Annotated in this window: 39 protein-coding genes (1 of these 39 cut by a window edge); 26 read left to right on the top strand and 13 right to left on the bottom strand. The window is 61.1% G+C overall.

The features are described 5' to 3' along the window. Positions 1 to 165: 165 nt before the first annotated feature. Positions 166 to 591 (bottom strand): MarR family transcriptional regulator, encoded by a 426-nt coding sequence (locus OJJ21_RS15400; protein ID WP_297687472.1) that lies wholly within the window; start codon positions 589 to 591, stop codon positions 166 to 168. Between the two features lie 107 nt (positions 592 to 698). Here OJJ21_RS15400 and OJJ21_RS15395 point away from each other — a divergent pair, with 107 nt between their 5' ends. The 22 genes from OJJ21_RS15395 (at position 699) to OJJ21_RS15290 (ending at position 24,863) form a co-directional block, all read left to right on the top strand. Then, the gene (locus tag OJJ21_RS15395) at positions 699 to 1,838 is read left to right on the top strand and encodes a substrate-binding domain-containing protein (RefSeq protein ID WP_297687471.1); all 1,140 of its coding nucleotides are present in this window, start codon (positions 699 to 701) and stop codon (positions 1,836 to 1,838) included. A 175-nt stretch (positions 1,839 to 2,013) separates the two neighbouring features. After that, on the top strand, positions 2,014 to 3,627 hold the full coding sequence (locus tag OJJ21_RS15390; protein ID WP_297687470.1) for a flotillin domain-containing protein: 1,614 nt from the start codon (positions 2,014 to 2,016) through the stop codon (positions 3,625 to 3,627). Between the two features lie 52 nt (positions 3,628 to 3,679). Next, positions 3,680 to 4,909, top strand: coding sequence for a transporter substrate-binding protein (locus OJJ21_RS15385; protein WP_297687469.1), 1,230 nt, complete (start codon positions 3,680 to 3,682; stop codon positions 4,907 to 4,909). A gap of 10 nt (positions 4,910 to 4,919) precedes the next feature. Further along, positions 4,920 to 5,786: a branched-chain amino acid ABC transporter permease gene (locus tag OJJ21_RS15380; protein ID WP_297687468.1), complete on the top strand. Its 867-nt coding sequence runs from the start codon at positions 4,920 to 4,922 to the stop codon at positions 5,784 to 5,786. A gap of 3 nt (positions 5,787 to 5,789) precedes the next feature. After that, a complete protein-coding gene (locus OJJ21_RS15375; protein WP_297687467.1) occupies positions 5,790 to 6,833 on the top strand; it encodes a branched-chain amino acid ABC transporter permease in 1,044 nt (347 codons plus the stop codon). Further along, positions 6,823 to 7,542, top strand: a complete 720-nt coding sequence (locus OJJ21_RS15370; protein WP_297687466.1) for an ABC transporter ATP-binding protein — start codon at positions 6,823 to 6,825, stop codon at positions 7,540 to 7,542. The genes OJJ21_RS15375 and OJJ21_RS15370 overlap by 11 nt, the downstream gene beginning before the upstream one ends. Before the next feature lie 2 nt (positions 7,543 to 7,544). Beyond that, on the top strand, positions 7,545 to 10,031 hold the full coding sequence (locus OJJ21_RS15365) for an amidase (RefSeq protein ID WP_297687465.1): 2,487 nt from the start codon (positions 7,545 to 7,547) through the stop codon (positions 10,029 to 10,031). 28 nt (positions 10,032 to 10,059) lie between these two features. Next, positions 10,060 to 11,751, top strand: a complete 1,692-nt coding sequence (locus OJJ21_RS15360; RefSeq protein ID WP_297687464.1) for an AMP-binding protein — start codon at positions 10,060 to 10,062, stop codon at positions 11,749 to 11,751. A gap of 38 nt (positions 11,752 to 11,789) precedes the next feature. Further along, entirely contained in the window at positions 11,790 to 12,425 is a 636-nt protein-coding gene (gene pncA / locus OJJ21_RS15355; protein ID WP_297687463.1) for a bifunctional nicotinamidase/pyrazinamidase, read from the top strand. A 157-nt stretch (positions 12,426 to 12,582) separates the two neighbouring features. Next, positions 12,583 to 13,470, top strand: coding sequence for an AraC family transcriptional regulator (locus OJJ21_RS15350; RefSeq protein WP_297687462.1), 888 nt, complete (start codon positions 12,583 to 12,585; stop codon positions 13,468 to 13,470). Between the two features lie 199 nt (positions 13,471 to 13,669). Continuing rightward, positions 13,670 to 14,437 (top strand): ABC transporter ATP-binding protein, encoded by a 768-nt coding sequence (locus tag OJJ21_RS15345; RefSeq protein ID WP_297687461.1) that lies wholly within the window; start codon positions 13,670 to 13,672, stop codon positions 14,435 to 14,437. Then, complete coding sequence (locus OJJ21_RS15340) at positions 14,437 to 15,135, top strand: ABC transporter ATP-binding protein (protein WP_297687460.1); 699 nt, start codon at positions 14,437 to 14,439, stop codon at positions 15,133 to 15,135. The genes OJJ21_RS15345 and OJJ21_RS15340 overlap by 1 nt, the downstream gene beginning before the upstream one ends. Before the next feature lie 29 nt (positions 15,136 to 15,164). Further along, positions 15,165 to 16,352 (top strand): ABC transporter substrate-binding protein, encoded by a 1,188-nt coding sequence (locus tag OJJ21_RS15335; RefSeq protein WP_297687459.1) that lies wholly within the window; start codon positions 15,165 to 15,167, stop codon positions 16,350 to 16,352. A gap of 3 nt (positions 16,353 to 16,355) precedes the next feature. Beyond that, entirely contained in the window at positions 16,356 to 17,216 is an 861-nt protein-coding gene (locus tag OJJ21_RS15330) for a branched-chain amino acid ABC transporter permease (protein ID WP_297687458.1), read from the top strand. Continuing rightward, positions 17,216 to 18,124 (top strand): branched-chain amino acid ABC transporter permease, encoded by a 909-nt coding sequence (locus OJJ21_RS15325; RefSeq protein ID WP_297687457.1) that lies wholly within the window; start codon positions 17,216 to 17,218, stop codon positions 18,122 to 18,124. The genes OJJ21_RS15330 and OJJ21_RS15325 overlap by 1 nt, the downstream gene beginning before the upstream one ends. Further along, positions 18,121 to 18,603: a GAF domain-containing protein gene (locus tag OJJ21_RS15320; RefSeq protein WP_297687456.1), complete on the top strand. Its 483-nt coding sequence runs from the start codon at positions 18,121 to 18,123 to the stop codon at positions 18,601 to 18,603. Before OJJ21_RS15325 ends, OJJ21_RS15320 begins: the two co-directional genes overlap by 4 nt. Continuing rightward, positions 18,603 to 19,793, top strand: a complete 1,191-nt coding sequence (locus OJJ21_RS15315; RefSeq protein WP_297687455.1) for a Xaa-Pro peptidase family protein — start codon at positions 18,603 to 18,605, stop codon at positions 19,791 to 19,793. The genes OJJ21_RS15320 and OJJ21_RS15315 overlap by 1 nt, the downstream gene beginning before the upstream one ends. A gap of 55 nt (positions 19,794 to 19,848) precedes the next feature. Continuing rightward, complete coding sequence (locus OJJ21_RS15310) at positions 19,849 to 20,655, top strand: ABC transporter permease (protein ID WP_297687454.1); 807 nt, start codon at positions 19,849 to 19,851, stop codon at positions 20,653 to 20,655. After that, complete coding sequence (locus tag OJJ21_RS15305; protein ID WP_297687453.1) at positions 20,655 to 21,734, top strand: ABC transporter ATP-binding protein; 1,080 nt, start codon at positions 20,655 to 20,657, stop codon at positions 21,732 to 21,734. The genes OJJ21_RS15310 and OJJ21_RS15305 overlap by 1 nt, the downstream gene beginning before the upstream one ends. Next, on the top strand, positions 21,731 to 22,771 hold the full coding sequence (locus tag OJJ21_RS15300) for an extracellular solute-binding protein (RefSeq protein ID WP_297687452.1): 1,041 nt from the start codon (positions 21,731 to 21,733) through the stop codon (positions 22,769 to 22,771). The genes OJJ21_RS15305 and OJJ21_RS15300 overlap by 4 nt, the downstream gene beginning before the upstream one ends. Positions 22,772 to 22,774: 3 nt before the next feature. Next, positions 22,775 to 23,602 (top strand): ABC transporter permease, encoded by an 828-nt coding sequence (locus OJJ21_RS15295; protein ID WP_297687451.1) that lies wholly within the window; start codon positions 22,775 to 22,777, stop codon positions 23,600 to 23,602. 31 nt (positions 23,603 to 23,633) lie between these two features. Continuing rightward, positions 23,634 to 24,863, top strand: a complete 1,230-nt coding sequence (locus OJJ21_RS15290) for an amidohydrolase family protein (protein WP_297687450.1) — start codon at positions 23,634 to 23,636, stop codon at positions 24,861 to 24,863. 100 nt (positions 24,864 to 24,963) lie between these two features. Here the strand turns inward: OJJ21_RS15290 and OJJ21_RS15285 are convergent, their stop codons facing one another. Continuing rightward, entirely contained in the window at positions 24,964 to 25,188 is a 225-nt protein-coding gene (locus tag OJJ21_RS15285; RefSeq protein WP_297687449.1) for an amidase family protein, read from the bottom strand. Here OJJ21_RS15285 and OJJ21_RS15280 point away from each other — a divergent pair. Both OJJ21_RS15280 and OJJ21_RS15275 read left to right on the top strand, forming a co-directional pair. Beyond that, positions 25,174 to 25,527 carry an amidohydrolase family protein gene (locus OJJ21_RS15280; protein ID WP_297687448.1) on the top strand — a complete coding sequence of 118 codons (354 nt, stop codon included), beginning with the start codon at positions 25,174 to 25,176 and terminating at the stop codon, positions 25,525 to 25,527. The genes OJJ21_RS15285 and OJJ21_RS15280 overlap by 15 nt on opposite strands. A gap of 213 nt (positions 25,528 to 25,740) precedes the next feature. Next, the gene (locus OJJ21_RS15275) at positions 25,741 to 26,433 is read left to right on the top strand and encodes a TylF/MycF/NovP-related O-methyltransferase (protein ID WP_297687447.1); all 693 of its coding nucleotides are present in this window, start codon (positions 25,741 to 25,743) and stop codon (positions 26,431 to 26,433) included. A 45-nt stretch (positions 26,434 to 26,478) separates the two neighbouring features. Here the strand turns inward: OJJ21_RS15275 and OJJ21_RS15270 are convergent, their stop codons facing one another. Next, the gene (locus tag OJJ21_RS15270) at positions 26,479 to 27,615 is read right to left on the bottom strand and encodes a DegT/DnrJ/EryC1/StrS family aminotransferase (RefSeq protein WP_297687446.1); all 1,137 of its coding nucleotides are present in this window, start codon (positions 27,613 to 27,615) and stop codon (positions 26,479 to 26,481) included. Further along, positions 27,612 to 28,979, bottom strand: a complete 1,368-nt coding sequence (locus OJJ21_RS15265) for a DapH/DapD/GlmU-related protein (RefSeq protein WP_297687445.1) — start codon at positions 28,977 to 28,979, stop codon at positions 27,612 to 27,614. The genes OJJ21_RS15270 and OJJ21_RS15265 overlap by 4 nt, the downstream gene beginning before the upstream one ends. 290 nt (positions 28,980 to 29,269) lie before the next feature. Between OJJ21_RS15265 and OJJ21_RS15260 the strand changes: the two genes are divergently transcribed. After that, the gene (locus OJJ21_RS15260; RefSeq protein ID WP_297687444.1) at positions 29,270 to 30,211 is read left to right on the top strand and encodes a Gfo/Idh/MocA family oxidoreductase; all 942 of its coding nucleotides are present in this window, start codon (positions 29,270 to 29,272) and stop codon (positions 30,209 to 30,211) included. Here the strand turns inward: OJJ21_RS15260 and rimO are convergent. From rimO to asnB, 8 genes are all read right to left on the bottom strand, one after another. Further along, positions 30,206 to 31,546, bottom strand: a complete 1,341-nt coding sequence (rimO, locus tag OJJ21_RS15255) for a 30S ribosomal protein S12 methylthiotransferase RimO (RefSeq protein ID WP_297687443.1) — start codon at positions 31,544 to 31,546, stop codon at positions 30,206 to 30,208. The genes OJJ21_RS15260 and rimO overlap by 6 nt on opposite strands. A gap of 53 nt (positions 31,547 to 31,599) precedes the next feature. Continuing rightward, the gene (locus OJJ21_RS15250) at positions 31,600 to 32,100 is read right to left on the bottom strand and encodes a transcription termination/antitermination NusG family protein (protein ID WP_297687442.1); all 501 of its coding nucleotides are present in this window, start codon (positions 32,098 to 32,100) and stop codon (positions 31,600 to 31,602) included. Next, complete coding sequence (locus tag OJJ21_RS15245) at positions 32,097 to 32,753, bottom strand: MarR family transcriptional regulator (protein WP_297687441.1); 657 nt, start codon at positions 32,751 to 32,753, stop codon at positions 32,097 to 32,099. Before OJJ21_RS15245 ends, OJJ21_RS15250 begins: the two co-directional genes overlap by 4 nt. Positions 32,754 to 32,869: 116 nt before the next feature. Continuing rightward, a complete protein-coding gene (gene cysN, locus OJJ21_RS15240) occupies positions 32,870 to 34,768 on the bottom strand; it encodes a sulfate adenylyltransferase subunit CysN (RefSeq protein ID WP_297687440.1) in 1,899 nt (632 codons plus the stop codon). Continuing rightward, positions 34,768 to 35,703, bottom strand: coding sequence for a sulfate adenylyltransferase subunit CysD (gene cysD / locus OJJ21_RS15235; RefSeq protein WP_297687475.1), 936 nt, complete (start codon positions 35,701 to 35,703; stop codon positions 34,768 to 34,770). Before cysD ends, cysN begins: the two co-directional genes overlap by 1 nt. A gap of 23 nt (positions 35,704 to 35,726) precedes the next feature. After that, positions 35,727 to 36,869, bottom strand: coding sequence for a hypothetical protein (locus OJJ21_RS15230; RefSeq protein ID WP_297687439.1), 1,143 nt, complete (start codon positions 36,867 to 36,869; stop codon positions 35,727 to 35,729). Further along, positions 36,866 to 39,202: a glycosyltransferase gene (locus OJJ21_RS15225; protein ID WP_297687438.1), complete on the bottom strand. Its 2,337-nt coding sequence runs from the start codon at positions 39,200 to 39,202 to the stop codon at positions 36,866 to 36,868. Before OJJ21_RS15225 ends, OJJ21_RS15230 begins: the two co-directional genes overlap by 4 nt. Positions 39,203 to 39,205: 3 nt before the next feature. Next, the gene (gene asnB / locus OJJ21_RS15220) at positions 39,206 to 41,005 is read right to left on the bottom strand and encodes an asparagine synthase (glutamine-hydrolyzing) (RefSeq protein WP_297687437.1); all 1,800 of its coding nucleotides are present in this window, start codon (positions 41,003 to 41,005) and stop codon (positions 39,206 to 39,208) included. Positions 41,006 to 41,091: 86 nt separating this feature from the next. Here asnB and OJJ21_RS15215 point away from each other — a divergent pair, with 86 nt between their 5' ends. After that, positions 41,092 to 41,967 (top strand): sulfotransferase domain-containing protein, encoded by an 876-nt coding sequence (locus OJJ21_RS15215; protein ID WP_297687436.1) that lies wholly within the window; start codon positions 41,092 to 41,094, stop codon positions 41,965 to 41,967. 4 nt (positions 41,968 to 41,971) lie between these two features. Here OJJ21_RS15215 and OJJ21_RS15210 read toward each other — a convergent pair whose 3' ends face one another. Then, positions 41,972 to 42,517: the 3' end of an asparagine synthase-related protein gene (locus tag OJJ21_RS15210; protein ID WP_297687435.1), read on the bottom strand. The gene runs 1,257 nt beyond the window's last position; the window shows 546 of its 1,803 coding nt (coding positions 1,258-1,803); the start codon falls outside the window, past its right edge; the stop codon is at positions 41,972 to 41,974.

The raw sequence follows: 42,517 nt of genomic DNA, 5'->3' as shown, positions 1-42,517 counted from the left end.
CTCGTCAGGCTCATAACCTGAAGGTCGTAGGTTCAAATCCTACTCCCGCAACCAAATCAAAAACCCCGCCAGGTTCGCCTGTGCGGGGTTTTTTGTTGGGGCGGGGCGCTGCGGTTTCAAAAAAACGGCAGGATGCGGCATCTGTCGGCGGTTGCCGCCGCGGCGTCACGACTGCGGCGGTCGTGCATCCCGGATGAAATTGGTCAGCAGTTTCTTCAGCTGCTCGATACGCGTCTCGCTCACATTGGCGAGCAGGGCTTCGCCGCTGGCTTCAATGTCCGGTTTCAGGCGACGATAGACCGCCAGACCGTGATCCGAAATGAAGACGAGGACTTTGCGGCGATCGTCCGGATCCGGCGCGCGGAACAGCAGGGCGCGGGCTACCAGGCGATCAGTCAGTTTCGACAGCGCGGGGAGGTTGAAAACCGCGTCGCTCGCCAGGTCGCTCATGACCCGGCCTTCGCCATCACTCAGGATATCCAGAACGCGCCATTCTTCCGCCGACAGGTTCTCGTCACGCAGGATGGCAATCAGCTGCGTGTCGATCAGGCGCTCTGCCTGCTTTAGAAGCAATGAAAGGTCAGTATTCATGCGATTCCGCTCTGAGTTGCCTATAGCATCGCTGTCCGATGGCCGACAAGACGGTTTATGCGAATCAAACGTGACAATCTGCAAAAGCCGGCGCTTTAATACCCGCCATGACGCAGGCGGTGCCAACAAGGCTGGCAGGGGACAAGCGGCAGGATCGGGGTGCAAACCGCACCTCGGAGGCCGCCCGCCGTGCCGCCCGATCAATATATACTGTCGGACTTTTCGTACCGCTCAGCAGTGCGGCGGCGGTCTGGGGGCCGAGCTGCCAGGCCTGCGCAGAGCTCGCGGTCGATGAGATCAACCGTGCCGGCGGCCTGCGCGGACGGGAGATCAACCTGATCACCGTCGATGCCGGCGCCCAGCCGGAACAGGTCGCCGACGTCGCCGAGCAACTGCTCGACTGCGACGCGCTGGACGCCGTTGTCGGCATGCATATCAGCAATGTGCGTGCGGCGCTGGCACCGCGGATAGGCGGCCGGATTCCCTATGTCTATACGCCGCTTTACGAGGGCGGCGAACATCGGCCCGGCGTATATGCCATCGGGGAAACGCCGGAAGACCAACTGAGGCCGGCGCTGACCTGGATGGCGATGCAGCGCGGTGCGCGCCGCTGGGCGCTGATCGGCAACGATTACGTCTGGCCGCGGGCCAGCCACGCCCTTGCGCGACGGTTCATCTCGGACTTTGACGGCGAGGTGGCCTGGGAGGTCTATTTGCCGCTGGGCACCGAGGATTTCGAGCCTTGCCTGGAGCGGCTCGCCGAGATGGGGGCCGATGCCGTGCTCGTCTCGCTGGTCGGACAGGATGCGATTGCTTTCAATCGTGCTTTCGGCGAGCGGGAGATGCATCGGCGCCTGCTGCGGCTGTCCATGGCGATGGATGAGAATACCTTGCTGGGCATCGGCGCGCAGAACACGATCAATCTGTTTGCCGCTTCCGGGTATTTCACGTCGCTCGAGACCGAAGCGAATCATGCTTTCATCGAGCGCTACCGGGGTCGTTTCGGCATGCGCGCGCCGGTCCCGGGGGCGCACGGGCAGTCGATCTATGAAGGCTTCGCCTTCCTGAATGCCGCACAGAATGCGGAACGGGGCCGGCCGGTGCGAATCCCCGGCGTGCGCGGCTCGGTCTATCTGGATAACGGCCGCAAGGGGATTCCGATCTATCTTGCGGAAGCGGATGGCGTCAATTTCCGCGTGCTGCCGAAGAGCCTTGGCCTGCCGCCCTGTGCGGGACGGGCGAATTAAAGCAGCAGATCGCCGGCGCGACATTTTTTTGTTGCACAAGAAATAGTTTCCCAGTTAAGTAATTGCCGGATGTGCGTATTCAGCACAGCGCAGCCATATCCGATGTCTGCAGCAGAGCGGCATGTGCTGTTCGGTTCGGCCGGCAGTTTAGGGTGCGACGGGGGAAATTATGGGCGTGGCCTGGATCGTTTATCTGGTCATCGCGGCAGTCGTGATTGCCGCTGTGATTCTGTTCCTCAACCGCTTTTACCGCAAGGCGACACGTGACACGGCGCTGATCCGTACCGGTGCAGGCGGCCAGCGGGTGGTGATGGATGGCGGTTGCCTCGCGCTGCCCTTCCTGCACCAGGTTTCCGAAATCAATATGAAGACGACCCGGATCGAGGTCGCGCGCGCCGGCAACAAGGCCCTGATCACCGGCGATCGTCTGCGTGTCGATATCGAGGTGGAGCTCACCGTGCGCGTGACGCCGAGCCCGCAGGGCGTTGCCACGGCCGCGCAGGCGCTGGGCAGCAAGGCATTCCGGCCGCAGGACCTCGCCGACCTGATCGAAGGCCGGCTGATCGATGCCATGCAGAGCGTCGCCGCCCGCGAAACCATGGATCATCTGCATGAAAATCGCGGCGCGTATGTGCGCGAGGTCAAGGCCCTGGTGGCCGAAAGTCTGGCGCAGAACGGCCTGAGTCTGGAATCGGTGGCCCTGCGGCGGTTCGACCAGACGCCGTTTTCCTCGGTCGACGATGGCAATGCCTTCAATGCGGTCGGTCTGCGCCGGCTGGCCGAGGTGATCGCCACGAACAAGAAGCAGCGTGCGGCGATCGAGGCCGATGCCGATGTCGCGGTGCGCCAGAGCCAGCTCGATGCGATCAAGCGCGTGCTGATCATCGAACGCGAGCAGGAAGAGGCGAAGATCGGCCAGACCCAGGAAATCGAGCGCCTGCGTGCGGAAAGCGAGGCCAAGGTTGCCGAATACAGCGCGGAAAGCCGTCGTCGCGCCGAACAGGCGCGGATCGAACAGGAGCGCGAAACCAAGCTGCTGGAGATCGAGCGGGACGAGCAGCTGAAGCGGCGTGACCTGAATTCCAGCCTGGGCACCGAAATGGCGCGGCGCGACAACGCCATCACACTGGCCAAGAAACGCAGCGACGAAGTGACGGCCGAGGCCGCCGCCGAACAGGCGCGGGTGAAAATGGTGCTGGCGCAGGAAAGCCTGCAGACGGAGAAGGACAAGGCGGTGGCGGAGCGGATGCGCATGCTGGCGGTGCTGCGGGCGGAAGAGGCGGCCGATGTGGATGGCACGCGTACCCGCAGCGAGACGGATACCATCCGCGAACAGGCACGCGCCGAAGCCGATGCCACGGCGGCCAGGGCCGATGCCCAGCGCATTGCGATGATCGCCGAATCGCAGGGTAAGGCGGCATTGATCGCGGCCGAGAACGGCCTGTCCGAGGCCATTATCCGCATGCGCCTGGAAAAGAAGCGCATGGATACCCTGCCGGTCCTGGTCGGCCAGATGATGAAGCCGGTCGAGAAGATCGATTCCATCCGCATCAGCCATATCGGCGGCCTCGGCTTCGGCGGTCCAGGTGGCAGCATGGGCGGTGGTGGCAGCGCTGCCGGCCCTGGCGGCGGCGACAGGCCGCTGGTCAACCAGGCGGTGGATGGCATTCTTGCCATGGCACTGCAGCTGCCGGCTGTGCAGAAGCTCGGGCAGGAGATCGGCATCGATATCGGCAACGGCCTGAGCGGTATCGCGAAAAGCGCCGAAGCACCGCCGCCGAAAGCCTGATTCCGCTTCAACCCGCGTTTCAACCAACACTGAACCAATACGGAGATTTCCCATGCAGTTAGATCGCCGCACATTCCTGCAAACCGCTGCGGCCGCCTCGGCCCTGTCTGTCAGTGGCATCGCCGGCCGGGCCTTTGCCGCCGATGGCGACATTAAGCTGGCCAGCATCCATGACCTGTCGGGCCTGTTCGACATCTACGGCAAGTCAATGGATCAGGCCGTGATGCTGGCCATCGACGAGATCAATGCCGCCGGCGGCCTGCTTGGCAAGAAGGTCGAGCAGGTGACCTACGACACCCAGTCGCAGATCCCGATGTATACCCAGTTCGGCCAGCAGGCGGCGCTGAAGGACAAGGTCTCGGTGGTACACGGCGGCATCCTGTCAGCCTCGCGCGAGGCGATCCGCCCGACCCTCGGCCGTTTCAAGACGCTGTATTTCTACAACACGCAATATGAGGGCGGCGTCTGCGATCGCAATATCTTCTGCACCGGCGTGACCCCGGCGCAGTCGGTCGAAGCGCTGATGCCCTATGCCATCGGCAAGTTCGGCAAGAAAATCTATACCGTGGCGGCCGATTACAATTACGGCCAGATCATCTCGAAATGGGTCGCCTATTACGCCAAGCAGAATGGCGGCGAGGTGATCCAGACCGACTTCTTCCCGCTCGATGTCGCCGATTTCGGCGCCACCATCGCCAAGATCCAGAGCGCCAAGCCCGATTTCGTGATGTCGGCCCTGGTCGGTGGCGCGCATATGTCCTTCTACCGGCAATGGGCCGCCTCGGGCATGAAGGCCAAGATTCCGATGGCCTCCACCACCCTGGGCGCCGGCAACGAGCAGGTGGTGCTGACCGCCGCCGAGGGCGATGGCATCCTGCTCGCCTATAACTACTCCAAGGAACTCGACACCCCGGCCAACAAGGCTTTCCTGGCCAAGTGGGAAAAGAAATTCGGCGACACCAAGCCGATCCACGAACTGGCGGTGGCGACCTACCAGGGCGTGCTGCTCTGGGCTGCCGGCGTCAAGAAGGCCGGCAGCATCGACCGCATGAAGGTGGTCGATGCGCTGGAAACCGGCATCTCGATCGACGGTCCGGCCGGCAAGGTGACGGTCGACCCCAAAACGCATCACTGCACGCTCGATGTGCATGTGATCGAGGTGAAGAACCAGAAGATGAATGTGGTGAAAAGCCTGTCGCAGGTCGCCCCGAAGGATACGCAGTCGGTCTGCGACCTGAAGGCCAATCCGAACGACATCACCCAGTACGAAATCAAGATCTGAGTTCAGCCGAATGGACTTCGTGGCCGTCATTATTCTCGAAGTCCTCTATGCCATCGCGAGCCTGGCGCTGATCAGTGCCGGGCTCGCCGTGGTGTTCGGCATGATGCGCGTCATCAACCTGGCGCATGGCGAATTCCTCATGCTGGGCGGCTATGCCGCCATCGTCTCGGTGCGGGCCGGATTGAATATTTATGTTGCCATGCTGGTGGTTGCACCGCTGGTGGTCGGAATCATCGGCCTGATCATCGAACGCTGCGTGATCCAGTTCCTGTATGGCCGCATGCTCGACACGATGCTGGCGACCTGGGGCCTCAGCCTGTTGCTGACCGGGGTCGTCACAATGATTTTCGGCAATACGACGACGGGCATATCGACGCCAATCGGCGGCTTTGCCATCGGCAGCTATCAGGCCAGCGGCTACAATATCTTCATCATGCTGGCCGGCATCGCGGTGATCGCCGTCATCTTTACCGTGCTGAAAACCACCCGGCTCGGCCTGATCGCGCGTGGCGCCATGCAAAGCGCCGATATGGCATCCGGTCTCGGTCATAACCCGAAGCGGATTTACATGGTGACTTTCACGCTGGGTGCGGCGCTGTCCGGTCTGGCCGGCGGCATCCTGGCGCCGCTGACCGGCCTGACGCCGACCAGCGGCGGGCTTTATGTTTCGAAGGCCTTCATCACGGTGATTTCCGGCGGCGCCGCGGTGGTCACCGGCACGGTATCCAGTTCCGCCCTGTTCGGCACCCTGACCCAGCTCACCATGCTGCTGTCCACGCCGGTCTGGGGTGACGTCGCCATGCTGTTCGCCGCCATCGTGCTGCTGCGCCTGCTGCCACGCGGGATTACCGGCCGCTTCTTCCGGCGGCAGGTCTGAGCGATGCCAGATTCCGCACGCAACCGGCACATCCTTGTGGCGGCCATCGGCTTGCTGATCCTGTTCGGCCTGCCGGTTGTCGTCGACCTGGTCACCCTGCTCGAAATCAGCATCTACGTCGTTTACGCCATCCTGGGCCTCAGCCTGGGTTTCATCTGGGGTTATGGCGGCATCCTTTGCTTCGGCCAGGCCGCCTTCTTCGGTCTGGGGGCCTATACCTATGCGGTGACCGCCATCAATGTCGGCGAAAGCACCGGGCCTTTCCTGCTGGCCATTCTGCTGCCGCTGGTCTTTGCCGCCCTGCTGGGCGCGATGATGTTCTATGGCCGGATCAGCGATGTCTACATGGGCGTGATCACGCTGGTGGTGACGCTGATCCTGTTCAAATTCATCAATTCCACCGCCAACGAAACCTGGATCGTCGGCAAGGCGCGGCTTGGCGGTTTCAACGGCATTCCGGCCTTTCCCACGCTGAACGTGCCAGGCGATCCCGGTGCGCTGCTCGATCCGGAGCAGTTCTTCTATGTCGCCATGGTCTTTCTGCTGCTGGTCTATTTCGGGCTGCACTGGCTGATGACCACGCGTTTCGGCCGTGTCGTGGTCGCGATCCGCGAGAACGAGGTTCGCGCCGAACTGCTGGGCTACGATATCCGGCTCTACAAAACCGCGGTGTTTGCCATTGGCGGCGGGATCGGCGGCCTGGCCGGCGCGCTGTTCGCCAACTGGGGCAATTTCGTCAGTCCCGGTCTGTTCAGCCTGGCGCAGTCGGCCACGATCATCATCTGGGTTATCGTCGGCGGTCTGGGCACCATGATCGGCCCGGTGGTGGGCGCCGTGCTGATCCAGTATATCACCACGCTGCTCGGCCAGCAGGGCGTCATCAACAACGCTTTCGTGCTGGGCGGCATTCTGGTGCTGTTCGTGCTGCTGCTGCCCAAGGGACTAATGCCGACCCTGGGTCAGTTGCTGACCCGGCTGCGCCGCGCGCCGCGACGACCGGCACGCCGGTCTGCCGAACAGGCGGAAGGAGGGCGCGATGGCCACTAAGGGCGCCGTTGTGCTTGAAACCCGCAGCCTGACCATGCGGTTCGGCGGCGTCGTCGCCGTCGACAATGTCGATTTCGAATTGCGCGAAGGCGAGCTCCGCTGCCTGATCGGACCGAACGGTGCGGGCAAGTCGACCTTCTTCAAATGCCTGACCGGGCAGCTGCTGCCGACTGCCGGCGACGTGCTGATCCAGGATCGCTCCATGCTGGGTGAACCGCCCTGCCGGATCGCCGCGGCGGGGATCGGCGTGAAAACCCAGACACCCAGCCTGTTCAATGGCCTGACCGCCCGCGAGCATATCGCGCTGGCGGTGGAGCGGCATCACGGCCGCGATACGGCTGCGGCCAGGATCGACGAAGTGATCGACCGCTTCAATCTCGGCGATCTGGGCAGGCGACTGGTTGGCGAGCTGGCGCATGGGCAGCGCCAGCGGGTCGAGATCGCCATGGTGGTGGCGGCCGATCCCTGGCTGGTGCTGCTGGACGAACCGGCCGCCGGCATGACGCATGAGGAGGTCGACCGCATGGTCGCCCTGATCCACGAGATCAACCGCAATGCCACCATGATCATCGTCGAACACGACATGCAGTTCATCCGCATGATCGGCGACCAGGTCACCGTTTTCCATCAAGGCGCCATCCTGATCGAAGATCATGTCGAGGTGGTGCTGAGCGATGCGCGGGTGCGCGAAGTGTATCTCGGAGCCTGAGGATGAGCAGCCGCAAGGACAAGCAGGATGGGGGCCCGGCGCAGAAGCCGCTGCTGGAGGTACGCGGCCTTGCAGCCGGCTATGGCGCCATTCCGATCCTGCACGGGCTGGATTTCGCGGTACAGCCGGGTGAGACGGTGGGCGTGCTGGGCCATAACGGCATGGGCAAGTCGACGCTGCTGAAAACCCTGATGGGCTATAACCGCTCAACCGGGGGGCAGGTTTTCTTCGCCGGCGAAGACATCACGCGGCTGTCGCCACATGCGCGCAACCGGCTGGGTATCGGCTATGTGCCGCAGGGCCGCGGCATTTTTCCCGACCTCACGGCGCTGGAAAACCTGCGCATGGCGCTGCCGGGCACGGACGAGGGTCCGATCGACCAGATCGTCGAGGAAATTCCACGCCTGGAGCGCCTGCTGGATCGCCGCGGCGGCAGCCTGAGCGGCGGTGAACAGCAGTTGCTTGCCCTGGCCCGCTGCCTGGTCGGCAATCCGAAGCTGGCCCTGCTGGACGAACCGACCGAAGGCATCCAGCCATCGATCATCAAGGAAATCGCCGCGCTGCTGAAAGACCTGGTCAAGGCGCGTGGCCTGACCGTGCTGCTGGTCGAGCAGAATCTGGATTTCATCGCACGTCTGTCCGACCGCGTGTTGATCCTGCAGAAGGGCCGCATCACCGGCGAGGTGAAAGGCAGCGAAATCCACAGTGCCGCCGTCATTGAGGAATTCGCCGGTTTCGGCCGCAGCGCCGCCGTGCGGCCTGCCGGCCAGCCGCAGCCGGCAGCGGCGCCGGCCGCAGCCCTCGCAACGATGCCGGCCGCGCAACGGCCGCTGTCGACCGCGACACCGACCGGTGGATCTGCCTTCGCAATGCCAGCCAGTGCATTTTCCCATGCGCCGCTGCAGCGCCCGTTGCCGGCCAGCCCGGCCGCGACGCCCAAGCCCGTTTTCAACACCCCCGCAAGGATGAATTACATGACCGTCAAACGCCCGACCGAATCGCAGCTGCGCGATATCGTCGCCGAATTCGGCATGACCATGAGCGGCGATACGCTGCGCACTTTTCTCGCCCTGATGGAAGGCACCATTCAGGCCTATGACGTGGTCGATGCTCTGCCGGATTTCCTGCCGCCGGTGGATTATCCGCGCACGCCGGGCTACCGGCCCCAGCCGGCCGAGAATCCGATGAATGCCTGGTATGTGAAAGCGGAAGTGCGTGGCGCGCCGCGCGGCCCGCTGGCCGGCAAGAAGGTGGTGCTGAAGGATAACATCTGCCTCGCCGGCGTGCCGATGATGAACGGCGCCTCCACGCTGGAAGGCTATGTGCCCGATGTCGATGCCACGGTGGTGACGCGCATCCTCGATGCCGGCGGGACCATCGTCGGCAAGGCCCATTGCGAGTATTTCTGCCTCTCCGGTGGCAGCCACACCAATGCCACCGGCCCGGTGCACAATCCATGGAAGATGGGCTATTCGGCCGGCGGTTCGTCGTCGGGCTGCGGTGCCCTGGTGGGAGCCGGCGAGGTCGAGATGGCGATGGGTGGCGACCAGGGCGGCTCGATCCGCATGCCGGGCTCGCTCTGCGGCATCTACGGCATGAAGCCGACCCATGGCCTGGTTCCCTATACCGGCATCATGCCGATCGAGATCACGATCGATCATACCGGGCCGATGACCCGCACCGTGGCCGATAATGCGCTGCTGCTGGAGGTGACCGCCGGCGAGGACGGGCTCGATCCGCGTCAGTATGCGCCGAAGGTGGATAAATACACCGCCGCGCTCGGCCGCGGCGTGAAGGGCATGCGCATCGGCGTGGTGAAGGAAAGCTTCACCGTACCCGGCATGCAGGATGACGTGGTGCAGAAAGTGCGCGCCGCCGCCGAGCGCTATCGCGAACTGGGCGCGCAGGTGGAGGAAATCTCCATTCCGATGCACAGCCTGGGCACCGCGATCTGGACCCCGATTGCGCTGGAGGGCCTGACCGACCTGATGATGAACGGCAACGGGTTCGGCACCAACTGGAAGGGGCTGTATGTCACCAGCCTGCTGGATGCCCATGCCAACTGGCGCAGCCGGTCCGACGAACTGTCAGACAGCCTGAAGATCTCGATGTTCCTCGGCCAGTATTTCCTCAAGCACTACCGGGGACATTACTATGCCAAGGCGCAGAACCTCGCCCGGCAGTTGAAGCTGGCCTATGACGCCGCTCTCGACCGCTGCGACCTGCTGCTGATGCCGACTCTGCCGATGAAGGCGCAACCGCTGCCGCCGCCGGGCAGCTCCATTGAGTTGATCATCCAGCGCGCCTTCGAAATCCTGCCCAATACGGCGCCTTTCGATGTCACCGGCCATCCGTCAATGACGGTGCCCTGCGGCCTGAGCGAAGGTCTGCCGATCGGCCTGATGCTGACGGCCAAACATTGGCGCGAAAGTACGATCTATCAGGCAGCCCACGCTTTCGAACAGGTCGACGACTGGCGTAACATGTAGGCGTCGGTAAAAACGACGGGAGGAAACCATGCGCCTCACAGAGGCCTATACCCGCGGCGATACCGCGGAACCGCTGTTGCGTCTCACCGTGCATGGCCTGCTGCAGCAAGCCGTCGAGCGCCATGGCGCGCGCGATGCACTGGTGGTGCGCCACCAGGGAATCCGCTGGACTTATTACGACCTCGCCCGCGCCGTCGATGCGCTGGCGGCCGGACTGCTGGCCAGCGGTTTGCAGAAGGGCGATCGCATCGGCATCTGGTCGCCCAACCGCGTCGAATGGGTGGTGACACAGTTCGCCACCGCGCGCATCGGCCTGATCCTGGTCAACATCAATCCGGCCTACCGGATTTCCGAACTGGAATTCGCCCTCAACAAGGTGCAGGCCAAGGCGCTGATCGTCGCGCCGCGTTTCAAGACCAGCGACTATATCGGCATGCTGCAGGCACTGGCGCCCGAAATGGCCGGCCAGACGCCGGGGCAGCTGCAGCTCGGCCGGCTGCCGCATCTGCGCAACATTATTCTCCTGGGTGACGGCAGCACGCCGGGCATGCAGCGCTACGACGAATTGCTCGGCCTGGCCGGCCCGGCCCAGTATGAACGGCTCGACCTGATCGCCGCCGGACTCGACCCGGATGACGCGATCAACATCCAGTTCACCAGCGGCACGACCGGCCTGCCCAAGGGCGCGACGCTGACCCACTACAACATCGTCAACAACGGCCATTTCACCGCCCGGCGGATGAACTTTTCAGCACATGACCGGCTCTGTATCCCGGTGCCGCTGTATCACTGTTTCGGAATGGTGCTGTCCAACCTGGCCTGTGTCAGCCAGGGCGCCTGCATGGTGTTTCCGGGCGAGGGTTTCGATGCCCGCGAGGTGTTGGAAACCGTGCAGGCCGAGCGCTGCACCGCTCTGCATGGCGTGCCGACCATGTTCATTGCCGAACTGGATCATGCCGATTTCGCCAAATACGACCTGTCGAGCCTGCGCACCGGCATCATGGCCGGCGCGCCCTGCCCGATCGAGGTGATGAAGCGGGTGATCCGCGACATGGGCATGCGCGAGGTGACCATCGCCTATGGCATGACCGAGACCAGTCCGGTCTCGTTCCAGAGCGGTGTGGACGATCCGCTGGAGCGCCGCGTCTCCACCGTGGGGCGTATCCATCCGCATGTCGAGGTCAAGATCGTCGGCGAGCGTGGCGAGACGCTGCGGCCGGGCGAGAAGGGTGAATTGTGCACCCGGGGCTATTCGGTGATGCGCGGCTACTGGGACGAGCCGGCGAAGACCGCCGAGGCGGTGGATTCCGCCGGCTGGATGCATACCGGTGATCTGGCGGTGCTGGACGAATCCGGCTACTGCAACATCGTCGGCCGGGTCAAGGACATGGTGATCCGTGGCGGCGAGAACCTGTTCCCGCGCGAGATCGAGGAATATCTGTTCCGCCATCCGAATGTGCAGGATGTACAGGTTTTCGGCATCCCGGATGCGAAATACGGCGAAGAGCTGTGTGCCTGGATCGTGGTCAGGCCGGGGCACCGGCTCAGCGAGGAGGATATCCGCGGCTTCTGTCAGGGACAGATCGCGCACCAGAAAATCCCGCGCTATATTCGCTTCGTCGACTCATTCCCGGTCACCGCCACAGGCAAGGCGCAGAAATTCGTCATGCGCAAGGCGATGATCGATGAACTGGGATTGAAGGAGGCCGCGACAGCCTGACCCCCCTGAGCTGACTCACCGAGCCGGAGCTTGCCCTGATGCCGATTGATATCCGCCCCGATGACGCGCTGATCGTGATCGATGTGCAGAATGACTTCTGCCCCGGCGGCGCCCTGGCGGTTCCCGATGGCGACGCCGTGGTGGCGCCGATCAACCGGCTGATCGGGCAGTTCCGGCATGTGATCCTGACGCAGGACTGGCATCCGGCCGGTCACCGCTCCTTTGCCTCCACGCATCCCGGTCATAAGCCTTTCGAAACCATCGCCTGGACCTACGGGCCGCAGACCCTGTGGCCCGATCATTGTCTGCAGGGCAGCGCCGGCGCCGATTTCCATCCGGCGCTGAAGATCGACACGGCCGAGCTGGTGATCCGCAAGGGCTTCCGCAGCGGGATCGACTCCTATTCGGCTTTCATGGAAAACGACAAGGCGACACGGACCGGCCTGACCGGATATCTGCGCGAGCGCCGGCTCAACCGCCTGTTCTTCTGCGGGCTGGCGCTGGATTTCTGTGTCGGCTGGTCGGCGCTCGATGGCCGGCGCGACAGCTTTCCGGCTTTCCTGGTTGAAGATGCCAGCCGCGCCATCGACCTCGACGGCAGCCGGGCTGCCATGCTGGCTGATCTCGGTCGTGCCGATGTGGCCGTGGTACAGAGCGGCGCTTTTTCGGGTTGAATAGGGCAGTTCCTCCGGGTGGTGTGCAGCTGTCGATTATCTTGATGAATCCATTGGATTATATTCTTCTGGAGCCGCCCCGAGGTTTGGCGTTACCGTTGTGACAGTTTGGCGTCCTGCCGGAGCCGGGCGCCTGAGTCACCCCAAGGGTTTTGCAATGACCGTGGATATGTCGCTGACCGACCTGGAGCAACACTGGGGGATTCGGTCGCGCGGGAATCTGATCGCCCTGCCGGAAACCGGCGCTTCGATGTTCCGCTGGACGCATGAGAATGAGCCCGGCGACTTCAAATTCCGACCGGTGCGCCACAATCATTATCTGCTGTCGCTGATTCTGCAGCCAATGCAGGCCAAGGCCTGGGCTGGCCGGCAGCAGATCTGGTCCGGTCCGATCGCCAAGCATACGGTTCGCATTGTTCACCCCGACGACGAGAACCGCTGGCTCAGCCCGGGCGGCTTCGATCTGCTGCACATCATGATCCCCCGCACCACCATCGCGCATATGTTCGGGCAGGAGGGCGATGACGGAGCACATACCGTGCGTTTCAACGACCCGCTCTATTCTCCCGATGAAATGATCTGCCAGATCGGCCGGCAAATGCTCAGCATCCTCGATCAGGATGGGCCTTTCGTGAAGGATATCGCCGATGGGCTCTGCCACGCCCTGATCGCCTATATCCTGCGCCGCTATATGATGGGGACCGGCCAGGTGACCGCGGCGGTATCGAGCCGGGCCCAGATGCGCCGCGTGCTCGACATGGTGGCCGCCAATCTGGCGAAAGAGATCACGCTCGAACAGATGGCGGAGGCGGCCGGCATGAGCCCGTTCCATTTCTCGCGTGAATTCAGAAAATCGGTCGGGACGTCACCGCATCGCTATATCGTCGATCGTCGCATCGACCGCGCAAAAAAGCTGCTGAGCGACCAGAATTTGAGCATCCTCGAAGTGTCGCTGGAATGCGGTTTCAAGGACGCGTCGCATTTCTCCCGGGTCTTTCGCTCGGCGGTCGGTATGACGCCGCGAGACTATCGTGTCGCAAACTGATTTCACCCGTATTCAATAAAAAGCAAGAATCGGCCAATCGCCGCAAGGAACGGCGAGAAAAACGCAACGGCCGTCACTAGGCTCCTTTCAAAAGCCCGCTCAAACGGGCGTGCAGGGGTTTTGGCAATGCGTAGCGTAAGATCGGACAATCCAGCGAGGGCGCCCCTGGCACCCGCAACAGATGCCGGACAGGTCTGATATGACCGCGCCGCTGCTGCAGGTCCGCGGATTGAAGCGCAGCTTTTACGGCATCCATGCCGTCAACGGCCTCGATCTGGATGTTTCCGAAGGCACGATCACGGCGCTGATCGGCCCGAACGGTGCCGGCAAGACCACGGCGTTTCAGTGCATCAGCGGTGTTGTGCGCCCCGATTCCGGCAGCGTGATTTTCGCGGGGCAGGAGATTGCCGGCTGCGCCCCGAATGTGATCAGCCAGGCAGGGCTGCTGCGGACGTTCCAGATCGCACGCGGCATCTCGCGTCTGTCGGTGCTTGAGAATCTTCTGCTGTATGCGCAGGAACAGCCGGATGAAGCGATCCTGTCGGCGTTGTTGCGCCGGGGCAGGCAGGCGGAAGAGGCAGCGCTGGAGCGTGCCTGGCAGATCGTGCGTAAACTCAATCTGCTGCGCGTGGCCAACAATCCGGCCGGCGCGCTGTCCGGAGGGCAGAAAAAACTGCTGGAGATCGGCCGCGCCCTGATGGCCGAGCCCCGCATGATCATGTTGGATGAGCCGATGGCCGGCGTGAATCCCACGTTAAGCGGCGAGATTGCCGAACATATCGTCAGGCTGCGCGAAGAGGGCGTCACCTTCCTGATGATCGAGCATCATATGGAAATGGTCTCGAAATTCTGCGACCCGGTCATTGTGATGGCCGAGGGGCGCCGTCTGGCCCAAGGCGCGTTCAAGGATATTGCCGAGAACGAGCAGGTGCAGGATGCCTATATGGGGCGTCGGCGATGGGCATAATGGAAGCCAGAGCAGTTGTCTGCGGTTACGGCGCCGCCGACGAAATCCTCAAGGGTGCCGACCTTGCCGTAGCAAAAGGCGAGATGGTTGCCATTGTCGGCCCGAACGGCGCGGGCAAGTCCACCCTGCTGAAGTCGATTGCCGGCATGCTGCGGCTGAAATCCGGCGCCATCCTGTTCAAGGACCGGGAAATCCAGGATTGCTCCACGCGCGAGCGGGCGCAGATCGGCATCGCCTTCGTGCCGCAGGAAGCCAATATCTTCCCGACCATGACAGTGCGGGAGAATCTCGAAATGGGAGGCTTCATTGCCCCCGGTCTTGTTGTCGAGCGCACGCAGTCGATCTTCGCACGGTTTCCGATACTGGCGGAGAAGAGCAAGCAGCAGGCGCGCACGCTTTCCGGCGGTCAACGGCAGATTCTTGCTATGGCCATGGCGCTGATGGTCGATCCTGAGCTGCTGCTGCTCGACGAACCTTCAGCCGGCCTGTCGCCCAAGGCCGCCGATGCGCTGTTCGACGAGATCGTTGCCATTCATGCCAGTGGCACATCGATCGCCATGGTCGAGCAGAATGCCTACGAGGCCCTGATGATCGCTGATCGCGGCGTTGTCCTGGTGGACGGCCGCAGCGTGCGCACCGGGCCCGCTAGAGAACTTGCCGCCGACCGCGAGGTTCGCCGGCTTTTCCTCGGAGCTTAACCGACCATGAAACAGGGGGAGTACCGCATATGAAACTGACCCGTCGTGCCGTGTTATCTGCCGGTGTTGCGATGCCGTTCATCGGCCGCACCGCCTTCGCACAAAGCAACACCATCGCCATCGGTGCCCTGACGCCGCAAACCGGCGCTGGCGGTTCCTATGGCCCGTCTATGGTCAAGACCATCCGGGCGGTTGTCGACGAGGTCAATGCTGCCGGTGGTGTGCTTGGCCGCAAGATCGAGCTGATTTCGGAGAACGATGAAACCAGTCCCGAGGCCGGCGTGCGCGCCGCCCGCAAGCTGATCGACGTGAACAAGGTGAGCGCCATCCTCGGCACCTGGGCCAGTTCGGTGACCACCGCCGTGGCGCCGCTGTGCTGGGAAAACAAGGTGATGCTGTTCACCGTCTCCGGCGCCGACAGCATCACGCAGCTGCCGCATCAGGGCTTTATCATTCGTACCCAGCCGACCAGCAAGCTGCAGAGCACCCGCATTGCCGAATTCCTGCTCAGCCGCGGTGCCAAACGCACCTTCGTGATGTCGGCCCAGACGCCCTTTGCCGTCAGCGGCTTCAACACGGTCAGCGAGGTGCTGACCGCTGCCAAGACCGAGGTGCTCGGTCATGTCATTTACGACCCGGCCAAGGCGACTTTCCGGTCCGAGCTGGAACAGGCGATCAAGACCAAACCGGATACCATCTTCTTCAACAGCTACACGCCGGACCTGACGACCTTGCTGCGCGAGCTGTATCGGCTGGGTTACGAAGGCCGCAAGCACACCATGGCTTATGCCGCCAATGCCAAACTGCTCGAAGCCCTGCCGGCCGAGGTGACCGAGGGCCTGACCAGCATGGCACCATCCCCCGATGTCGACAGTCCGGTCTACAAGAAGGTCCGCGATATCCTCGGCACCTCCGACCCGGATCCCTATTCCTGCCAGACGTACGACCATATCACCATGGCGCTGCTCGCCATCGCCAGGGCCGGCGAATCCTCCGGCCCGGCGATTCATGGCGCCGTACGCAAGATCAGCCAGGGGACCGGCACCAAGATCAGTTCCGCCGTCGAAGGCCTGAAGCTGATCGCGCAGAAGACCGAGGTGAATTACGAAGGCGCCTCCGGGCCCTGCGACTTTGCCGATACTGGTGACATCATCACCTGCAAGTTCCGCTTCGACGTTGCCGAGGCCGGCAAAAACCGCCTGCTGGGAATTTCGTAACCGATGGAGCTTGTCCAGATTCTGGTGAACGGGTTGATGGCCGGGACGCTGCTGGCGATCCCGGCCATCGGCTTCACCACGATTTTTGCCGTGCTCAGATTTCCGAATTTCGCCGTCGGTGGCCTGATGGCCATCGGCGCCTATACCGGTCTGGTCGCCAACACCATGGGGGGACTGCCGTTGCTGGCAACCCTTCCCATCGCTTTCATGGTGGCCGGCCTGATCGGGGTCGGCTCGGACAAGCTGATGATCAGCGGATTACGCCCGTCCGGGCCGCTGGCCGCGGCCATCGGCACGATCGCGCTTGGCCTGTTGCTGGAGAACGCCCTGCGCTTCGTTTTCGGCAATGAATTCCGCACCTTCAATATTCCGCCGGTGCGCGACTGGCGGTTCGGCGACCTGCGCGTGCCGCCGCATCAGGTCGAAAATGCGACCTATGCGCTGGTCATCATGGCGGTGCTGTTCTGTTTCCTGATGTTTACCCGTTCGGGCAAGATGATGCGCGCCGTCGCCGACAATCCGGCTCTTGCAGGCCTGAAGGGCATCAACGCGGTCCGCACCACCGATATGGCGACGTTCCTAGGCATGGGACTTGCCGGCATCGGCGGCGTGCTGATCGGGCTGGATGTCGCCATAGATCCGCTGATCGGCACCCGCACGATGCTGGCCGTCTTTGCCGCGGCTGTGGTTGGCGGCCTGGGCAGTATCCCCGGCGCCGTGCTGGGCGCTTTCATCATCGGCTTGGGCGAGGAACTGGCGCTGCTCGCCGTGGCGCCGACCTATCGCACTGCCGTCGGCTTCCTGGCCATCCTGCTGATCCTGTCGTTCCGCCCGCGCGGCCTGCTCGGGGAGCGCCGTTACTGATGGAAAACTATCTGATTGCCATGACGGTGTTCGCCGGGATTTACGCCATCATGGCGCTTGGTATGAATCTGATCTGGGGCCTTGGCGGTATGGTCAATCTCGGCCTGGCCGGCTTTTATGCGGTCGGAGCCTATACCAGCGCCCTCGTCACGACCAAACTAGGATTGCCGATCTATCTCGCCGTTCCGCTAGCCGTGCTGGTCAGTGCACTGGTCGGCGTCATTGTCGCTGTGATCACCGCCCGTCTGCAGGGCGATTATCTCGCCATCGTAACGCTTGGCCTGGCCGAACTCGTGCGGCTGACCGCCAGCAACGAGATCTGGCTGACCAATGGCACCGACGGTATCAGCGGCGTGCCCGGCCCCTGGCGCGGCGTGCTGTCGCCCACCGCCTTCAACAGCCTCTACCTGGGTATCGTACTCTGCATCATTGCAGTTCTTTTCCTGGTGCTGTCCAGGCTGGCGGCCAGTCCTTTCGGGCGCGTGCTGCGTGCCATCCGGGAAGACGAGATGATTGCCGCCGTTGCCGGAAAGAACGTGCTGTCGTTCAAGATACGCACCTTTGCCGTTGGCTGCGGTCTGGTCGGCCTGGCTGGCGCACTGTTTGCACATTACAGCTCCTATGTCGCGCCCGATGTCTTCCAGTCGATCGTCACCATCCATGTGATCCTGGCAGTCGCTGTCGGTGGCGTCGGCAACATGCGCGGCGCCCTGCTAGGTGCTGTGATTGTGATCGCTCTCGGTGAGGCCACGCGCTTCCTCGCCGGCAGCCTTGATTTCATTGCCCCGAGCCAGGCGGCGGCCGTACGCGAAAGCCTGATCGCCCTGTTCCTGATCGTGGTTCTGAATGTCCGCAAGCAGGGACTGTTACCCGAAAAAACACCAGTCTATTCGGAGGAGAAACGATGAGTTTGCGTACAGTATTGTCCGCCTTCGATGCGGCCGATCAGCCGGCCGCGCTGTATGCCGCGATCAGCGATGCCCTGGCGGCAGCGCCCGGCTTCAGGCTGTTCACCATCCTGATCTGCCAGTATGAAAAGCAGGTCACCCAGCGGATTTTTACCAGCAACCCGCAGGCCTATCCGGTCGGCGGCACCAAGCCGATGGCCTCCAGCCCGTGGTCCGACCGCATCATCGAGCGCGGCGAAATCTATATCGGGCGCACGCGCGAGGACATCAAAACTGCCTTCTTCGACTATGAGTTGATCTGGTCACTTGGCTGCGAAAGCGTCATTAACGTCCCCATCCGCTGGCGCGGCAGGACACTGGGGACGTTCAACCTGCTGCATCAGGCCAATTATTATGCCGAGGCCCATGAGGAGAGTGTCCGTCTCATGGCCGAGCTCTCGATTCCGGCCGTCAATCTCAGCATCGAAAGGATTTCGTAATGACGTTCCTGTCCCATGCCGTTCGTGATTCCCGTCTCGATGCGATGCGCAAGCTGATGGATCGTCTGCGCTTTGATGCTTTGATTTTCACGGCTGCCGATTTCTTCCAGTATGCGACGAATTTCCATGTCGATGTTCAGCCATGGGAGCGCCCCATCATGGTAGTGGTGCCGCGTGAAGGTAAACCGCGTGCCATCATGAACGAACTGTCGACCCATCATATGATGATGGCGCAGGAGCGTGGCCATGTCTGGCTCGACGAGATCGATTTCTATGCCGAGCATCCCAAGGTGGCCGATCGCCAGTATCTGCTGCCGCAATTGCCGGAAATTGCAGTCGAGCTTTTGAAGCGCACGGGCCTGTCGGCTTCCCGCATCGGGGTGGATGGCACGCCGGGCTTCCTGGCTCGCGCGGCAGCCGCCTTGCCCGATATGAAGCTGGTACCCTGTCTGGGCGACATGCGCTCGCTGCGCTGGGTCAAGCATGCCGAGGAAATCGAAGTCATGCGTCAGGCCAGCGCGCTGTCTGACTGGGTACAGGAACGTTATCGGGAAAATATTCGCCCGGGGCGGCTGGTGCAGGAACTTGACTACCAGATGGCCAGCCTGATGGTCTCGGAAGGCGCCAAGCGCTTCCCGGGGGCAAATCTGGAAGTGCTGCGTTGCTGGACGTTGAGCGGACCGGCCTCGGCTTCGCCGCATGGCGACGGCGCCTCCTGCGGGGCCAAAATCAGCAAAGGGGATGTGCTGGTCAACATCGTGATTCCGCGCCTGAATGGTATCGTGATCGAGAATGAGCGCACCTGGTTTGCCGGCGCGCCCTCGGCGGACCAGCGCAAATTCTACGAGGTGGCCCGCGCCGCCAACGAGGCGGCGACCGGTGCAGCGATCACCGGAAAGGCAGTCTCAAGCATCGATGCGGCTGCCCAGTATGTGATCGAGAAAGCCGGCTGCAGTCAGTATATCCGGCACCGCACCGGTCACGGCATGGGCATCCTGGGGCATGAATATCCCGATGACATGGCATTCAATCATCGTGCCTTGCTCAAGGACGAGGTCTACTCGGCCGAGCCGGGCATTTATGTTTATGGCCTGGGCGGGTTCAGACTCGACGATACGGTGGTGGTCGGCGCGCAGCCCGAGATCCTGACCAAATCGCCGCGCAATATTGAAAACCAGATCATCAACTGAGAGATATGCTGACTGTCCGGACCGGATATGGCGTGATGGCGATGGAGCTGCCCCGATGATGGCGGTTGCGCGTCGCACGCTGTTTCGCGGCTGGGTGCTGCTGGCCTATATGGTCATCTTCGCGCCGGTAGTGATGATCGTGACGATCAGTTTCTTCCAGCAGGAAATCGTCAGCTTCCCACCCGATGGACTGACCCTGCGCTGGTATTGGAATGCCTGGCAGCGGCCGGAATTCGCCCGCGGTTTTGTCTCCAGCCTGCAGATTGCCGCACTGGCGACGCTGATCGGCGTGCCGATCGGCACGGCTGCGGCGTTGGCACTGGTGCGTTCGCCACTGCCGGGCCGCGGCGCATTCAACAGCCTGCTGCTGGGGCCGCTGGCGGTGCCGGGTGTCGTCTGCGGCGCCGCGCTGTATATGTTTTATGTCCGCGCCGAGAATTTCCTGGATCAGGATATCACGGCCACGCTGGGCGGCCTGATCGCGGCGCATACGTTATTGACGATCCCCTGGACCGTGCGCCTGGTTGCGGCGAGCCTCCAGGGACTGGATCGCGCGGCGGAAGAGGCGGCGGCCAATCTGGGGGCGCGGCCGTTCACCGTGTTCCGGCGCATCACGCTGCCGATGATGCGGCCCGGGATTGTTGCGGCGTCGATGTTCTCCTTCATCCAGAGTTTCGAGAATCTTGATCTGACCATGCTGCTGGTCGGGCCCGGTCGCAGCACGTTGCCAGTCGCGATGCTGAGTTATCTCGAATTCCGCATCGATCCCACGCTCGCGGCGGTGGCGACGGTGCAGATTCTGCTGGTCGGTATCCTGATGGCGGTGACCGACCGCTTTGTAAAATTGTCACGGGTAATCTGATGGCGCAGTTGAAGCTCAGCAATCTGGCGAAGCATTTTGGCGCCGCGGTGGCCGTCGAGCATGTCGATCTCGAGGTACGGGATGGCGAGCTGGTCGCGCTGCTCGGTCCGTCCGGCTGCGGCAAGACCACGACACTGCGCATGGTTGCCGGTTTCGTGGAGCCGACTGCCGGACAGATTTTGATCGGTGGCAAGGATGTCACCCATGCGCCGCCTTATGCCCGCGATACCGGCATGGTTTTCCAGTCCTATGCGCTATTCCCGCATATGTCTGTCGCTCAGAATGTCGCTTTCGGCCTGGAGATGCGCCGGATGGGGCGGGCTGAACGCGAGCAGGGGGTTCTGGAAGCCCTGAAACTGGTCAAACTGGATCATCTGGCCGAGCGGCTGCCGCGTGAGCTGTCCGGCGGTCAGCAGCAGCGCGTGGCGCTGGCACGGGCTCTGGCTGTCAATCCTTCGGTCTTTCTGCTGGACGAGCCGCTGTCGAACCTGGATGCCAAACTGCGCTCTGAGGTTCGACTGCAGATCAGGTCGCTGCAGCAGCGCCTTGGGTTGACGACGCTGATCGTGACGCATGACCAGGAGGAAGCTCTGACCATGGCGGATCGCCTGGTGGTGATGGATCGCGGCAAAGTGCTGCAGGTCGGCACCGCCGAAGAACTTTATGAACGGCCGGCCAATGCTTTCGTGGCGGGTTTTGTCGGGCGCTGCAACCTGATCTCCGGCTTTGTCGATCCGGGTGGAGTGTTTCGCACCGACTGGGGCGGGGAATTCGCGGTACCGCAGGAAAGTGCGCCAGGTAAGGCGATCTTCGCGCTGCGCCCTGAACGCGTCGCGCTGCGACCCGGCACAGGGCATGGAATCCCGGGCCGGATTTCCGCCATCACCTACCTTGGATCGCTGTCGGAATACCATGTCGATGTTTCCGGCAACAGCTTCCTCGTTTCCATGCCGCCACCGCCAAACGACAGTCCGCTGCGATGCCTGAAGATCGGCGATCAGGTCAGCCTGACCTGGGATGTCGCCGCCGTACGACTGCTGCCTTTCGAACCAAGTTCCAACCAGGGAGAAGAGCCATGACGATTACCCGTCGCACCATGCTGACCACCGGCGCCGCCGCGATGGCGGCCTATACAGCCGGGCTGCCCGGTGTTCGCGCCCAGTCCAGTCAGGTCGTTGTCGGTACCTGGGGTGGCGACTACGGCCAGCTGCTCGGCGATCTGATCGACAAGCCGATCATGAAGACCAAGGGCGGTATCGAGGTCCTGCAGGACATTGCCAATGCCGATCCGCGTAAGACCAAGCTGCTGGCCGAGAAGCAGAGCCGCCGTGGCACAATGGATGTCGCCTGTCTGTCGGACAGCGACATGTATCTGACGGCACAGCAGGACCTGTTCGAGCCGGTCACCGCCGACAAAGTCAGCCGCATGAACGCGGTCTTCCCGAACCTGCAGAAGGCATATGCCATCCCGCATATCTATTCGGCGCAGGTGGTGCTCTATAACCCGAACAAGGTAAATCCGGCGCCGAAAGGGTTTGCCGATCTCTGGGATCCGAAATGGCGGGGCCGGGTTGGCTTCTCCGACATTCTCTACAGTGCAAATACCGTGGCGGCGGCCCTGGCGGGCGGCGGCAGTCTGAGCAATTACGGGCCGTCGCAGAAGAAGCTCATGGAACTGCGCTCGCTGGATGCCAAAATCTATCCCTCCAACGAGGCTCTGGCGGCGGCGCTGAAATCGGAAGAGGTCTGGATCACGGTGATGTGGCTTGCGCGCGGCTTCATGTGGAAGAAAGCCGGCATCCCGCTGGAGCATGTGGTGCCTTCGGAAGGTGCGCCGGCGATCGTCTTCGAAGCATCGATCCCGAAGAATTCCCGGAACAAGGACAACGCCTTCAAATACCTGAATGCGATGCTCGAACCGCAGGCACAGATCGCCTTCGCCGACAAGATGGGTTATGTGCCGACCGTCAAGGATGCCGCCCTGCCGCCGGACCTGGCCAAGCAGATCAACCTGAATGAGGCGGAACGCGCTCGCCTGCTGCAGCCGGATTACGATTATGCGGTCAAAAATAATGCCGCGATTCTCGATTTCTGGAACAAGCAGTTCAAGGCGTAAATCATGGCGGTGCTCATCGTTCCGGCCAGCCTTCTTGTGCTTGGGTTGCTGGTTGCGCCTATGCTGCTGATGCTGCGCATATCGCTCAACCAGTTCAGTCCGACGCAGATGATGATCGAGGCGATGAGCGCCGACAATTATATCCGGGCCGTCACCGACCCGTATTATCAGCAGGTTCTGGGGACGACACTCGGCATCGCCCTGCTTTGTACATTGCTGACGCTGATCCTCGGTTTCCCTGCCGCCTATTGGTTGGCACGCATCGAAAGCCGCTGGAAAAGCCTGATCACCATCCTGACCCTGTTTCCGCTGCTGGTGGGTAATGTGGTGCGTTCAGCCGGCTGGATGGCGTTGCTGGGGAACGACGGCCTGATCAACGCCACGCTACTGTGGCTCGGCATCATCAGTGCGCCGCTGAAGCTGATGTATACGCCACAGGCGGTTGTCATCGGCATCATTGCCGTGGTCCTGCCATACATGATCCTGACGCTTGCCTCAGTGATCGAGAGTATTCCCCGGAGCGTGGAGGAGGCGGCGGCGAACTTAGGTGCCCGGCCGGGTACGGTCTTCCGCCGTGTTGTGCTGCCGCTGGCGCTGCCTGGCGTGGCGGCCGGTTCCATTCTGGTTTTCGTGCTGTGCATGAACACCTATGCCACGGCGATCCTGCTCGGCGGCCCGCAGTTCAAGATGATGGCGCCGGCTGTCTATGACCAGTTCATCCGGGCCAACAACTGGCCGTTCGGGGCGACGCTGGCTTTCATTCTGCTGGCCATAACCATGATCTTCACCATCGTCGGCAGCATCGGTATTGCCCGGCGCTACAAGCGGTAATTTTCAGTACGATCGCATGAAGGAAGACGACATGACCTCCATTCTGTTCTCAGACGCCGCCCTGTTCGACGGCGAAACGCCGCAGCTGAAACCCGGCATGCATGTCCTGGTCGAAGGCGACCGTATCAAGGAAGTCTCCGACAAGCCGATCACCAAGCCGGCCGGAGCCCAGGAGATCAAGCTGAACGGCAAGGCCCTGCTGCCAGGCCTGATCGATGCCCATTTTCATGCCGTTCTGGTCGAGGCCAACCTGGGGAAGCTTGGGGGAATGCCGAAAAGCCTGCTGGGGCAGCATGCGCGCGCCATGCTGGAGGCTGCCATGCAGCGCGGCTTCACCACGGTGCGGGATGCCGGCGGCGCAGATTATGGCCTGGCAATGGCGACCGAAGTCGGGCTCATTGCCGGTCCGCGGCTGTTTTTCGCCGGCCGTGTGTTGAGCCCAACCGGTGGCCACGGCGACAGCCGCGGCCTTGAAGAAGCCTCCTGCGCCTGCTGCAGCAATGCCGGCGCTTTCAGCCATATTGCCGACGGCGTTGACGAGGTGCGCAAGGCGGCACGCGAAGAACTACGCCGGGGTGCTACCCAGATCAAGATCATGGCTTCCGGCGGTGTCGCCTCACCGTCTGATCCGATTTATGTGCTGCAGTATTCAGAGGAGGAAATCCGCACCGCAGTGTGGGAGGCCCAGTCCTGGCGGCGCTATGTAATGGCGCATGCTTACACGCCGGAAGCCATCCGCAGGGCAGCGGATTTCGGGGTGCGTACCATCGAACATGCCAATCTGATCGACGAGCCGACCGCGCAATTCTGTACCGAGCGCGGTACCTACGTCGTGCCGACTCTGGTCACGTACGATGCGTTGGACAAATACGGCCGCGCCCAGGGTTTGCCGGAAGTCTCGATCCAGAAACTGAAGGTCGTACGGGAGGCCGGACTGAAGTCGCTTGAAATCCTCAAGCGGGCGAAGACCAGGGTCGGTTTCGGCACCGACCTGATCGGCGGCATGCATCCGCATCAGAGCGGCGAGTTTGTCATCCGTGCCAATGTCCTGTCGCCATTCGAGATCCTGCGCAGCGCGACGGTCATGAATGCGGAAATCCTTCAGATGCAGGACGAACTCGGTTGCATCAAGGTTGGCGCTCTGGCGGATATGATTGTCGTGAATGGTGATCCGCTGAAGGATATTGCGCTGCTGGATGGCCAGGGTGAAAATATCCCGGTCATCGTGAAGGGTGGCAAGTTTTACAAGAGTGTAGCCTAGGATTCCCGGCGCCGTCGTAGCCAATCTGGCGGGCACTCGCTGTCTGCAAGCCCTGCCGCGGCTCGATGATTGTCGGCGGCAGGGCGAACAGCCGTTAGATTCAGGCGCCGGTTTGCAGCAGGCGGGCCTCGGATCGCGACCGGCCGATGATCTGGATACCAAAAGGCAAGCCATCGTGGGAGAAGCCAACCGGGACAGCCGGCGCCGGGCAGGCGAGCAATGGTGTGATCGTCGTAATAGCGATCCAGTCGATATAGGTGTCCTGCCGCACGCCGGCGATCTCCTGCGGCAGCGCTATCCCGATCTGCCGGTGGTAATCGATCATAGTGCCAAGCCGAAGTTGCGGGCTTGGCGCAACGATGCCGATGCGCTGGCCGTCTGGGTCAGGCATTTGCGCAACCTGGCGCGGTATCCGCAGGTCTGGTGCAAACTGTCGGGCCTGCTCACCGAGGCGGGTCCGCACTGGCAGGCGGCTGGATATCTGCTGCCGGCCATGCGCATCCTGCTGGAACTTTTCGGCCCGTCGCGCCTGCTCTGCGGCAGCGACTGGCCGGTGATGACCCTGGCTGGTCGTTATGACCAGCGGATTGCGCTCAGCGATCGGGTTCTTGCCAACCTTACGATGGACAAAAAAAGATCAGGTCTTTGGCCAGAATGCACTTAGGTTCTATCGGATCGAGACGATCAAAACGACCGCCGGATGACTGCTGTCCCCAGAGGGCGGGGTCCCGGGCCCGGAAGTAATTGTTGGGATAATTCTGGTGTGGATGGGGTAACGCACCCTCTGGCTTCCGCAATCTCCTTCTGCTATGCCCGTTCTCATCATGTCGCCGGCGCGAGCCCGTGCCCAGTTGCAGCGCTATCGGAAGGCTTTCCCATGCTCGATACTGTCCTCAGTGTTGTGAATCGCGTCCTGTCGCCGCTCGGGGCCAAGCTGGAAAGTACCCGTCCGAAGCCGGCCGTGACCAATGCGGTCGCCACCCGCTTCCTGCTGCTGGCAGACATGTTTCGCGAGATCAAGGGAGTAGAAGGTTGCGTGGTTGAGTGCGGGGTGGCGTATGGCCGGGGCCTTTCCTACCTCAGCTTCCTCACCCAGAACGAAGGCAGTGACCGGATCATCTACGGGTTCGATACATTCGCCGGTTATCCCAGCGTTTCGGACCGCGACCAGCCAAAGGACGCCAAGTTCATTCCGCCGCAGGTCGGCGGTCTGCGGGTTCCGATGTCGGAAACGCTTCGGTTTATCCGCGCGTCAGGTATCTCCCAGGAATTCATCGACAAGCAGGTCAGACTTGTTGAGGGTGATGTAACGAAAACCTCGAAACAATACGACGGCCCGCCGATCGCGCTGCTCATTACCGAGATGGATCTTTATTCCGGCAACAAGGCAGCGCTGGAAAATTTCCTGCCGCATATGGCAAAGGGTGGCATTATCCTGCCGCTGAATTACGGTCATGCCGCCAACAAATTTCCGGGCGGACATGAGGCTGTGGGTGAAGTCTTCGGCGATAAGGCGAAGGATTTCCGCCTGCATTCCTGGACCGGCAAGCGGTATTACGTCCATAGCTAGGCCCAGGCTTAGCCAAGCCCGGGTACAAGGTCGTTTACGCCAAGTTCAGGTCAGCGCGCTCTTCACAATAGCTGCAATCTCGTCCTGCTGGTCGTCAGACAGGTATGGATGCATGGGCAGGCTGACGACTTCGCGTGACAGACGCTCCGATACGGGCAGTCCGTCCGGGCTGGCGGGATACTGGCGGTAACCGGCCTGTTTGTGCAGCGGGATCGGGTAGTAGATATTGACCGGAATATCCCGTGCCCGGCAGGCGGCGATGATGCGGTCTCTCGCCGCTGATCGCACCGTGTATTGCGCCCAGGCGGACCGCAGGCCTTGTGGAATTTTCGGAACTACAAGCGCAGGCGCCAGCAGCTTCAGCAATGTATCGTAACGGGCGGCGACCCGTTCGCGGGTCATCAATTCGTCCCGGAAAATGCGCAGCTTCTCCAGCAGGATTGCGGCCTGCAGCGTGTCGAGGCGACTGTTGAGGCCAATGCGCACATTGTCGTACTTATCTTCACCTTTGCCGTGAAAACGCAGCGATCGCAACAGGTCGGCGCGGGCAGCATCGGCAGTGAAGATGGCGCCGCCATCCCCGTAGCATCCGAGCGGCTTGGCTGGAAAGAAGCTGGTGGTGGTGTAATCCGCCAGGTCGCCGACCATGCGGTTGTGATACTGCCCACCAAAGCTTTGCGCGGCATCGGCGACCAGCAGCATTGCATGCTGCTGTGCAATGGCATGCAGACGATTGTAATCGGCGGGCAAACCGAACAGGTCGACGGCCAGGATTGCCCTGGGTCGCAGGCCACGTTGACGGGCATCGGTGATCGCGACCTCCAATGCATCGGGGTCTATGGCGAAATCATCAAGGCCGACGTCAACGAAATAGGGCGTGGCACCACGCAGAACCGTGGCCTCAGCCGTGGCGACAAATGTAAAGGACGGCATAAAGACAGCATCGCCCTCGCCGATCTGCTCGGCCATCATGACCAGTGTGATGGCGTCGGTGCCATTTGCGCAGGTTATGGTCTCTGCAGCGCCACAGAAAGCGGACAGTTGTCGCTCCAGTTCGACCACTTCCGGTCCCATGATGAAGATGCCGTGGTCGAGGACGCGGGTCAGGGCCTCGTCGATACGACTGCCAAGACGCTGTCTCTGGGCTTGCAGATCGACAAATGCAACGGGCGCAACGGTCATGAAATTTCTTCTAACCTGTCAGGAGATACTTGGCGATACCGCCGGCCTTCGATGGGGCATGTCAGGTCGGGGCCGAGCTTGACACCAGCATGTGACATCCAGCCTATCCGACGTGCGGGCACGCCGGCCATCATGGCAAAATCGGGTACATCCGACGTGATAACGGCGCCGGCGGCGATGAAGCAGTAGGCCCCCAAGGTATTGCCGCAGACAATTGTCGCATTGGCGCCGATCGAGGCGCCGCGTTTGACCAGGGTATGGCGGAACTCGTTCTTGCGCTCGATATGGGCACGCGGATTGTTGACGTTCGTGAACACACAGGATGGCCCACAAAAAACGCCATCTTCCAGAGTCACGCCTTTGTAGAGCGAAACGTTGTTCTGGATCTTGCAGTTGTCGCCGACCTGCACGTCGGGGCCGATCATCACATTCTGGCCTATCACGACGTTTCGGCCGATCTGGACCCGGCTGAGGATATGGCTGAAATGCCATATACTGCTGTCTGTGCCAATCGTAACGCCGGAATCTATCCATGCTGTCGGATGCACCGTGGCGCCGGTGACGCTGGCCCGCATGTTGCCGGATGCAACGGGATGATGTGCTCTGGTTTCGCTCCGGATCGCTTCCAGTGTGTAGGCGATATCCAGGCCCGGGTCGGGCACGCCTTTTCTGAACGCGGTGAGTGCTGCAACATAACGGTTCTGTGGCGGGGTCGGCGTCGTGCTAGTCCTGCCGGCGGCTGATTCGAACGTCACCATCTCATTGTCCCAGGTGATGCGGCCGCCATCCCCGACCATGGTTATGCATTCACGGCGTCGGGGGTGTTGCGCGGAGACGAGAAGCTGGGCGGTGCAGGCGGGATAGCGCAGGTTCACGCTTAGGATATCGGTTGATGGTGTGGCATCGACGGTCAAGTTTGGGCAGGGTGCAGCGATCAGGGCCGCCAGAATGGCCAGGCCTTCGCCGACCTCATCCCAGACATTCAGGTCCTTGCCGTATCTTTCGATCCGCAAGCTGCGGAGGGTCCCGAAGCCATCAGCGAGAAACGGGGCCAGGGTTGAAGACGCATTGACGCCGCTGGCCGGCAGGCATGTCAGCCGCCGGTCGGATTGCCGCCCGAGCGCATCCAAGGCCACGGCTTCGACCAAGCTGTCGGCGGCGATCCCAAGGCAAATCACAGATTTACCGGATTGTAGTGCCTGTCTGATCAGGGCGGGGCGTTCCGGCAGCGGTGCTGCAATCACGGCGAGGGTCGCCGCATCCCAAGTCGCTGCAGCCCCCTCCTCTATTGCCAGGGCCGGGGCGGTCCAGTGATCGCCGGGAACAACGGCCCAATTTTTATCTAATCTTGTCGAGTGCAGCATGTTTCGATGATTGATGCGTCATATTAAGATTGGGTATGTCTTGGCAATTAAAAACAGGGGTAGCCCGCCGGCCCAAGTCCTGGACACCCGAAGTCCGGCCAGTACTGCCAATCAAACGGCATCTCCCTGAACGGATAAGGGCAATTGCAGTCCAATTTAACGGTATATTCGGATGGCGGCAAATGCAGGGATTCGCCCGGATGTGGGAAAATGCGAGTGAATGGCCCGGTGCTTGCAATCCGATAAGATTATATGGTTCTGATCACTCAGATAGCTGAGAAATGAAGACAATGAAAAAATTCGCGTTGATCGGGGCTGCCGGCTACATTGCGCCGCGCCATATGAAGGCCATCAAGGAAACCGGCAACGACCTTGCTGCGGCTTTCGATCCCAACGACAGTGTTGGCATTCTGGACAGTTATTTTCCCGAAGCGGATTTCTTTACCGAATTCGAGCGATTCGATCGTCACATCGACAAGATGCGGCGCCGTGCAAATGGCGTGGACTATATCTCGATCTGCTCACCCAACTATCTTCACGATGCTCATATCCGTTTCGCCCTGCGCAATCGGGCGAACGCAATCTGCGAAAAGCCGCTGGTTCTCAATCCATGGAACATCGACGGTTTGTCAGAGATCGAGCAGGAGACCGGAGCGAAGATTTATAATGTCCTACAACTGCGCCTGCATCCGGTGATCCGGCAGCTGCGTGAACGGATCGCCAAGGCCCCGGCTGCGAAACGGTTCGACGTGGACCTGACCTATATTACATCGCGCGGCCACTGGTACGGCAGTAGCTGGAAGGGCAACATCCAGAAGTCCGGTGGGATCGCGACCAATATCGGCGTGCATTTCTTCGACATGCTGCAGTGGGTTTTCGGCGAATGCCAAGAAAACACCGTTCATGTTCATCGTGATGACTGCGCCGCCGGGTATCTCACCTACCGTCAGGCCCGTGTGCGCTGGTTCCTGTCCATCGATGCGCGCCACCTACCGCCCGATATCGCAGCCGGTAAACGGACACACCGCTCCATCCAGATCGATGGCGAGGAGCTTGAATTCTCGGAGGGGTTTGCGGACCTACATACCGCAAGTTATGCCGAAATCCTCAAGGGCAATGGCTTCGGCCTCCAGGAAGCGCGGCCGAGCATAGAAGCTGTCTATGCCATTCGTCAGGCAGTACCGGTCGGCCTGGTGGGCGAATATCATCCACTCTGCCGTTCGATTTCATAAGACGGCTGAGCCGCTCAGATCGTATGGGCCGGCTTTTTCGATCTTCACCTTGATCATGTCCCCGACCTGCACGCCGGGAGCCTGCCTGATCTTCACGATACCGTCGATCTCCGGTGCATCGGCATAGCTGCGGCCAGTCGCGGTCGTGCGTTTGGCCTCGTCGACGATGACGTCCAGAGTGCGGCCGACGAAGCGTTTCAGACACTGCGCACTGATCTTTTGCTGGGTCATCATGAAGCGTTCCCAGCGGTCTTGCTTGACCTCAGCCGGAACATGTCCGGGCAGGGCATTGGCGGAAGCGCCTTCCACATCTTCATATTTGAAGCAGCCGACGCGATCGAGCTGAGCCTCTTCCATCCATTGCAGCAGGAATTCGAAGTCGGCTTCGGTTTCGCCCGGGAAGCCCACGATGAAGGTCGAGCGGATTGCCAGGTCAGGACAGATCTCACGCCAGCTCCGGATGCGCGCCAGGAGTTTCTCCTGATTGCCCGGCCGTCGCATGCTTTTCAGGATTCTGGGTTTGGCATGCTGGAACGGAATATCGAGATAGGGCAGTAGCTTGCCCTCGGCCATCAACGGGATGATCTCGTCGACATGGGGATAGGGATAGACGTAGTGCAGGCGAATCCAGGCGCCGAGGCTGCCCATGGCGTCGCATAGTTCTGTCAGGCGCGCTTTGACCTTCCGATCGCGCCACTGGCTTTCGGCATGGCGAATGTCGGTGCCGTAAGCCGAGGTATCCTGCGAGATGACCAGCAGTTCCTTGACACCAGCCTTGACCAGACGTTCTGCCTCGTACAGCACATCGTTCGACTGTCGGCTTTGCAGCTTTCCGCGCATCGAGGGGATGATGCAGAAGCTGCAGCTATGGTTGCAGCCTTCTGAAATTTTCAGATACGCATAATGGCGTGGCGTCAGCTTTATGCCTTGCGGCGGGACCAGATCGACATAGGGATTGTGCTCCGGCGGAACCGCCTCATGCACAGCCTTGATGACGGCTTCGTATTGTTGGGGCCCGGTAACCGCGAGAACGTCGGGGAACATGCCGCGGATCTTTTCCGCTTCGACACCCATGCAGCCGGTGACAATGACGCGGCCGTTCTCGCGCATCGCCTCGCCAATTGCCTCCAGCGATTCTTGCTTGGCGCTGTCGAGGAAACCGCAGGTGTTTACAAGCACCACTTCGGCGGCATCGTAGGAGCCGGAAATGGCATAGCCCTCCGAACGCAGCTTGGTGATGATGCGCTCGGAATCGACCAAGGCCTTGGGGCAGCCAAGGCTGACGATGCCGACCTTGGGGGCTGGGTTGGCAGGAGGGGGCATGGTTTTGGTCATGGCGGCGGCTTATACGCCCGAAACAGGGCGATGACCAGTCTGGCGCCGACGATTCAGGCGGCTTCGACCTGGCGCAAAGGCATCTGCGTGCGCACAAGGCGACCCATTAGGGATATCAATAGGATAGCTCGGTTGTTGTCGATGGTTTCTTCGAACAGGGCCTGGGTATCCGCCATCGGCCCCTCGACAATGCGCAGAGCCTGACCGCGCCGGAATGCGGGAGTGCTGAGACTGATGAAGCCGGTTTCATCTTCGCGCGCCCGGATTTCATCGATGACCGGATCAGGCACCGGCATCGGCTTGTCGCCGCTCATCACTAGGCCGATGACACCAATCGTCCCATTTACCGATCGCCAGCGCTGCTGCTGCATGTCGATGCCGGCGAATAGATAGCGCGGGAACAAGGGTGTCGCGACGACCTCGACGCGACCGGCATGGCGCCGCATCTTGCGGTATTGCGGCAGGTAGACGGAGAAACCCTGGTTGCGCAGGTGCTGCGCAGCGGCGGTTTCCCTGCCCGTCTGGGTGTAAACGGCGTACCAGGCGTTTGTCATGCCGCCCTTTCTTTGCGCCGAGGCGCATCTGCACTGATATGCAGCAGGGATGGTGCATGCAGGCGATCGGCCGACAAGTCTGCCGCTAGCCGGTCATAGGTGGCCTGCGGCGCTGTATTGTCAGCAATGATGATCGCTTCCGCCCCCAGTTTCAGGGCGTCAGCAAGGTCGCTGACGACAGCGCGATTGTGGAAAAGGCCTTCATTGCGGCCCGGAGCAATAACGGCGCAGATCGTCATGCCGGCTGCAGAAGCTGACAGGAGGGCTATCTCGGCCAGTTCGCCGCTGCCGGCAATGGCGACCTTGGTAACCCCCCGGCTCACCAGGGCGGAAAAAATATCTTCATACTGAATCCGCGCACGGCGGAAGAAATTCAGCGATGTTTCAAGATACTCCGCCACAAGACGGCTTTTTTCGGCAAAGCCGCTCGGCGTCAGATAATAGGCGTAGCGTCTGGCGGGGGCATTCTGGATTTTGATCAGGCCCTTGCTGACGCAGCGCCGCAGCAGGGCATTGGCCAGCCCGAGAGCGATATCCAGGCGCACGGCCAAGCTGCGCTGGGTATGTTGCTCATCGGCATTGCCGATAACGTGCAACAGCGCCGCCAAGGTCGCGGAATCCGGCTTTCCGTCCGATGCGCCATTTTCGTTCATGGCATGAACATAAGCGAGTGGTCTGGCTTGGTCAATCGGAAATGGCCCAATCTAGGACTTAAAACCCAGTATGGGCCAGAGGTATCTTCGTCTCCGGGCAGTGAATCTGGCAGGATTTAAACGATACCGCGCTGGGACAGCATGGCGAGTACAGCCTCCCCGCAGGCCTCAAGTGTCTGATCGGCCGAGTTCAGGTGAAGATCGGCATCGACCGGGGGCTCGTATGGGCTGTCGATACCAGTGAAATTCGGTAATTCGCCAGCATAGGCCTTCTTGTACAGGCCTTTCGGATCACGCGTGCGGCATACCTCCAGCGGGGCATCCACAAAGACCTCAAGGAATTCACCCGGAGGAACGATTTCCCGCGCCATCTGGCGTTCGCTGCGGAAGGGCGAAATCAGGCTGACGAGAACGATCAATCCTGCCTCGGTCATCAGCTTGGCAACCTCGGCGACACGCCGGATATTCTCCACTCTGTCTTCAGCGGTGAAGCCCAGATTCTTGGTCAGACCATGCCGGATATTGTCGCCATCCAGCAGAACGGTGTGCCGCCCGAGCTCGAAGAGATTGCGCTCGACGAGATTGGCAATCGTGGACTTCCCGGCGCCCGACAGACCGGTAAACCAGACAATGCAGGGCTTTTGCTGTTTTAGGCCGGCGCGGTCGGCCTTGCCGACCTTGAGCGCCTGCCAATGGATATTCGATGCCCGCCGCAGAGCAAAAGAGATCATCCCGCAACCGACTGTCGCATTGGTGATGCGGTCGATCAGGATGAAGCCGCCCATATCGCGGTTCTTACGATAGGGATCGAAGGGGATCGGCCGATCGAGGGCCAGGTTGCAAACACCGACTTCGTTCAAGTCTATATGGCGCGCCGCCGTATGCTCAAGCGTATTCACATTGACCGTATATTTGATCTCCGTGATCTGAGCGCCGACCATGATGCTGCCGATACGGAGCAGGTAGGGGCGCCCCGGAAGCATGGCATCGGCAGACATCCAGAGGATATGGACCGAGAACTGATCGCTAGATTCCGGCGGTATCTTCGAGTCGGCCAACACATCGCCGCGGCTGACGTCGACCTCATCGGCAAGCGTAATCGTGACCGCCTGATTGGCGACGGCCTGCTGCAGGTCGCCGCCAGATGTGACGATACGCTCGATTTTCGAGGTTCGACCGCTAGGGGCGATAACGATGCTGTCGCCAGGAGAAACCATGCCGCTGGCGATCGTACCGGAATAACCGCGGAAATCCTGATCGGGCCGGTTGATCCATTGCACGGGCATACGAAATGGTGCCGACGTCACGTCCCCGCCGACTTCCACCTCTTCGAGGTGATCGATCAGCGTGGCTCCATCGTACCAGGGCATGGCGCTGCTGCGGCGGGTGATGTTGTCGCCCAGCAGAGCCGAAACCGGGATGCAGGTCACGTTGGGAATGTCCAGCTTGATTGCAAACTCGCGATATTCGGCGACCATGCGCTCGTATGTATCTCTGTCCCAGGAAACCGCATCCATCTTGTTGATCGCAAGAACAACATGCTTGATGCCGAGCAGGGAAACGATGTAACTGTGCCGCCGGGTTTGCGGCAATAAACCCTTCCGAGCGTCTACCAGCAGGACGGCCAAGTCAGCCATCGAGGCACCGGTGGCCATATTGCGGGTATACTGCTCGTGGCCCGGCGTGTCGGCGACGATGAATTTGCGCTTTTCGGTAGCGAAGAACCTGTAGGCGACGTCGATGGTAATGCCTTGCTCGCGCTCATCGGCGAGACCGTCGACAAGCAGCGCCAGATCGAGTTCGCCGCTGCCGGTTGTGCCATAGCGGCTCGAGTCTTTCTCGAGCGCGGTCAGTTGATCCTCGAGCAGGAGCTTGCTGTCAAAAAGCAACCGACCAATGAGTGTGGACTTTCCGTCATCGACCGATCCGCACGTGATGAAACGCAACAGGTCTTTCTGCTCATGCTGCAGCAGGTAGGACCCGGCTTCGGCGGGAGCCTCCATATGCTTGACCATTAGAAGTAACCCTCCTGCTTCTTGACTTCCATCGACGCCGCCTGGTCGCTGTCGATCAGGCGGCCCTGTCGCTCGCTGGTTCTTGTCAGCAGCATTTCCCGGATCACCTCTGGCAGCGTCTGCGCGCGGCTTTCGATGGCGCCGGTCAGGGGGTAGCAGCCCAGTGTCCGGAAACGGACCCAGCGTTCCTCCAGGACTTCACCGGGCTGCAACGTCATGCGATCGTCATCGACCATGAGCAGGCTGCCGCTGCGCTGGATAACTGGACGCGGTTTTGCAAAGTAGAGCGGCACAACGGGGATTTTCTCAAGATAGATGTACTGCCAGATATCGAACTCGGTCCAGTTCGATAGCGGAAATACCCGAATGCTTTCCCCGTCCTTGATGCGGCCGTTGTACAGGCGCCAGAGTTCCGGCCTCTGGTTCTTCGGGTCCCAGCGATGTGTTGCGGTGCGGAAAGAAAAGACACGCTCCTTGGCACGGCTTTTTTCTTCGTCTCTGCGAGCACCGCCGAAGGCGGCATCAAACCCGTGCTTGTTGAGAGCCTGTTTGAGACCTTGGGTTTTCATGATGTCGGTGTGAACTGCCGAGCCATGCGAGAGGGGGCCGATGCCATCGCGCACTCCTTCTTCGTTGATATGGACAATAAGGTCGAGGCCCAGTTCCTTGGCGCGCCGGTCTCGGAACTCGATCATTTCCCGGAACTTCCATGTCGTATCAACATGCATGAACGGGAAGGGCGGTTTGGAGGGCCAGAAGGCCTTCAGAGCCAGATGCAGCATTACCGAACTGTCCTTGCCGATCGAATACAGCATGACCGGCTTACGGAATTGCGCCGCCACTTCGCGGAAAATATGAATGCTCTCTGCCTCAAGGCGCCGCAGATGCGTCAGATCGGCGGTTCCGGAATGTCCGGGTTGAGGTGAATCTGGCATTGGCGGGGATGTCATTGCGGAACTCATGCGGTGGTTTCTGTCGTGTTCGGTTTGGGTTGCTTCTGCAGGGCCTGGGTGTCCTGCGAGAGCGACCTGATAAGTTGGTTCAGATGCGTGCTGAAGGATCCTGCGGCCTGTTTGCCCGCAGTGTGCTGATAATAAAGCATCTGCCCGTTGCGGGCGATGTCCTGGGCCAGGACGGGGACTGTCGTAATACTTTCGAGAACGGCGTCAAGGTCGGACATATTCCATTTTATCGGGTAATAGGTCTCAGCCTGGCGATACCAGTTCGGCCACGTCCTCAAATGATCCATGTCCGGTTTGATCAGCGCTGCACCGGAGAGGAATATCTCGAAATCCCGCAGGCAGACTTCGCCCCAGCCATACGGCGATAGGACAGCGCGGGACGACCGCAGTTCACGCCGGAAGGCGGTGCGGCTGATGCGGTTTGTCGCAATCCGCCCGTGCAGGGCCTCCAGCAGCCGGGCACGCTGGAACGCAATGGTGCGACGCGCGTAATTCTTTCCAAAGCGGGCGGAGAGTTGCTGTGGTCGTGGCGCGGCCGGCGGGTGAAAACCGGCCGGTGCTTGCATGAACAGAGGCAGGTGGAGGCGGGCGTAAAAATATTCCATCCAGCGCGCCCCGGCGCTGTGATCGGATAACCCCATATTCCATGACACTGCAAGGCGGCGCAGGAGAGCTTCATCCGTAATGGGCGTACTGGCCTGCGCCGTGTCGTCCTCTATGCCAAATCTGGAATGATAGTAGTCGGTATAAATACGGCCGCCGTAATGGGGCTGGCCGTACATCCTCGGGTCCGCCAGAAGTTGCGATTTCCAGTAACCGTGAACGATGGGCAGGATTTCGGCAAAAACCTGCCCGCTGCTGTCGTAATTATCTGCCCAGACAACGGTTGTCTGCTCAGACAGGCGGGCAACGAGTTCCAGCAGTCTGGCCTGATGGCCATTGCGCATCTCGCCCAGTGCACGCGCTTCGATAAGCAGGATGTCGCAATCGGCCAGACCGGGTGCTTCCAGGTCATAGAGCAGGCGAATGGAAATACCCGTTTCGCCGAGTGCGGCACGGAACCGCAGCAAGGGCCACAGGAAGCAGTAGCCGGCATTGGTCAGCCGGGGAGCGGTGAGAACATGAATGCGGGTCGTCATCGCCGGTCTGCCCCGGTATGCATGCCGGCAGAATCGCGGATTCCGAACAGAACTTCCCATTCGTCCACTACGCCTTCGCTCTCATATTGCCTGGCCGTGGCCTGGGCACCGGCTCCGAGACGATCCTGCATGTCTGGCCGGACAGTGAGCACCGAGAGGGCGGCGGCCAATGCATCGCGGTCGTTACCGCGGCAGAGTATGCCGTTCGAGTCCGAAGCGATCAGTTCGACGGCACCGTGTGCTGTATCCGCCGCCACACAGGCACAGCCAGCCGCCATAGCTTCCAGCAGGGCATTCGGCGTTCCTTCATAGCGGGAAGGAAGGGCAAAGATCGCAGCCCTGGCATAAAGGCGAGGCATGTCCGTTACGAAGCCTAGCCAGTCAATTCGATCCGCGACGCCGTTTTTAACTGCCATGGCTTTCAAATCAGCCTCGAGAGGGCCGGTGCCGGCAATGGCAAGACGCCAGGTCGGCGGGATATCGAGGCGTGCAAGAGCTTCGATCAGAATGTCGAAGCCTTTCTGCGGTTGCAGGCGGCCGACGGCAAGAATGACCTGCTCGCGCTGTGACGGCGGCTGCTCGGCGCAGAATGCGGTGGACGGCAATGGATTGCGGACCAGCTTCAGTCGGTCCGGGCTGACCCAGCCTGCCATGTTTTGTATGGCACCGGCACTGTTGGCCGTAATGACGTCAGCCAGGGGGTAAAGGCGACGACGCAGGATATTCCATACCTTTCCCAAGCTTTGGCGGGCGGGATCGTTCCGCTCCGAGATGAGTAGGCGCCATGGTGAGAACAGGCTGGCCAGAGCGGCGACGATATTGGTACTGCCAATGAAGGAGACAACAACCGGCGCCTGCAACCAAGATAATGCACGCCGGAGCAGGAGGATGCGTCGGATATTTCCATACAGCGCGGAGAAAACGTTCCCGCTGTTCCCATTCGCCGGAAGTGCGATGCGGCGTATCCCCGGCGCGACGGGCAGAATATCTTCGCTTTCGCTGGAGAATGTGATCAGGGAAATCCGGTGGCCGCGCCGGTGTAAGGCCTGCATCAGAATGGTTGCCACGCGCTGGGCGCCGCCGGCCTGAAGATCGGCGATGACAAATGCGATGTCGGTCGTGCGACTGTTCCGGATGGCATCGCTGATCAAGTCGATTTCGGTATCGATTCTGGCTTGCCATGTCTGCAGAGTGGCGCCGATCTTTGCTGTTTCAGCGGCGCGTGCGATGCGCTCGCCGGGATTGCGATGGAGATGGATCAAGGCATCTGCCAGAGATATCTCATTCATGTCGATCCGCAATGCGGACGTTTCAGGAAGGAAATTGTCGGTGTCGACGTCCCTTGCCGTATCGGGATCCGCTTTGGGGATCACCAAACAAAGGCCGGATTTTATCGCCTCCAGATTGGCGTTACTGAGATTGCCCATGGCATTCAGCGACACATATATATCGGTCAGATCAAGAATGCCGGAAACCTGATCATGCGGAACGCCAGGTATAAAGGTGATCGCACTGCAGTCGGGCGATTGGAGTCTTTGCTCCAGCCATGCCCTCTCTTCGCCGTTGCCGACGACAAGGGCGTGCAGGCCAGGTTGTCTGGCTGCCGCCTGTGCAAACCCGGCAACGAACAGTTGTAGATTCTTCAGGTGGTCCAGCCTGCCGAGGAAGGTCACGACAGTATCGGATGCTGGTATGTTCAGTGCCGGTGCTGACGGATTGGGCGCGTCCGGCTGATCGACGCCATTGAGCAGAACCGCGCTCGGAATCTGCGGGGCGAGCAGGCGCGGCAACCAGGCGTCACCGCCGCTGCCATCCCGGCTGCAGATAACGGATGAAAATGGCGACTGCATCAACCAGCGCATCGCCTTGTGATTCAGGCGTTGGCCATGGAAGGCTTCCTGCAGATTCGGACTGATCCCAAGCACGCGCCAGATCACCGGCCATCGGGAAAACCGGGCTAGCAGGCCAGCCGGCCACAGCATGGCGCGATCCAGATAGACGGCGTCCGGCCGGTAGTGTCGTCCGATCCGCCAGATGCCGAAGGCGTGATACAGTTCGGTTGCTATCGTCTGCAGTTGCCGCGGCAGCCGGCTGAACATCTTCGGCACCGGCAATCGCTGTATGTCGATGTCGAGCCCCTCAAGTCGCAAAACCTGTGGCTTGCCATCTGTGATGGTATCGCGATCGACCAAAATCAGCTTGATGGCATGGCCATTCTGATGCAGGCCTTCGATCAGCTTGTATATCGCCGGCGAGCCGCTGGGGCGCCAGTGACCTGTCGTCACCGAGGAGCGCAGCCCCGAGGACAGCCGAACCGCGATCAGCAGGCGCATGCGTCAGCCATTCGCAAGATAACGTTCGGCCAGGGCCAGGCGCACGGCCAGACGCTCGTAGCCGATCTCTGTCCTGCGCTCCCATAAAGCGGTGCTGACTGCCGCCGGCACGCCCGGCACTTCCGGAGTCTTCCCCGGATGTTGCGCGAGAAATCGGCTCTGCGGCAGGATGAAACCACGCTTGGGCAGGCTTGTTATGCTCTCCGGCAGGTATCGCCGCAGTAGCCGTCGCAGGGGTTCCTTCTGGCCGCGAGACACCAGGCGGCGAGGATCGAGTTTGGCAACCTGCTCGAACAGCATGCGCGACAGGAAGGGTGTCCTGAGCTCAAGACTGGCTCGCATGCTGCCCAGGTCGAGGGCAGGCAACTGGCTCGATGGCATCACAGAGCCTGCATCGAATGCTGCCGCTTCCAGCCAGGCGGGGCCGGAATGCCCGAAGTTGCGGCTGGCCCATGAATCGAAGCCCGATATGTCGCGGAGCAGTTCGTTGCCCGGCTGGTTCTTGATCGTCAGGTATCGCAGCCAGTTCGGCTGCCTGCTCAGGGCGCGTGCGGTTGCCGCCCGGCTGTTGAACACGGCGCCGGCTGCGAAAACCGGATCGAGCGCCTTGCGGAGCGGCCAGGGCATATCGAACAGGTGCCGGTAGCGCCACAGGAAACTTGCCTTCTGATAGCCAATGAGCAGTTCATCGCCGCCCATGCCGGTCAGGCCGACCGTATAGCCAAGGGCGGTAGCGGCAGTCGACATCTGATGTACGGCAGCGACAGTTAGATTGTCATTCGGCTGGCCGAAAAGGCCGAGCAGGGTATCGGCATCCAGAGACGTGTTGCCGCTCTGGCTGTCGACGATCTGGTGCGGTAGGCCGAGGTGTTTGGCCACGGCGCTGGCCGTATGACATTCATCCCCATCATCGGTACTGAAGCGGACCGTGACGCAAGGCAGTTTTGTAGAGAGTTCCTTGGCGCAGAGGGCGGCGATCAATCCGCTGTCGATGCCGCCGGAAAGAAACAGGCTGACCGGAACATCCGATATCAGCCGACCGCGCAGAGACGTGCACAGGCTGTCGCAGAGTGAATCGAGTTCGGTCTCGGTCAAGGGTTCCGGTTCGCCTTTGCCGATCTGCGGCACCGGCAGTGACCAATGCGAGCTTTCGGCGACGATCCTGCCGCGCTTTATCTGCAGGATGCCGGCGGGCGCCAGACGCCTTATGCCTGCACGCGCGGTTTGCGGGGCAGGTATGTAGCCGAGTGCCAGGAAAGCGCAGAGCAGGTCACCGGACAGGCTGGCGTCGGCCTCCAGCAGCCTGGCAAGAGGTGCGAGTTCCGAGCAGGCATATATGCCATCCGGCGTTTCCGCCACATAAAGGGTTTTTTCACCGAAGGCATCGCCGGCTAGCCAGGCTTGCTCGCCATCCCACAGTGCGAATGAAAACATGCCATCGATGCGTTCCAGGAAGGCCTTGCCGTATCTGTTCCAGCCATGCAGCAGGACTTCGGTATCGCCATCAGAAACGAAATGGTCTCCATGCTGGAGAAGATCAGCGCGAAGGGCGGGAAAATTGTATATCTCGCCGTTGTATGTCAGCGCCGTATGGCTGGAGGACAGCATCGGCTGGCTGGCGGCAGCCGACAGGTCCTGGATGGCCAGACGGGTATGACCAAGCCACACGCCGGCATCCTGATCCTGCCATTCCCCTTCGGCATCCGGCCCGCGATACTTCAATGCGGCCTGCATGGCGCGGCCGAGCGCAACATCATCTGGCCGCAACGGCCGGTTCAGGAAAATTCCGACAACTCCGCACATCGTTATGTCTCTATACAGATTGCGCTTGTTTGGCTGCCGGGGGTATAGCTATGCGATAAAATGACGCAAGCGCGGGATATGTGACGATGAATATGCCCACATTCATGGTGCTGGGGGCGCAGAAGGCCGGAACGACGTGGCTGCACGAATGCCTTCAGGAGCATCCGGCAGTTTTCATGCCTCAAATCAAAGAACTGCATTTCTTTTCCCGGGCCGAAGACAACCGCTTCAGCCGCCGGCATCTCGGCTTTGACTGGTATCTGGCGCAGTTTTCGGATGCTGCGGGTAAGGTTGCTGGCGAGGCAACGCCGGACTATATGTTCTATCCTTATGTCGCGAAAGAACTGCATGAGTTCAATCCGGACCTGAAGCTGATTTTTATGCTGCGTGAGCCGGTGGATCGCGCTTACTCGGCATACTGGATGTGGCGTCGCCACACTCCGGACCTGCCGCCATTCGAGGATGTCATTACCCGTCATCCGGAGTTTCTCGATCGCGGACGCTATTTTACGCAAATCTCGCGGTTCCTTGAACTGTTTCCCCGGGAGCAGATTTTTGTTGCCATCTACGAGCGGGCGACGGCCCATCCGGAGGAATTCTTCAAATCGCTTTTCACTTTCCTCAAGATCGATCCGACATTCGTGCCGGCAGCGGCCAGTAGCAGCGTAGGAGGTACAAGGATCCTGCCCGGCTTGCGGGGCATGCTGCTTTACAAGGTGGTTTCGCCAATCATCAATCTTTCGTTCATTCTGCCGATCTGGCGGAAGCTGCGCCGCACGCGGGTGCGGCCTTTACTCTGGTCGCTGCTGGGCGCCAAATCCACTTCCGGGGAGGCGCAGGCCTATGAGCCGCTGCCGACCGATGCGCGTGCACGGCTGACCGCACAATTCTCCGCCGAGAACCAGAAGCTGTCGGCCTTGCTCGGAGACGACCTGCGGGAATGGACGACCTCTGCCGGTTGAGGCGTCAGCCATTGCGGGTGTGGTTCATCAGGAAGCGGTCGACGGTCATCAGCAGGCTCAGAAACTGAGGATCGCGGAGTTTCTTTCCGTCGGCGGCTTCATGAGCCAGCCGTTTGGCGGCTTTCTCATCGAGAAAATCCAGCGCTGCCAGGCGCGGTGAATTGGCGAGTTCATACATGGCTTCGCGCCACTCGCCAGTGATCAGGTGCTGCTGCGGCAGGCCCATGCGATCGAATTCCGTCGCTTCGCTTTGCTGCATCGGCCGCAGTCGGCGGCGCAGGAAACGTGCGGCAGCCCTCAGGGTTCGTTCCGCTGAGGACAATCCGATCGGATAGCCGTGATTGGCACTAATGAGTTGCGCTAGAGCCGGATTGCGCCGCTCAAGGCACAGCCGCATCACTCTGGCGTCAAAGCGCAATGCGGAAGGCAGGCGGGCATAGAAATCGTAAAGATCATTGTCGAAGGATATGGTCCTCTGCTCGACGACGGTATTCATGCCCCAGTGGTCGCCGATCGAGTAATGGCGCGCCAGGTTGTGGAAGGCCAGCCA

Origin of the sequence: Ferrovibrio sp. (assembly GCF_025869515.1) — a bacterium.
Lineage (GTDB): Bacteria > Pseudomonadota > Alphaproteobacteria > Ferrovibrionales > Ferrovibrionaceae > Ferrovibrio.
This window is presented reverse-complemented; position numbering and strand designations above follow the sequence as displayed.

Excerpts from the sequence above, each read along its gene's own strand:
- OJJ21_RS15290 (WP_297687450.1), top strand. The coding sequence starts at position 23,634 with ATGACCTCCATTCTGTTCTCAGACGCCGCCCTGTTCGACGGCGAAACG.
- OJJ21_RS15300 (WP_297687452.1), top strand. The coding sequence starts at position 21,731 with ATGACGATTACCCGTCGCACCATGCTGACCACCGGCGCCGCCGCGATG.
- OJJ21_RS15265 (WP_297687445.1), bottom strand. The coding sequence starts at position 28,979 with ATGCTGCACTCGACAAGATTAGATAAAAATTGGGCCGTTGTTCCCGGC.
- OJJ21_RS15395 (WP_297687471.1), top strand. The coding sequence starts at position 699 with ATGACGCAGGCGGTGCCAACAAGGCTGGCAGGGGACAAGCGGCAGGAT.
- OJJ21_RS15330 (WP_297687458.1), top strand. The coding sequence starts at position 16,356 with ATGGAGCTTGTCCAGATTCTGGTGAACGGGTTGATGGCCGGGACGCTG.
- OJJ21_RS15375 (WP_297687467.1), top strand. The coding sequence starts at position 5,790 with ATGCCAGATTCCGCACGCAACCGGCACATCCTTGTGGCGGCCATCGGC.
- OJJ21_RS15365 (WP_297687465.1), top strand. The coding sequence starts at position 7,545 with ATGAGCAGCCGCAAGGACAAGCAGGATGGGGGCCCGGCGCAGAAGCCG.
- OJJ21_RS15335 (WP_297687459.1), top strand. The coding sequence starts at position 15,165 with ATGAAACTGACCCGTCGTGCCGTGTTATCTGCCGGTGTTGCGATGCCG.
- OJJ21_RS15315 (WP_297687455.1), top strand. The coding sequence starts at position 18,603 with ATGACGTTCCTGTCCCATGCCGTTCGTGATTCCCGTCTCGATGCGATG.
- OJJ21_RS15350 (WP_297687462.1), top strand. The coding sequence starts at position 12,583 with ATGACCGTGGATATGTCGCTGACCGACCTGGAGCAACACTGGGGGATT.
- OJJ21_RS15360 (WP_297687464.1), top strand. The coding sequence starts at position 10,060 with ATGCGCCTCACAGAGGCCTATACCCGCGGCGATACCGCGGAACCGCTG.
- OJJ21_RS15325 (WP_297687457.1), top strand. The coding sequence starts at position 17,216 with ATGGAAAACTATCTGATTGCCATGACGGTGTTCGCCGGGATTTACGCC.
- OJJ21_RS15345 (WP_297687461.1), top strand. The coding sequence starts at position 13,670 with ATGACCGCGCCGCTGCTGCAGGTCCGCGGATTGAAGCGCAGCTTTTAC.
- OJJ21_RS15285 (WP_297687449.1), bottom strand. The coding sequence starts at position 25,188 with ATGATCGATTACCACCGGCAGATCGGGATAGCGCTGCCGCAGGAGATC.
- OJJ21_RS15320 (WP_297687456.1), top strand. The coding sequence starts at position 18,121 with ATGAGTTTGCGTACAGTATTGTCCGCCTTCGATGCGGCCGATCAGCCG.
- pncA (WP_297687463.1), top strand. The coding sequence starts at position 11,790 with ATGCCGATTGATATCCGCCCCGATGACGCGCTGATCGTGATCGATGTG.
- cysN (WP_297687440.1), bottom strand. The coding sequence starts at position 34,768 with ATGGTCAAGCATATGGAGGCTCCCGCCGAAGCCGGGTCCTACCTGCTG.
- OJJ21_RS15245 (WP_297687441.1), bottom strand. The coding sequence starts at position 32,753 with ATGAACGAAAATGGCGCATCGGACGGAAAGCCGGATTCCGCGACCTTG.
- OJJ21_RS15230 (WP_297687439.1), bottom strand. The coding sequence starts at position 36,869 with ATGACGACCCGCATTCATGTTCTCACCGCTCCCCGGCTGACCAATGCC.
- OJJ21_RS15275 (WP_297687447.1), top strand. The coding sequence starts at position 25,741 with ATGCTCGATACTGTCCTCAGTGTTGTGAATCGCGTCCTGTCGCCGCTC.
- OJJ21_RS15295 (WP_297687451.1), top strand. The coding sequence starts at position 22,775 with ATGGCGGTGCTCATCGTTCCGGCCAGCCTTCTTGTGCTTGGGTTGCTG.
- OJJ21_RS15305 (WP_297687453.1), top strand. The coding sequence starts at position 20,655 with ATGGCGCAGTTGAAGCTCAGCAATCTGGCGAAGCATTTTGGCGCCGCG.
- OJJ21_RS15250 (WP_297687442.1), bottom strand. The coding sequence starts at position 32,100 with ATGACAAACGCCTGGTACGCCGTTTACACCCAGACGGGCAGGGAAACC.
- OJJ21_RS15215 (WP_297687436.1), top strand. The coding sequence starts at position 41,092 with ATGAATATGCCCACATTCATGGTGCTGGGGGCGCAGAAGGCCGGAACG.
- rimO (WP_297687443.1), bottom strand. The coding sequence starts at position 31,546 with ATGACCAAAACCATGCCCCCTCCTGCCAACCCAGCCCCCAAGGTCGGC.
- OJJ21_RS15400 (WP_297687472.1), bottom strand. The coding sequence starts at position 591 with ATGAATACTGACCTTTCATTGCTTCTAAAGCAGGCAGAGCGCCTGATC.
- OJJ21_RS15380 (WP_297687468.1), top strand. The coding sequence starts at position 4,920 with ATGGACTTCGTGGCCGTCATTATTCTCGAAGTCCTCTATGCCATCGCG.
- OJJ21_RS15310 (WP_297687454.1), top strand. The coding sequence starts at position 19,849 with ATGATGGCGGTTGCGCGTCGCACGCTGTTTCGCGGCTGGGTGCTGCTG.
- OJJ21_RS15270 (WP_297687446.1), bottom strand. The coding sequence starts at position 27,615 with ATGACCGTTGCGCCCGTTGCATTTGTCGATCTGCAAGCCCAGAGACAG.
- OJJ21_RS15225 (WP_297687438.1), bottom strand. The coding sequence starts at position 39,202 with ATGCGCCTGCTGATCGCGGTTCGGCTGTCCTCGGGGCTGCGCTCCTCG.
- OJJ21_RS15385 (WP_297687469.1), top strand. The coding sequence starts at position 3,680 with ATGCAGTTAGATCGCCGCACATTCCTGCAAACCGCTGCGGCCGCCTCG.
- OJJ21_RS15340 (WP_297687460.1), top strand. The coding sequence starts at position 14,437 with ATGGAAGCCAGAGCAGTTGTCTGCGGTTACGGCGCCGCCGACGAAATC.
- OJJ21_RS15260 (WP_297687444.1), top strand. The coding sequence starts at position 29,270 with ATGAAAAAATTCGCGTTGATCGGGGCTGCCGGCTACATTGCGCCGCGC.
- cysD (WP_297687475.1), bottom strand. The coding sequence starts at position 35,703 with ATGCCAGATTCACCTCAACCCGGACATTCCGGAACCGCCGATCTGACG.
- asnB (WP_297687437.1), bottom strand. The coding sequence starts at position 41,005 with ATGTGCGGAGTTGTCGGAATTTTCCTGAACCGGCCGTTGCGGCCAGAT.
- OJJ21_RS15370 (WP_297687466.1), top strand. The coding sequence starts at position 6,823 with ATGGCCACTAAGGGCGCCGTTGTGCTTGAAACCCGCAGCCTGACCATG.